Genomic DNA, 55,631 nt, shown 5'->3' with positions numbered 1-55,631 from the left:
CCCGGCCAGGGCGGCGTTGATGGCGGTGTAGCGCAAGGCCAGCGGGTTGATGTCCACCGCACTGACCTGGGCATGCTGGGCGGCACGGGCGATCAGCAGTGCGCCGACACCGCTGCCGCACCCGATGTCCACGGCATGCTGGACGCGGTTAGGGCTGCGCTGCAGGTGGTCATGGATCACCTGGGCGAAACGGTAGCTGTCCGGGCCGAAGAACACGGCGTCGCTGGCATCGGTGGGAAACGCCGAATGCACCAGCAACAGGTCGTCCAGGCTCGACCAGCGCACCGTGCTGCGCAGCAAGTCGCCCTCCTCGACCAACACCTGCGCCGCGGCCAGCTGCGCAAGCTCGTCGGCCGAGATCAGCGAAGGTACGAACGGCCGGCTCCAGCCGAACACATCACGCAGCGTACGCGCCCGGTCGGTGCCCTCGCGGGCGTTGTTGCGGGCATGGGTCGCCGGCGTCACGCAGGTGAAACGATAACCATCGGCGTGCAGGCGCCGGCCCAGTTGCAGCAGGGCCTCGTCGGCCTGGATCTGTTCTTCGTCGAGCAGCATCAGCGGGGTTCCTCCTGGGCAAGCCCGGTGGCCTGGATATAGGCGCGGGTTGCGCGCAGGCCTTCCGGCAGGGCGTGGCCGTTGCCGGCCATGCGTTCGATCAGCACGGGCACCGGTGCGCGCTCGCCGTCTGTGTGGTCCGGCTCGACATCCAATTGCCAGCTACCAGGCGCCACCCGCGGTTGCTTGGGTGCCTCCCAGCCATTAGCGATCCAGTCGTGCCAGAGCTGCTTCTCGTAGGCGCTGAATACGCCGAACATGGCGGCGGCCGGGCCCTCGATCAGCTTCCACAGACGACTGCGCGCCGGATCTTCGCCCCGGCGCACCCAGCCCTGGCTCTGCAGGGCCTTGAGAAAGCCCGGCATGGCGTCCGTCTCGGACAACCAGTCGTTGACGGTGCGCCCCTGCAGGCGGCAGTGGTCCGAATGCATCATCTGGCCGAAGGCACGCTTGCGCTCCAAGGCCGCGAGCAGTTCGCCCTCGAGGTCGAAGCTGGCGATCAGGCGTGGGGTGTCGGTGCCCAGGTCGTTTAGCCGGTAGCCGCGCCGTACCCGCTGGTAGAACCCTTCGCCATCGTCTGCCGGCCAAAGCTGGCGCAGCGCTTGGATAGCCTTGTGGGCATGGCCACTGGCGGCGTTGTCGATGGTCACATGCAGCTGGAAGTAGTGGCCATCGATGCCCAGCTCGGCCAGTTCATAGGTGGTGATCAACAGGTGCAACGGCGGTTGCTCGTAGCCTAGGTTGTAACCGATCACCTCGGGCAGGAACGCGTCGGTGTTCTGCCCGAGGGCCAACTGCACGGCCCCTTGCAGGTAGCGCTCCGGCGCCAGGGGCAAGGGTTCCAGGCAGCCCAGGCGGCTGAGCAGGCGCTGGTAGATCAGCACATGGTTGCAGCGCGGGTCGCCATCGCCCAGTTCTTCCAGGTAGGTGCGGATCAGCCCGTGGTAGCGCGGGTCGGGCCATTGGGGCAACAAGCCCTGCAGCCAAGCGCCATCCACCGCCTTGGTCGGTGCCACCTGCTGCAGGAACCACAGGGCCTGGGCGCGGTTGGCGAAATAGCGGCGCGGCGCCCCTTTGCGCCGCGCCTGCAGATAGGCCGCATGGTCACGGGCGACCTTGGCGGCATGCCGCGCGGACCAATCGTCCAGTTGCGCGGGTGAAGTGGGCAGGTCATCGGGCAGCGTGTCAGCCCGGTCCAGTTGTTCGGCGAGCCATCGGGCGCTGTCTTCGCAGCGGCCTTGCAGCAGGGCCTGGTAGCGTCGCTCCAGGCTGTCGTTCGCAGCCAAGGCCGGCGCCACGGGGGCGGCCTTGCGGGTCATGACCGTCATGCCTCACTCCTTGCGCGATCAGTTGTCTTCGGACGGCACCGGTTGCGAATCAGGGGCAGGCGCTGTGGCCGGCGCGTCGGGCTTTTGCATCTGCAGCGAGGGTTTGCTGGGGTCGGCGTCCTTCGCCGGGTGGTCGTCGTCACGGTCGAAACAGCCGCCCAGCAGCGACAGGCTGCCGAGCAGGCAGATCAATGGGGCCATGCGCATGGGAAATCCTCCTGGCAGGAAGTGATCGCAGTGCCAGGGAGCCTGGCACTGCGTTGCCTCACTTACGAGCGGCCGCCCTTGCGGCTCGACTCGCTGGAACGGCCGCCACCGGAGTGCTGCCCGCCTTTACGGCCGGCTTCAGAGGCCTTCTCGCGGTCGTTGGCGAAATTGCCTGGGTTCTTCGATCCACCCTGGCTGCCGGTCCTGCTGTTTTCTTTGTTGGCCATGGTCTGTTACCTCGTGTGGCTTCGGGATGCACGGCAGCTGCCGTACATAGCTTGGGAGTACGGCGATAAAACGGGATTCGCTTTATTCCGGTACCCGCCGGACCGGTGGCATTAAATAAGCGGCCACGGTTTATTTGGCGCGCAAGCTTTGTGCTCAATGGGCCTTGGCCACACCCTGGAGCACTTCGCCGCAGACGTGGTTCTGCCGCGCACTGGCCAAGTTGCCCAGCGAAACGATGCCGACTCGGCCGACAACGGCAGGATGATCGGGGTCGAGCCGGGTTTGAAGGGGGGCGTGGGTTGGCGGATGGATGGTGGAGGCAGGCACCGCCGGCGCGTGGCCGGCGGTATTCGAAGGTCAGGCTTGCAGCAACAGGCTCAGGTCGACACCGGCCTGGCCCATGGGTGGGCACCAGTAGTAGCCACCGGTCAGCGGGCGGCTGAAGCGGTACAGGCCATCGATGATGCCGTCTTCCAGGCCGCTCATGCGCCGCAGCTGCACCTCGAAGGCGTCCAGCGAATGGCCCAGGGCCACGAACGCCAGGCCCGCGCCACGCTCGTCGGCCCAGGCCACGGAGCGACGCACGACGAACGCCTCCGGGGCGAAGCTTTCCTGGGCGGTCCGCTTGACGTGGGCCGACGCAGGGGCGTCGTCGAGCTCTTCGTTGTCGCTCAGGCGGCGGCCGATGATGTTGTCCTGCTCTGCCTGGGGCAGCGACTTGAAGTAGTTCAGGTCGTGCTTCCACAGCTGGAAGGCGGCGAAGCTGGAGCCGGCCAGGCCGGCCTGGTCGCCGGCGACGATGGCCGCCTGCACGGCCGCTTCGTCCCGTGGGTTTTCGGTGCCGTCCTCGTAGCCGCTCAGGTCATGGCCGCCGCGGTGCAGGAAGCCGTCGACGCTGTCCACCAGGCGCAACGCCGGAGCCAGCGCCTGCTCCAGGGCCTGGGCGCGCAGGAACAGATCGCCCCGTTGCTCGCCACGCAGCCACAGCCACAGGGCGTGCTGGGTACTGGGGTTCTCGACCGCTGCATTCAGCTGAGGGAAGGCACGCAGGCCCGGAACCTCGCGGCCCAAGGCCTTGACCAGGGGCGCGCCGACACAGAGGATCAGGCTCTGCCCATCGACCTGGGGCAACAAGGCATCGAGTGCCGCAGGCAGCGCCTCGGCCGACTGCACGGCGAAGAACAGGTGGCGGGCATGGGCAGGAACGGGTGTGGCAAGCAGACCTTGCTGGAACGGCATGTGTGGCTAATCCTCGGGTAGGCGCGTAATGCAAAAGCGGGAATGCTAGAGCCGTGCGGCGCAGCCTTCAAGCGGCAAATCGACTCGGGGCCGGCGCAGCGACCCGCTTCAGCGCATGCACAACTGCAACGTGCCGCGTGTCAGGGAGTGGCTAGACTGCTTTCAACTTGCCAAAGGGATGCCACCATGACCGCGTCACCGTTGCTCACCACTGTCCTGCCCATCGCCCTGGGCATCATCATGCTTGGGCTGGGGCTTTCGCTCACCCTGGCCGACTTCGCCCGGGTGGTGAAATACCCCAAGCCGGTGGTGGTGGGCCTGGCATGCCAGATCCTGCTGCTGCCGCTGGTGTGCTTCCTGATCGCCAACGGCCTGGGCCTGGAGTCGGCCCTCGCGGTTGGCCTGATGCTGCTGGCCGCCTCCCCTGGCGGCACCACGGCCAACCTGTTCAGCCACCTGGCCCATGGCGACGTGGCGCTGAACATCACCCTCACCGCGGTCAATTCGCTGATCGCCATCCTGACCATGCCGCTGCTGGTGAACCTGTCGCTGATGTGGTTCATGGCCTCGGACCAGGCCATCCCCCTGCAATTTGCCAAGGTCATGCAGGTGTTCGCCATCGTCCTGCTGCCGGTGGCCCTGGGCATGCTGGTTCGCCGCTGGGCGCCCGCCTTCGCCAACCGCATGGAGAAACCCATGAAGCTGCTGGCGGCGTTGTTCCTGGCCTTCACCATCATCCTGGCGCTGACCAAGGACTGGCAGACCGTGGTCGAGTATGCACCAGTGGTGGGTGGCGCGGCGCTGCTGTTCAACCTGCTCAGCCTGGGCGTGGGCTACTGGGTGCCAAGAATGCTCGACATTCCGCGCCGGCAGGCAATCGCCATCGGCATGGAGATCGGCATTCACAACGGCACCCTGGCCATTGCCCTGGCCCTGAGCCCTTCACTGCTGAACAACGCGACCATGGCGGTGCCCGCAGCGCTCTACAGCCTGATCATGTTCTTCACCGCTGCGGCATTCGGCTGGTGGGTCAGCCGCGGCCATACGTTGGACGCCACCCAGGCCCGAAGCCCCGCTGCGGGCGACTGAACCGGGCACCTGCGCCCCACGGGCTAAAGTGACAGAACGGGCCTGGAGAACCGTACCAAGCAAAAATGCAGACAGGCACTGCAGATTTGTCGATTGTGCATGGCATATTCGCATGCCAGGATCCTGCGATCCTCCAGCGCACGCCAAACTTCATTTGGAAAATCAATAACAAAGCAGGGAGACCGCGATGAACGCGCACGCTCATTCCGAGGCCCATGTGCTGGCCGAAATCCGCAACCATATCGGCCACCTGACCCTCAATCGCCCCGCCGGCCTCAATGCCCTGACCCTCGACATGGTGCGCAGCCTGCACTGTCATCTCGACCAGTGGGCCAACGACCCGCAGGTATACGCGGTGGTCTTGCGTGGCGAAGGCCCCAAGGGCTTCTGCGCCGGCGGTGACATCCGGTCGCTGCACGACAGCTTCAAGGCCGGCACGAGCCTGCACCGGGATTTCTTCGTCGAAGAGTACGCCCTGGACCTGTGCATCCATCACTACCGCAAACCGGTGATGGTCCTGATGGACGGCTTCACCCTCGGGGGTGGCATGGGCCTGGCCCAGGGCGCCGACCTGCGCGTGGTCACCGAGCGCAGTCGCCTGGGCATGCCGGAAGTGGCCATCGGTTATTTCCCGGATGTCGGCGGCAGCTACTTCCTGTCGCGTGTTCCCGGTGAGCTGGGCACCTACCTGGGCGTCAGCGGCACACAGATCCAGGCCGCAGATGCACTGTATTGCGGCCTGGCCGACTGGTACCTGGCGAGCGACAAACTCGCCGCCCTGGATGCCGGCCTCGACCGCCTGGGCTTCGGCGACCACCCGCTCAAGGACCTGCAAGGCCTGTTGGCCAAGCTCGGCACCCAGGTGCTGGACGATGCCCCCTTGGCCAAGCTGCGCCCGGTGATCGACCACTTCTTCGCCCTGCCCGACCTGCCCAGCATCATCGAACAATTGCGCGCCGTGAGCATCGGCGACAGTCACCAATGGGCCCTGGCTACCGCCGACCAGCTGGAAAGCCGCTCGCCCCTGGCCATGGCGGTTACATTGGAGATGCTGCGTCGCGGGCGCCATCTGGACCTGGAGGCATGCTTCGCCATGGAGCTGCACCTGGACCGCCAGTGGTTCGAATACGGCGACATCATCGAGGGCGTGCGCGCGCTGATCATCGACAAGGACAAGCAGCCACGCTGGAACCCGCCGACCCTCGCCGGCCTCGACCGCCAGCGCGTGGACCAATTCTTCGAAGGCCTGTGAGCCGGGGAGTACACAGATGCAAGACCTGGAACTGAGCGAAGAACAGATCATGATCCGCGACATGGCCCGGGACTTCGCCCGTGGCGAGATCGCACCCAACGCCCAGGCGTGGGAAAAAGCCGCCTGGATCGACGACGGCGTGGTCCGCAAGATGGGCGAGCTGGGCCTGCTCGGCATGGTGGTGCCGGAAGACTTCGGCGGCAGCTACACCGACTACGTGGCCTATGCCCTGGCGGTCGAGGAAATCGCCGCCGGTGACGGCGCCACCGGTGCCTTGATGAGCATCCACAACTCGGTCGGCTGCGGCCCGCTGCTGGCTTATGGCACACCCGAGCAGCAACAGGCCTGGCTGCCGCGCCTGGCCAGCGGCGAGGTGATCGGCTGCTTCTGCCTGACCGAACCCCAGGCCGGCTCCGAAGCCCACAACCTACGCACCCGCGCCGAGCTGGTGGACGGCCACTGGGTGATCAACGGCGCCAAGCAGTTCGTCAGCAACGCCCGCCGCGCAGGGCTGGCCATCGTCTTCGCGGTGACCGACCCTGAGCTTGGCAAGAAAGGCCTCTCGGCGTTTCTGGTGCCCACCGATAACCCCGGTTTCAAGGTCGACCGCAGCGAGCACAAGATGGGTATCCGTGCCTCCGACACCTGCGCGGTGACCCTGGACAACTGCCGCATCCCGGCCGCCAACCTGCTGGGCGAGCGTGGCAAGGGCCTCGCCATCGCCCTGTCCAATCTCGAGGGCGGGCGTATCGGCATCGCCGCGCAGGCCCTGGGTATCGCCCGCGCCGCGTTCGAGGCGGCATTGGCCTATTCCCGCGATCGCGTGCAGTTCGGCAAGCCGATCAATGAACACCAGAGCATCGCCAACCTGCTGGCCGACATGCAGGTGCAGGTCAATGCCGCACGCCTGTTGATCCTCCACGCCGCGCGCCTGCGCAGCGCCGGCAAGCCCTGCCTGTCCGAAGCGTCACAGGCCAAGCTGTTCGCCTCGGAGATGGCCGAGCGGGTGTGCTCGATGGCGATCCAGGTGCATGGTGGCTACGGCTACCTGGAGGACTATCCGGTGGAGCGCTACTACCGCGATGCGCGCATCACGCAGATCTACGAGGGTTCCAGCGAAATCCAGCGCATGTTGATCGCGCGGGAGCTCAAGCAATACGCCCTCTGAGCGACAGGCGATGCACGCCCCTCCTGGGGAAATGGGGCGTGCACGGTACAACGATGATCGGCGCCATAGCATTTATCCATTGAACACACCGCCGAAGGTGCAGTAAGCTCGGACTCATTCACTTGGAGAGCAACATGACCCACAGCATCCGCAACCACGCCAACCACACCGGTCGCACCGCGCGCCCAGTGCTGGCCGTTGCTCGCTGCCAGGCCGTTGCCAGCTTCTATTTTGGGTATTGGTTTAGCCACTAGGCGCCGCTGATACCCACACGGCGCCCACCTTCGAGGGGCCGCCGAACACGAGAATACTCAAACCCCCGGTCGGCTCCCCGCCCCGGGGGTTTTGCTTTTCCAGGCTTTTGAAAAACACCGATTCACATTGAGGACAGATTCATGAACGACATCGCTTATTACTACGCAGACACCTACGCCTGGCGATTTAGCCAATCCCGTTCGGGCCAGCCTGCCGCCTCCGTTCGGTCGCTCCTGGGTGGCAACGCCGTACGCAGTACCACACCGAATATCTGTCGAACACCTCGATAGGGCCGAGCGCGCGGGCCTGAACCCGCCGTCCGCCCAGGGAAACACGCCATGCACTCGTCGAACCTCGCACTGCCCCTGACCCAGCCCCAGGCTGCCAACACCGCCGTCAGCCAACGCCTGCCAAGCCCGCACCTGCTCAAGCAGCAGATGCCACTGGGCAGCGCCCTCGCCCAGCAAGTCCAGCAACATCGCCAGGCCATACGCGCCATTCTCGAAGGCCTCGACCCACGCCTGCTGGTGGTGGTCGGCCCATGCTCGCTGCACGATCCACGCTCGGCACTCGAATACGCCGACCGCCTGGCGGCCCTCAGCCGCGAAGTGGACGACAAGCTGCTGCTGGTGATGCGTGCCTACGTCGAGAAGCCGCGCACCACGGTGGGCTGGAAAGGCCTGGCCTACGACCCGCACCTGGACGGCAGCGATGACATGCACGGCGGTATCGCCCTGTCCCGCGGGCTGATGCTGGGCATGATCGAGCGCGGCCTGCCGGTCGCCACCGAGTTGCTGCAACCGATGGCCGCCGGCTACTTCGACGACCTGCTGGGCTGGGCCGCCATTGGCGCACGTACCACCGAGTCGCAGATCCACCGCGAGATGGTCAGTGGCCTGGAGCTCCCGGTGGGTTTCAAGAACGGCACCGACGGTGGCGTCGGCATCGCCTGCGACGCCATGCGCAGCGCCGCCCACCCGCACCGCCATTTCGGCATGGATGCCCAAGGCCACCCGGCGATCATCGAGACCCTGGGCAACGCCGATACCCACCTGGTCCTGCGGGGCGGGCACCAGGGCCCCAACTACGATGCCGCCAGCATCGCCCAGGCCCGCCAGGGGCTGGCCAAGGCCGGCTTGACCGCCCGCATCATGGTCGATTGCAGCCACGCCAACAGCGGCAAGGACCCGGCCCGCCAGCCAGCGGTGTTCGAGGATGTGCTGGAGCAGCGTGTGCAAGGTGACCGCTCGATCATCGGCATGATGCTCGAGGGCCATTTGTTCGACGGCTGCCAGACGCTGGGCAAGGGCCCGTTGCAATACGGCGTGTCGATCACCGACGGCTGCCTGGGCTGGGACGCCACCGAGGCATTGCTGCGACGCGCGGCCGAGCGTTTGTGAAGCAAGGGCAAGCCTGGCGAGACATACCCCGGACAAGTGCGCTAGGCTTGCCTTTTTCACCCAAGGAGTACCTTCCCATGGCACGTGCCACTGCCCGCCACATCCTGGTCAGCACCGAAGAGAAGTGCAACGAACTCAAGGCGCAGATCGAAGCCGGCGCCGACTTCGCCGAAGTCGCCAAGGCCAACTCCACTTGCCCATCCAGCCGCCAGGGCGGCGACCTGGGCTCGTTCGGCCCGGGCCAGATGGTCAAGGAATTCGACACCGTGGTGTTCAGCGCCCCAGTCAACACCGTGCAAGGCCCGGTCAAGACCCAGTTCGGCTACCACCTGTTGGAAGTGACCAGCCGCCAGGACTGAGCCAGACTTGGCCCTGCCTGCCCGCCTCCCCTCTGTGGGTGCGGGCTTGCCCGGCGATTGCGCCAGCAGGGGCGACACCGTTGCCGCCGCTGGCGCAACCGCGGGGCAAGTCCGCTCCCGTAGGGGCATGCGTCGCTCGATAGCGTGGTGCATCGTCTGGCTCCTCGGCCTGCCCTCGACGGGCCACGCCACACCCAGCCACGCCCTCACCGTCTACGGCCAAACCCCGCGCTATTCCGCCTCCTTCGGCCACTTCGATTACGTCAACCCCGACGCCCCCAAGGGCGGCATCCTACGTCGCTCGGCGCTGGAAATTGGCCAGTTCGACCATATCCTGCCGTACATCGACAAGGGCATCGGCGTCAGCGAAGTCGATGGTTGGCTCTATGCTCCGCTGGCGGTGCGCTCGTTCGACGAGCCCTATACCGTCTATGGCTTGATCGCCCGACGCATGGAGCGCGGCCCCGACGATGCCTGGCTGCGTCTGGAGATCGACCCGCGCGCGCGCTTCGCCGATGGCAAGCCGGTACGCGCCGAAGACGTGCGCTTTACCTTCGAGCTGTTGATGAGCAAGGGCAGCCTGCGCTACCGCACCCAGTTCGCCGATGTCGCCGCCGTGGTGGTCGAAGGCCCACGCACGGTGCGTTTCGACTTCAGGCAACCCCACGGCCGCACCCTGCCCCTGGACTTGGCCAGTCTGCCAGTGCTGCCCGAACATGACTGGCAGCAGCGCGACTTCGCCAATGGCGCAGGCTTCGACAAACCGGTGGGCAGTGGCCCCTATCGCATCGGGCGGATCGACAACGGCCGCAGCATCACCTTCGAGCGCGACCCGACCTGGTGGGCCCGGGACCTGCCCACCAGCCGCGGGCGCTACAATTTCGAACGCATCCGCATCGAGTACTTCGGCGATACCGAGGTCGCCCGCCAGGTCCTGCGTGGTGGTGGCTACGACTACAACCGTGAATTCTCCGCCACCGCGTTCACCCTCGGCTACAACGGCGACGCCCTGGATGACGGGCGCCTGCAGCGGGCGCATCTGGGCCCGGCCAAGCCGCAGACTGCCCAGGGTTTCGTGTTCAACCTGGAACGACCGGTGTTCCAGGACCGCCGCGTGCGCCAGGCCCTGGCCATGCTCTGGGACTTCGAATGGAGCAACCGGCAGATGATGCGCAACCTGTACATCCGCCAGCAGAGCGTGTTCTCCAATACCCCGCTGGCCGCACGCCAATTGCCTGATGCCGCCGAGCTGAAGCTGCTCGAGCCGCTGCGCGACCGGGTGCCGGACGAAGTCTTCACCCAGGTCTTCCAGGCGCCGGTGACCGATGGCTCGGGCATCATCCGCCCCCAGCAGTTGCAGGCCCTGGCCTTGCTGCAAGCGGCCGGCTGGCGGCCACACGAGGACCGCCTGGTGAATGCCATGGGCGAGCCCCTGAGCTTTACCTTCCTCAATGGCCAGTCAGGCCTGGAGCGTCTGTTGTTGCCGTGGAAGCGTAACCTGGCGCAGATCGGCATCGCCCTGAATATTCGCAACGTCGACTCGGCCCAGTACGTCAACCGCCTGATGGCGCGCGACTACGACATGATCGTCACCGGCTACCCGGTCACCCTCTCACCCGGTGCCGAGCTGTACAACTATTTCGGCTCGGCCGCTGCCAAGGACCCTGGCTCGAACAACCTCATGGTGCTGCGCGACCCGGCCGTGGACACGCTGCTCGATGGCCTGGTGCGCGCCGACACCCAGGCCGACATGCTGCACCATGCCCGCGCCCTGGACCGGGTGCTGCAGTGGAACTACTACTGGATCCCCAATTACTACCCGCCGGGCAGCTCCACGGTCTGGTGGAACCGCTTCGGCCTGCCCAAGGTGCAGGCCGCCTATGACGAGGGCCTGGATACCTGGTGGGAAATCAGCCCGACGCCGCTGACCGATGCCCAGATGGCCGAACGCTTGAAGGCCACCCCATGACGGCCTACATCCTGCGCCGCCTGCTGCTGATCATCCCCACGTTGCTGGCGATCCTGCTGGTCAACTTCGCCATCGTCCAGGCGGCCCCCGGCGGGCCGGTGGAGCAGGCGGTGGCGCGCCTGCAGGGTATCGGCGGTGGCGCACCGGGTGCGCGGGCCGAGACAGTGCAGGGCGAGTCCCGCGCGAGCCGTGGGTTGGACCCCAAGCTGATCGAGGCGATCAAACGTCAGTATGGCTTCGACAAGTCCGCCCCCGAGCGCCTGTGGTTGATGCTTGGCCAATATGCCCGCCTGGACTTCGGCCAGAGTTTCTTCCGAGGGGCGAAAGTCACCGACCTGATCTTGGAAAAGCTCCCGGTAACCCTGTCGCTGGGCTTCTGGGCCACGCTGATCACTTACCTAGTGTCGATCCCCCTGGGCATCCGCAAGGCCGTACGCCATGGCAGCCGCTTCGATACCTGGAGCAGCGCCTTGATCATCGTCGGCTATGCCCTGCCCTCGTTCCTGTTCGCCCTGCTGTTGATCGTGCTGTTCGCCGGGGGCACGTCGCTGAACTGGTTCCCGGTACGCGGGCTGGTCTCGGAGGACTTCGACCAGCTCAGTGTGCTGGGCAAGGTCGCCGACTATTTCTGGCACTTGGTGCTGCCGGTCGGGGCCCTGGTGATCGGCGGCTTCGCCACCCTGACGCTGCTGACCAAGAACGCCTTCCTCGACGAGATCTCCCGCCAGTATGTGGTCACCGCCCGGGCCAAGGGCCTGAGCGAGAGGCGGGTACTCTATGGCCATGTGCTGCGCAACGCCATGCTGCTGGTCCTGGCCGGGCTGCCCCAGGCGCTGATCACGGTGTTCTTCGCAGGCTCGCTGCTGATCGAGGTGATCTTCTCCCTCGACGGCCTGGGCCGCATGAGCTATGAAGCCGCCGTGTCGCGAGACTACCCGGTGGTGTTCGGCACCCTGTTCATCTTCACCTTGGCCGGGCTGTTGATCCGCCTGGCGGGCGACCTCGGCTATACCCTGCTCGACCCACGCATCGATTTCGACACGAGGGCGCACTGATGCTCTCCCCGGTCGCCCGTCGGCGCTTGCGGTGTTTCCGGCGCAACCGTCTGGGTTGGGTCTCGTTGTGGCTGTTCACCGGCATCCTGCTGCTGAGCCTGGGTGCGGAGCTGGTGGCCAACGACAAGCCGCTGCTGCTCTCCTACAAGGGCGAGCTCTACACCCCGGCACTCAAGCGCTACACCGAGCAGCAGTTTGGTGGCCAACTGCCCTTCCAGCCGGACTACCGTAGCACCTATGTGCGCCAGCTGATCGAAGGCCAGGGTGGCTGGATGCTGTTCGCACCGATTCCGTTCAGCGCCGATACCCCCAACTACGACCTGCAAGTGCCCACGCCCAGCCCGCCGAGTGCCAGCAATTGGCTGGGCACCGATGACCAGGGCCGTGATGTGCTGGCGCGGGTGTTGTACGGCACGCGTGTGTCGCTGCTGTTCGCCTTCGCCTTGACGCTGGTCAGCGTGCTGATCGGCGTCACCGCGGGGGCGCTGCAGGGCTACCACGGCGGCTGGGTGGACCTGCTCGGCCAGCGTTTGCTGGAGGTCTGGTCAGGGTTGCCGGTGCTCTATCTACTGATCATCCTCAGCGGTTTCGTCGAACCGGATTTCTGGTGGTTGCTGGGAATCATGGCGTTGTTCTCCTGGCTGACCCTGGTGGACGTGGTGCGCGCCGAGTTCCTCCGTGGGCGCAACCTGGAGTACGTGAAAGCTGCACGGGCCCTGGGCTTGCCGGATGGGCAGGTGATGCTGCGGCACATCCTGCCCAACGCCATGAACGCCACCCTGACCTACGTACCGTTCATGCTCACCGGGGCCATCACCACCCTGACAGCCCTGGACTTCCTCGGCTTCGGCATGCCGGCGGGCAGTGCCTCGCTGGGCGAGCTGGTGACCCAGGGCAAGCAGCACCTGGAGGCTCCCTGGCTGGGCTTCACGGCATTCTTTGCCTTGGCGCTGATTCTCTCGCTGCTGGTGTTCATCGGCGATGCCCTGCGCGAGGCATTCGACCCACGGGCATAGCCGCTCACAAGAGTGGCACTTATAGCCATAATCCTTGCCACCGCATTCCAAAGGCCCGGCCCCATGCAACAAAGCGACAGCCTCAAGGACTATCCCAAGGTTCGCCAACTGGCGATCCGCTCGTTGTTCGAGATCATCGAGCAATCCAGCGAGGGCACGGTGATCGTCGATCGCCAGGCACGCATCGTCTGGATGAACGAGCGCTACGCCCGGCGCTTTGGTCTGGTGGATGCGGCCAGCGCCATCGGCCAGCCCTGTGAGGCGGTGATTCCCGGTAGCCTGATGCGCGAGGTGGTCAGCAACGGGCGACCGATCCTGCTGGACATGCTCGACACGCCCAACGAGCCGTTGGTGGTGATGCGCCTGCCGATCCACGATGAGCGCGGCGAGCTGATCGGCGCCATCGGCTTCGCCCTGTTCGACGAACTGCGCAGTCTCTCGCCGTTGCTCAAGCGCTATTCGAGCATGCAGCAGGAACTGGCTTCGACACGTTCGCAACTGAAGGCACGCCAGGCCAAGTACAGCTTCGCCCAGTTCGTCGGCACCAGTGCCGCAAGCCTGGAGGCCAAGCGCCGGGCACGCCGAGGCGCGGGCAGCGACTCCCCGGTCTTGCTGCTGGGCGAGACCGGCACCGGCAAGGAACTGCTGGCCCACGCGATCCATGCCGCCTCGCCACGGGCGCACAAGGCATTCGTCAGCATCAACAGCGCAGCCATTCCGGAGACCTTGCTGGAAGCCGAGTTCTTCGGCACGGCGCCAGGCGCATTCACCGGAGCCGATCGCAAGGGGCGCAGCGGCAAGCTGCAACTGGCCGAAGGCGGCACCCTGTTCCTCGATGAAATCGGCGATATGCCGCTGGCCCTGCAAAGCAAGTTGCTGCGGGTACTGCAGGAGAAGGAGTACGAGCCGGTCGGCTCCAACCAGATGCTGCGCAGCGATGTACGCGTCATTGCGGCCACGTCGATCGACCTGCAGGCGGCCATGGCCAGCGGCGCGTTTCGCGCCGACCTGTATTACCGGCTCAACGTGCTGCCCATCGAAGTACCGCCCCTGCGCGAACGCCTGGGCGATCTGCCGGCGCTGTGCGAGGCAATCCTGGCCGAGCTGGGCAGCCAGTACGAGCTCGAACCCGACGCCCAGGCGTTGCTGGCACGCCACGCCTGGCCTGGCAATATCCGTGAACTGCGCAATGTGCTGGAGCGTGCGACGCTGCTGGCGGATCAGCCGCGCCTGGGGGTGGACGATGTACGCTCGGCGCTTGGGCCGTTGACCCCTCTCGCGCCGGTGGGTGCAGTACCTCAGGGGTACCGTCAGGCGTGCGAGGCATTCGAGCGCAGATTGATCGCCGATGCCCTGGCCAGTTGCGCTGGGAATGTGCCGCAAGCCGCGAAGGCGCTGGGGTTGGGGCGGTCGACGCTGTACAAGAAAATGATCGCTTTAGGGATTCAGTCTCAATAATGAGACTTTGCTCTCGAACTGGAGACGGCCTTTTGAGTGGGAGCTGGCGAAGCCTGCGATGGGCTGCGCAGCAGCCCCAGCAGTCTCAAAAGCGAGACGCATGCACGCAAATGTTATTTAAACCCCATATAAATCAATAGGTTACAAATCTGGCACGGATCCCGCTATCTCCTCGTTCAACCATAAAAACAACGACCTGGAGACTCCCTCGATGACTGTGCTCATCGCCCTCGCTGCCTTGGCCCTATTGATGTTGGCCGCCTATCGCGGCTACAGCGTCATCCTCTTCGCCCCCATCGCCGCCCTCGGCGCCGTCCTGCTCACCGACCCTGGGGCCGTGGCCCCGACCTTCACGGGCGTGTTCATGGAGAAGATGGTCGGCTTCATCAAGCTGTACTTCCCGGTGTTCTTGCTCGGCGCCGTGTTCGGCAAGCTGATCGAGCTCTCCGGCTTCTCGCGCTCGATCGTCGCAGCCGCCATTCGCTTGCTGGGCACGCGCCAGGCCATGTTGGTGATCGTTCTGGTGTGCGCGCTGCTCACCTACGGCGGCGTGTCGTTGTTCGTCGTGGTGTTCGCGGTGTACCCCTTCGCAGCCGAAATGTTCCGCCAGAGCGACATCCCCAAGCGGCTGATTCCGGCGACCATCGCCCTGGGCGCGTTCTCCTTCACCATGGACGCCCTGCCCGGTACCCCGCAGATCCAGAACATCATCCCCAGCACCTTCTTCAACACCACCGCCTGGGCCGCGCCCTGGCTCGGGCTGATCGGCACCCTGTTCGTGTTCAGCGCCGGCATGCTCTACCTGCGTCGCCAGCGCAACAAGGCCCAGCGCGCGGGCGAAGGCTACGGCAATGACCTGCGCAACGAGCCGGAAACCGCAGACGACCTGGCTTTGCCCAACCCATGGCTGGCCCTTTCGCCGCTGGTGCTGGTGGGCGTGATGAACCTGCTGTTCACCCACTGGATCCCCCAGTGGTACGGCGCGACCCATACCCTGCAACTGCCGGGCATGAGCGCGCCGGTGCAAAGCGACGTAGCCAAGCTGACCGCCATCTGGGCAGTGCAGGCCGCCTTGTTGGTGGGCATCCTGATGGTGCTGGTGTGCGCCTTCGGCGCCATCCGCCAGCGCCTGGCCGAGGGCACCAAGAGCGCGGTCGGCGGCGCCCTGCTGGCGGCCATGAACACCGCCTCGGAGTATGGCTTCGGCGCGGTGATCGCCTCGCTGCCAGGCTTTCTGGTACTGGCTGACGCCCTGCGCGCCATCCCCAACCCGCTGGTCAACGAAGCGATCACCGTCACGCTGCTGGCAGGCATCACCGGCTCGGCGTCCGGCGGCATGAGCATTGCGCTTGCAGCCATGAGCGAGAGCTTCATCGCCGCCGCCCACGCCGCCGACATTCCCCTCGATGTGCTGCACCGGGTCGCCGCCATGGCCAGCGGCGGCATGGATACCCTGCCGCACAACGGTGCGGTGATCACCTTGTTGGCCGTCACCGGGCTGACCCATCGCGAAGCCTACAAGGACATTTTCGGTATTACCCTGATCAAGACCCTGGCGGTTTTCGTGGTCATCGCCACGTTCTACGCCACCGGCATCGTCTAAGGAGACTGGCATGACACTCAACGGCAAGACCGCACTGGTCACAGGTTCCACCAGCGGCATCGGCCTGGGGATAGCCCAGGTGCTGGCCGGCGCAGGCGCGAATATCGTGTTGAACGGCTTCGGCGACCCGGCACCGGCACTGGCCGAGATCGCCCGGCTGGGCGTGCCGGTCATTCATCACCCGGCCGACCTCTCCGATGTGGCCCAGATCGAGGCGCTGTTCGCCTTGGCCGAGCGCGAATTCGGTGGTGTCGACATCCTGGTCAATAACGCGGGCATCCAGCACGTGGCGCCGGTGGAGCAGTTCCCCATCGAGACCTGGGACAAGATCATCGCCCTTAACCTCAGCGCCGTGTTCCACGGCACCCGCCTGGCGCTGCCCGGCATGCGCGCGCGCAGCTGGGGGCGAATCGTCAACATCGCATCGGTACATGGCCTGGTGGGCTCCACCGGCAAGGCCGCCTATGTGGCAGCCAAGCATGGCGTGGTGGGGTTGACCAAGGTTGTGGGCCTGGAAACCGCCACCAGCAACATCACCTGCAACGCCATCTGCCCAGGGTGGGTGCTCACGTCGCTGGTGCAGAAACAGATCGACGACCGCGCCGCCTCAGGCATTGACCCACAGCAGGCGCAACACGATCTGTTGGCTGAAAAGCAGCCTTCCGTGGCATTTGTAACACCTCAGCACCTCGGAGAGCTGGTATTGTTCCTGTGCAGCGAAGCCGGTAGCCAGGTCCGTGGTGCCGCCTGGAACGTCGATGGCGGTTGGCTGGCCCAGTGAGGGCCCGCCGGCATCTGGCGCGGCTTTGTGTTTGTCTTTAATCAGCAAGGAGGCCTCATGCGCCCATTCCCATTGACCGCGATCCTTTCCCTGACCATGGCCTGCGCAGCACCTGCGATGGCCGCCGGGCTCAAGGATGTCGCGCCCTACCCCGAGGCGGAAAAAGGCTTCACCCGGCAGGTCATCCACCTGCCGGCACAAACCGACGAGTCGGCCCACCAACTGGAGATCCTCGCCGGCAAGACCCTCACGGTCGACTGCAACAAGCAGCGCCTGGGCGGCAAGCTCGAAGAGCACAACCTCGAAGGCTGGGGCTACAGCTACTACCGCCTGGAGAAGGTCGCCGGGCCCATGAGCACCCTGATGGCCTGCCCGGATGGCAAGAAAACCGAGGCCTTCGTGCCGGTGGTCGGCGAAGGCTTCATGCTGCGCTACAACAGCAAGCTGCCAGTGGTGGTGTACGTGCCGGAAGGCATCGAGGTGCGCTATCGCGTCTGGTCGGCATCCGACGACGTACAAAAGGCTAAAGTGGAGTAAACAGTGATTTAGCGACACCCCTGTGGGAGCGGGCTTGACCCGCGATCGAGCCGGACCTGTCAGTGCATTGCTGCCTGACAGGCACAATCGCGGGGCAAGCCCGCTCCCACACGGTACCCTTGAACGGGAATGGGAGGTTTCGGCATGAACGATGTGCTCTGGCGCCCCTCCACGGCGCAGGTCCAGGCCAGCCGCATGGACGCCTTCCGCCGCCGGGTCAACCTGCGGTTCAACCTCCAGCTCGACGACTACGCTGCCCTGCACCGCTGGAGCGTCGAACAACGCCCGGCCTTCTGGCAGGCCCTTGCCGAATATTTCCAAGTTCAATGGCACACCCCGCCCTCCCAGGTACTCGACGAGGGCCCGCACATGCCCGATGCGCACTGGTTCCCCGGGGCCACCCTGAACTACGCCGAACACCTGCTGCAGCGCCGCGACGACCGTCCGGCCGTGATCGCCGTGCGCGAGGATGGCCAGCGCCAGGCCTTGACCCATGCGCAACTGGCGGCCCATGTCGCTGGCATGCAGAAGGCTCTGCAAGGTCTCGGTATCCAGGCAGGTGACCGGGTCGCCTCGGTCATGCCCAACACCTGGGAAACCCTGGTGACCATGCTGGCTTGCGCCAGCCTCGGCGCGATCTGGTCCAGCTCGTCGCCCGAATTCGGCCTGCACGGCATCATCGACCGTTTCGGCCAGATCACGCCCAAGCTGCTGATCGCCTGCGCAGGCTACCAGTACGCCGGCAAGGCCATCGACCAAGTGGAGAAGATCAACCAGGTCACGGCCCAGCTACCCAACTTGGAGCACCTGTTGATCGTACCCTACACCCGCCCGCATACACGCGCCGACGAATTCGCCGCGCAACGGGTCAGCCTGTGGGACGACTTCTATCAGCCGGGGGGTGAGCCGCACTTCGCAGGGCTGCCCTTCGACCACCCGCTGTACATCCTCTACTCCAGCGGCACCACGGGCGTGCCCAAGTGCATCGTCCATCGCGCCGGTGGTGTCCTGCTGCAGCATATGAAGGAACATGGCCTGCACAACGACCTGAAGGCCAACGACGTCCTGTTCTACTACACCACCTGCGGCTGGATGATGTGGAACTGGCTCGCCAGCGGCCTGGCCGTCGGCTCCACCTTGGTGTTGTACGATGGCTCACCGTTCTACCCCGGGCCCGAGCGCCTGCTCGATCTGATCGACGCCGAAGGTATCCACGCCTTCGGGACCAGCGCCAAGTACCTGGCAGCCCTTGAGCAGGAAGGCATCGTGCCCGCCGACAGCCATCGCCTCGACCACCTGCGCCTGATCATGTCCACCGGCTCGCCGCTCTCGCCCCACAGCTATGACTACGTCTATCGCAAGATCAAACCGGACCTGTGCCTGGCCTCGATGTCCGGCGGCACCGATATCGTCTCCTGCTTCGTGCTCGGCAACCCGGTATTGCCGGTGCGCCGCGGCCAGATCCAGTGCAAGGGCCTGGGCATGGCTGTGGAGGTCTGGAACGAGGCCGGCCGGCCGGTGATCGGCGAAAAAGGCGAGCTGGTATGTACTCGCAACTTTCCCTGCATGCCGGTGGGCTTCTGGGGCGACGATGACGGCAGCCGCTACCACGACGCCTATTTCAGCCAGTACCCCGGCGTCTGGGCCCAAGGCGACTACGCCGAGGAGCACGCCGAAGGCGGCCTGGTCATCCACGGCCGTTCCGATGCGGTGCTCAACCCCGGAGGGGTACGCATCGGTACGGCGGAGATTTACCGACAGGTGGAAAAGGTCGAGGAGGTCGTGGAAAGCGTCGCCATCGGCCAGGACTGGCACAACGACGTGCGGGTGGTGCTGTTCGTGCGCCTGCGCGATGGCCTGCAGCTGGACGATGCCTTGCGCCAGCGTATCCGCCAGGTGATCCGCCAGTACACCACACCGCGCCACGTACCCGCCGTCATCGCCCAGGTCACGGACATTCCGCGCACCATCAGCGGCAAGCTGGTTGAACTGGCCATCCGCAACGTGGTGCACGGCCTGCCGGTGAAGAACACCGATGCCCTGGCCAACCCGGAGGCCCTGGCGCAATTCCGGGACCGCGCGGAGCTGCGCGATCAGGCATAATGGCGCCCTTTTTTGCCCGAAGCACAGGTGGTCCCATGAAAGCCCAAGCCCGTCACATCCTGGTCAAGACCGCTGCCGAAGCCGAACAGCTCAAGCAACGCCTCGCCAAGGGCGAAGCCTTCGATGTACTGGCAAAGAAATTCTCAACCTGCCCTTCGGGCAAGCGCGGCGGAGACCTGGGCGAAGTGCGCCCCGGCCAACTGGTGGGCGCCATCGACCAGGTGATCTTCAAGAAGGCCTTGCGCGTGGTGCATGGGCCGATCAAGACCAAGTTCGGTTACCACCTGGTCCAGACGTTCTACCGCGACTGACCCTCAGCGCCGAGCCGCCAGCAGACCCAGCCCGGCGCAACCGAGCAGCGAGGCACTGACGCGGTTGAACAACCGGCGCGGCCCAGGGCGGCTGAACCAGCGCTGCAGATAGGCGCCAAGGCCCGCATAGATGGCGATCGCCGCCCACTCCAGGAGCAGGAACAGCACGCCCAGCCAGAGGAACTGCTCGGCCACGGGCGTAGGGCTGCCCACCGAGACGAACTGCGGCAGGAAGGCTGTGAAGATGAGAATCGCTTTAGGGTTGCCCGCGGCCACCCAGAACTCTTGTCGCGCCAACCGCCAGGTACCCCGCGGGTGATCGGCGCTCACCACGGCTTCGCCCACCGGCGCACGCCACAACTGCCAGGCGATGTAGAACAAGTACGCGGCGCCCACCACCTTGATCGCCAGGAACAGGTATTCGCTGGTGTGCAGCACCACCGCCAGGCCCATGGCGGCCAAGGCGATCATGCCGCTGAAGGCCAGGATGCGCCCGCCACCGGCCACGCAGGCGGTGCGCAGGCCATAGCGGCTGGCGTTGTGCAGCGACAACAGGTTGTTGGGGCCCGGCGCCATGTTCAGGGCGAAGCAGGCGGGGATGAACAGCAGCAGGCTCGACAGGTCCATTATTCTTCTCCATCAGGACGCGAAAGCCTCGCGCCGCCGAGCGGGTGGCGTCAAGCACAGTCACAAGGGAAATGGCCGTAACAGTGCCCAGCGTTTAGAATGCGGACCTTGGTATCCGGCAAGGCAGGCTTTGCATGACCCGTCCATACAGCGAAATCTGGCGTGACCCGGCGCTGCCGTTCGTGGAAAGCCGCCGCGCCTGCCATAGCCGGGCCTGCTACAAAGCCCACAGTCACCCAACGTTTTCCATCGGGGCGGTAGATACCGGCCTGAGCGATTTCACCGGCGCCGGCGAAGGCCATGAACGGCTGACGCCTGGCACCCTGGTGCTGGTTCCGGCGCAGCGTGTACATGCCTGTAACCCATTGCCGGGGCAGGCCTGGAGCTACCAGATGCTGCACCTGGATGCTCAATGGCTGCGGCAGCTGCGGTTGGAGGCTGGGGTAGCGGCCAGTGAACCCGGGGCACCGGCGCGAATCAGCCGGTCAGCTTCGGTGTACCGCCGGTTCTGCCACCTCAATGAACTGTTGTTTTCCGAAGCAGGGGCGGCGGAGAAGGAAGCGGCACTGGTGGCATTCATCGGCGACCTTGATCTCGCCGCCCATGACACCCTCGATGCGGCGCCGGTACCGACCCTGGGGGTACCGGCGTTGCGTGAGCTGCTTGAGATGATCGAGGCGCAGGGTTCGGCCGAGATGAGCCTGAGCCAGCTGGCCGCCCAGGCGGGCCTCGGCCGTTACCAGCTGATCCGGACATTGCGCGCCGCCACCGGGCTCACGCCTCATGCCTACCTGCTCAACGCCCGCGTCAATCGCGCTCGTCACCTGCTCAGCCAAGGCAAGGCGCTGGCGGAGGTCGCCTATGAGCTGGGGTTCGCCGACCAGGCCCATTTCCAGCGGGTGTTCAAGGCCCATGCAGGCGTGACGCCAGGGCGTTATCGCAGCGGGGCCGCCTAACGGGTGGTGCACTGGCCCGGGCGAAGGCGATATCACGTCGGGCCCAATCGCGGGACAAGCCCGCTCCCACAATGGGCCGCAAAATCAAGTGGTTATGGGGTGCTCTGTAGGGCTCGTCCCGCGATTGGGCCGTGCAGCCTGCAATTTTCTTCAATACATAGGAGCACCCGACGAACAGACTGCGGCTTCCCCCACTGCAGAAGCCCAGCCCCATGGAGCAATTCTTGATGGTCGCCGCCGCCCACTTCCTCGCCCTGCTCTCCCCTGGCCCCGACTTCTTCCTGGTAGCCCGCACCTCGGTCAACGCCGGTTGGCGGGTGGCCAGCGGCGCCTGCCTGGGTATCGCCCTGGCCAACGGACTGTTCATCGTTACCGCGTTCGCTGGCGTCTCGATCCTGCGCGAGGGCAGCACGCTGTTCGTCGCCCTGCAACTGGCCGGCTGTGCCTATCTGTTGTACATCGGCGCTCTGTTCCTGCGTCACGCCGGGCACAGCAGCCTGGCGGCCAGCGACAACGGCCTCGTCCAACCCTCGCGCGGCTGGCTGCACAGCCTTGCTCAAGGTTTCCTCTCAGGCATGCTCAACCCGAAGAACGCCCTGTTCTATGCCAGCCTGGCGAGCATGGTCGCCACGACCAGCGTTGTCTGGAAGATCGCCTATGCCGCGTGGATGTTCACCGTCGTGGCAGTCTGGGACTTGCTGGTGGCCATGGCCATCGGCAACCGCCGTGTGCTGCGCCGGTTCGCCCGCGTGTTGCCCTGGCTGGAGCGTGCCTCGGGCGCCATGCTGATACTCCTGGCCAGCGTTGTGCTCATGCACCTGGCATGGGGCTGACCAATGCCAGGGTATGCAGGTCCATGACGCTGAAGAAGCCCCTGGCCCAGCCGCCGGTATCCAAGTGCCAGACGTTGCCCAAGCACTTGGCCTGCACCACCGGTGTATGCCCCACCAGCAAGGCACGCAGGCCGGCGACCGGCGCCGTATCGCCTTCGCGCAGGCGACGCCGCGACCATTGGCAAACCTCCCGTACATCCGGGTCGTCCGCTGCCTCCAGTCTCTCCCGCAAGGTCGGCCAGTCAGGAAACGGGCTGTCGGCATGCAGCAACCCCACCAAACCAGCGGGGGTCTGTACTTCCATGCCCAGCGGCATCCGGGCGAATCCTTCGACGTAGCGCTGCTGGTCGGCCTCGGGCAGGTCGAGAAACCAGGCCCCGCCCGCAGCACGGTACATGTCCAGCTCGACCCGCCCACCGCGCAGGTGGGCGATGGCCAGCGCCTCATGGTTGCCTTGCACAGCGTGAAACCAAGGCTGTGCCAGCCATTCCAGCGCCTGGGTGCTGTCCGGGCCTCGGTCGACCAGGTCGCCGACACTGAACAGCCGGTCGACCGACGGATCGAAACCCACGGTGTCCAGGCATTGCTGTAGACGCGCGAAATGCCCATGGATATCGCCCACGGCCAGGTCGCGTCCCCGGGTATTGGCGGCTACCCGCCGAAAACGGCTCATTGCATCGATCCTCTGCTGCGGCGCCGACGGCAGGCTTGGAATGGAAGTGCGTCATGCGTACCGCCCTCGCCTGCCGTCACGATGATGCGGGTACTCGACAGCATGGCACACGCCGCCCTGACCATGCAGGTCGCGGTACGCTTCGAACATTCGCGACACAACGCCGCTCCCGCGGGGTATGCTCGGGCTTTCGCTGCCCATGGATGGACGACATGACCCCTTCCCCCCGCAACTGCGAGGCCTGAGGCAATGAAGTACTTGCTCACGGCCCTGGTCAGCTACGCCTGCACCTATTACCTCACCGGCCTGTTGATCCAGGGCCGCCTGGCGGATATCGCCGAAGGCCTGCGGCATCGGCCCGATGCCCCGAGGCCGGGCGAGTACCTGCGCAAGGTAGAGCGATACGCCCGGCGCTCACGCCGCCAATACAGCCTTGCGGTGGGCTCGGTGCTGGCGGCGGTGGGTTGCCTGTTGCTGTATTGGCTGGGCTGAGAAGCCTGGCGTCAAAAACCGAGCGCCAAGCTCTGGCGGCCCTCGAGGGCGAGCAGGTATTGCTTGGCCTGCAGACCACCGGCAAAGCCGGTCAAGCTGCCCGAAGCACCGATCACCCTGTGACAAGGGGCGATGATCGATATCGGGTTGCGTCCATTGGCGGCCCCTACTGCCCGTACGGCGCTGGGCTTGCCGATCTGCCGGGCGATTTCGCTGTAGGTGCGGGTTTCACCGAAGGGAATGGTCAGCAGCGCCGACCAGACTTGGCGCTGGAAATCGGTGCCGAGAAAATCCAATGGCAATTCGAAACGCTGGCGTTGGCCGGCGAAGTACTCACTCAGTTGGCGAGCCGTTTCCGTCAAGGTCGGGTGGGTGTCGCTGCGGTGCAGCTCACCCAGGCGCACGCGGTTCTCCCGCTCCTGCTCCCACAGCACCGCCGCCAGGCAGTCGCCGCGCGCGACCAGCGTCAAGGTGCCTACAGGTGATTGCATGAGGGTGAAGGCACTGGACATCGATGGGCCTCGAACGAGAAAACGGATGCCGGCACTCTACGCCCGGTAGCCCTTCTGCGCATCCGCTTTCTTGCCCGTGCAGCCGTCGACGCTCAACGACCCGCGCAAGCCGCCACGACGCTGGGCCTGGCAGTACGGCGGCACGATTGCAGGGCCGGCTCGCCAGCCACCTTCCTGGCGCGCCCGACGCCCCAGGCCAGTGCCCGGGTCATCGACTCGCCAGGGCGGGAGTCGAATGCTTCTTCATGCAAGGCCATGCCCGAGGGTGCGTAGACACCAATGAACATCTGCGTGGCACCGGTACGGGACAACCTCACCTGCACGTCGATGCAGGTACCACAATCGAGGGTCTCGTCGTGCCCGCGATGATGAAGGGTGGGGTCTGCCCATGACCAGAACACGTCTCCACGAATTTTCATGCCGCCTCCTACGACTTTAGTCTTATATGTGTTGGTAGAGGCACCATAGCGGAAGCACACGGGCACGCAACCGCATTGCGCGCAATGGCGGGCATAATCGGACAGCCGGCGTGACCCAGCTATGGGGAATCAGGTATCGGGGGTTTTCTCGCAGCCTGGCTCAAGTAGCGATTCGGCGAAGGTCATCCACTCTTCGAATGCCTTGCGATGGGCCTGGCACATCCCTTTCCATTCGGGGCCGCCAACGCGGCCGTAGGCGATCTGGTTCATGGTCGAGGAGGTCAACGCGTCGAGCTCCCTCAACAGGTGGTAGGCACGGTAACGCTTTTCTCTTTCAGGCATTGGCTTGTCTTCCAATGTTGCACAACAAGGGCAGCAGGAAGCCTTTTGGGTTCACTGTTCTGGGCTTCCTGCTTCTGGACCTGCGATAGCTGCAAAAGGTCCATCGCCTCTGGAGACTGCGTCTTGGCTTAGTGGAACGCGCCGTCGAGCACCTCGTAGATGATGCCGGTCGCTACCGCGACCAGGAGCAGGTCCGCGCCGGCCTGCATCCATTCGTAGCCGTCGTAGTGAGGGAGATGGCCGAGCAACCTGCCGTCGAGCTTCTTGGCGATGCCCGGAGGGAGCGGCTTGCCACGTGCCAGGTTCTTCTGGATGCCCGGCGGCAGGGCTGGTCCAGGACTCCAGTAGTTCCGGTAGCCGCTCAATATGCCCAACACATCGCCACGGTCGATGGAGGGGCCACGGTAATGATCGCCGCGGTAATCATTGTCGTAGCCGCCCCCTCCTTTGTGACCGCCGCCCGGGTTGCCGCCCCCCCTGTTGCCACCGCCGGAGTGGCTGTTGCCCGGGGCGTGCTGGACCTGGTTCTTGCCATGCCCTTGGCCTTGCCCCTTCCCGTTGCCCGGATCGGCAAAGCTCAGGCATGGGCTGACAGCCAAAGCAAACGAAGTCACTGCAATCACGATAGCGCGAGACTTGGCCATAACTGCTTCCTTCCGTGAGGGTGGATCCCCTGCACTGTAGACGATGGCCATGGGAAAAGTTCCCTGGCTTGGCCTGGTTATCTGCAGTTTGAAAAGATCCGTTGTAAAAGTTGGAGCGGGTTCTCAGAAAGCGCCCATTACCGACTACGGATCACTGCACTGATCGCCCAACCTGCGAATACGAAAAAGGCATCGAGGTAGAACAGGCCTTGGTAGTTGGGCAGTGCCTGTCCGGGCGCGACCGGATCAGGGCTTGGCGGGAAGATCGCATAGACGCCGTTGGGCACCAGCGCCAACACCAGCAGTGCGCCATAGGTGGCCATTCGCAGCATGTTTTGCCGTTCGAGCGACGCGTCCGCCATCTTCAAGCCAAAGAAGGCGATCACCGCCGCCAACGGTAATACCCAGATGTGCAGGGGTAGGCTGAAGAACACCTCAGCCATCACGCTTTTCGTTTCCACAATTGCAATACCTTGTCGATGAAGGCCACGATTATCCATGGCCCGCCAGGGTAATGACTACCCTGGCATCATCGGCATGGGCGAGGCGTCACTCGGTGGCCTTGCAGGTGTCGAAGTTGGCGAACGAGAAACTGACCAAGGCGGCACGCGGCTCTCGTCCGGTGAATTCGCTGCTGATCTCGGCAATGTCGTCGCTCAACTTGAACGCACTGGACGACCAGACCACACCTCGGGCGACCCGGTCATCCTGGTCCGGCATGCCATACCTGGTCTTCAATTCGTCCAGCAGCGCCCCACTGGCACGATTCGACCGGTCGAAGCGCATCTGTACCAGGCACAGCTCGTCATCCTTGCTGAACACGTAGTTGTAGCCATCGGCCTGGGCGTCGAGCTTCGGCGCCTGTTTGGACGTATAGATCAAGGCCCCTACATTGTTGGTACCGACCTTCTGCAAGATGGCATGCCGCTCGATCTGCTCGCGCTTGAGGCCCATCTTCGTGCCTGCGGGGCCTTCCCACGGGCCTTCGTCGGAGCAGCCGTAGATCATCGCCGTCGCCAGGGCCAACACTGCAAAACGCTTCATGCCTGTCCTCCTCGTTGATGGGCGGAATCTACCACAGGACGTAGCGCTGGCTAATGCCCTGTCAACGTGTTTGTGTGTGCACCTTGGCCATGATTCCTGTCCGTCTATCCAGCTTGGATGCAAAGCCAGTACCGATCCGCGGCAGGCCATAGTACGGTGCGCCTCGAACGTACTGCCTGGTGCCTTGCCTGCAAGCCCACGGACCCGGCCATTCACGACCTGGGAGGTCAAATGCAACGTGTTCAAGCAACAAGTCAGGAAGCTCTGGATCTGGCTTTGATTGCGTTCTACCGCTTCAAGATCGGCGAGATAAAAGTGTTCGACCTGGAGCGCGCAATGAGCTTCGAAGTGGGCCAGGCCCTGGCTCAAAGTGGCCTGGTAAGGTTCTCGATAACGCAAATGGCATCCGGGCGTTATCGGATCAGCGACCAGGGAGAACATTCGATCACAGAGGCTGGACGTGCTCGGCTGGAGCACCTTCGCGGCTAGAACCGCCCGCCAGCCCGAACCCAGCACCGTGGCGACTCGCGGTGCTGGATGCCGGCCCCGCTCATCAGGGGCCTTGGCATCGGATTTAGCGGCCCCGTACAACTGCCGTCGCACCTATGCGACAATACGCGCAATGTCCGGCCTCAACCCCCGCATTCATCGCCCAACAGCTGGGTCACAGCATGCACATGCTGCTGTCGACGCACGCCTGTTGGCTCAACTCAAGCTCCGACTGGAGCGCGCTGGAAACGCTCAGGATCGCTGACCCTCCAGCCGCGTAAGTTACTGATAGGTAAGCGCTTTGATCTCCACCGCTAACATCACCATGCAATTCGGCGCCAAGCCGCTCTTCGAAAACGTCTCGGTCAAATTCAACAACGGCAACCGCTACGGCCTGATCGGCGCCAACGGCTGCGGCAAGTCGACCTTCATGAAGATCCTCGGCGGTGACCTGGAGCCGTCCGCCGGCCAGGTGATGCTCGAGCAGAACACCCGCCTGGGTAAACTGCGCCAGGACCAGTTCGCCTATGAGGAATTCACCGTCATCGACACGGTGATCATGGGCCACGAGCAACTGTGGAAGGTCAAGGCCGAGCGTGACCGTATCTATTCCCTGCCGGAAATGACCGAGGAAGACGGTATGGCCGTCGCCGAGCTCGAGACTGAGTTCGCCGAAATGGACGGCTATACCGCCGAGTCCCGTGCCGGTGAACTGCTGCTGGGCCTGGGCATTCCGCTGGAGCAGCACTTCGGCCCGATGAGCGAAGTGGCGCCAGGCTGGAAGCTGCGTGTGCTGCTGGCCCAGGCGTTGTTCTCGGACCCGGACGTGCTGCTACTGGACGAACCGACCAACCACCTGGACATCAACACCATCCGCTGGCTGGAAAGCATCCTCACGGCGCGTAACAGCACCATGGTGATCATTTCCCACGACCGGCACTTCCTCAACAGTGTCTGCACCCACATGGCGGACCTGGACTACGGCGAGCTGCGCCTGTTCCCGGGCAACTACGACGAGTACATGACCGCCGCCACCCAGGCGCGCGAGCAGCTGCTGGCCGACAACGCCAAGAAGAAAGCCCAGATCGCCGAGCTGCAGACCTTCGTCAGCCGCTTCTCGGCCAACGCCTCCAAGGCCAAGCAGGCTACCTCGCGCGCCAAGCAGATCGACAAGATCCAGCTGGCCGAGGTCAAGCCGTCGAGCCGGGTCAGCCCGTTCATCCGGTTCGAGCAGACCAAGAAGCTGCATCGCCAGGCGGTCACCGTGGAGAAGGTTTCCAAGGGCTTCGAGGGCAAGGTCCTGTTCAAGGACTTCAGCTTCACCGTCGAAGCCGGCGAGCGTGTGGCGATCATCGGCCCCAACGGTATCGGCAAGACCACCCTGCTGCGTACCCTGGTCGGTGAGATGAAACCCGATGCCGGCGCGGTGAAGTGGACCGACAGCGCAGAAGTGGGCTACTACGCCCAGGACCACGCCCACGACTTCGAAGAGGACGTGAGCCTGTTCGACTGGATGGGCCAGTGGACCCAGGGCGAGCAGCTGATTCGTGGCACCCTGGGCCGCATGCTGTTCTCCAACGACGAAATTCTCAAGTCGGTGAAGGTGATCTCCGGTGGCGAGCAGGGCCGCATGCTGTTCGGCAAGCTGATCCTGCAAAAGCCCAACGTGCTGGTCATGGACGAGCCGACCAACCACCTGGACATGGAATCGATCGAGGCGCTGAACCTGGCGCTGGAGAACTACCCCGGGACCCTGGTTTTCGTCAGCCATGACCGCGAGTTCGTGTCGTCGCTGGCCACCCGCATCATCGAGCTGACGCCCGACGGTGTGGTGGACTTCAGCGGCACCTACGACGATTACTTGCGCAGCCAGGGCGTAGTGGTCTAACCCCTGCCTTTCGCCGCTCCTACGCGGGGCTGCTACGCAGCCCCAAGTGCAGCCGATAAAGCTTGACCGACTGGCATTGGACCCCGCCCTACCGCCTACCCGCGAACGCCCCCATGACCGCGCAACCACCTGCCTCCGGCATCACCCCGCAGATCCTCTCGATCGTCTTCTATACCTTCATCGCCTTCCTGTGCATCGGCCTGCCGATCGCAGTGCTGCCCAGCTATGTCCACGACCAGCTCGGCTTCGGCGCGGTGGTCGCGGGGCTGACCATCGGCCTGCAGTACCTCGCCACGTTGCTCAGCCGCCCCTTTGCCGGGCGGGTAGCCGATGGCCTGGGTGGCAAGCGGGCGATTCGCTACGGGCTATACGGCATCGCAGGCTGTGGCGGGCTGACCCTGCTGTCGGCCTGGACGGTCGCCCTGCCCTGGCTGAGCCTGCTGCTGTTGCTGGCCGGGCGCCTGTGCCTTGGCATCGCCCAGGGCTTGATCGGTGTCGCCACCTTGAGCTGGGGTATCGGCCAGGTGGGCAGCGAACACACGGCACGGGTGATTTCCTGGAACGGTATCGCCTCCTACGGCGCCATCGCCATCGGCGCACCGGCCGGCGTGCTGCTGGTGGACGAGTTGGGCTTCAGCGTGCTCGGCGTCGCCCTGGTGGTATTGGCCGTGATGACCCTGCTGGTGCTGCGCACGCGCCCGGACGCGGTGGTGCTGCGCGGCGAACGGTTGCCGTTCTGGTCGGCCTTCAGCCGGGTGGCGCCCTTTGGCCTGGGGCTCACCCTGGCATCGATCGGCTACGGCACCCTGACCACCTTCGTCACCCTCTATTACCTGGAGCGCGGCTGGGTCGGTGCGGCCTGGTGCCTGAGCGCCTTCGGCCTATGCTTCATCGTCTCGCGGCTGCTGTTCGTCAATGCTGTCAACCGCTTCGGCGGCTACAGCGTCGCCATGGCCTGCATGGCTACCGAGGTCGTGGGGCTGACCCTGCTGTGGCTGGCGCCCTCTCCGGCCGTGGCCCTGGTGGGCGCAGGTCTGACGGGGTTCGGGTTGTCACTGGTATATCCGGCCCTCGGCGTCGAGGCCATCAAGCAGGTCCCCAGCAGCAGCCGGGGGGCCGGGCTGGGCGCCTACGCGGTGTTCTTCGACCTGGCCTTGGCCATCGCCGGCCCGGTGATGGGCGCGGTAGCGGTACGCCTGGGGTATACCTCGATCTTTTCCGTGGCGGCCCTGCTTGCCTTGGCCGGCGTGGGCCTGGTGTTGCTGCTGGCCCGTCGCGGCCAAGGCCGTTGAAAACGAAAAAACCGGCTGCAGCCCAGGGCCACAGCCGGTTTTTCATTCAACGCGATCAGGCGGCAGCGAACAGCTCGTTGGCAATCTGTGCCTGGGCGGCGTCGATGGCCTGGCTGCGGTGTTCCGGGCCATAGGCCAAGCCGTGGGCGCGGACGATCTCAAGGTCGGTGACACCGATGAAGCCAAGGAAGACCTTGAGGAAGTCCTCGTGGCCCACTCCGGTCGGCTGGCCATGGTGCAGGCCACCGGCGGTGGACACCAGGATCACTTTCTTGTCACCGCACAGGCCTTCCGGGCCAGCCTCGGTGTAGCGGAAGGTCTTGCCGGCGACGGCAACGCGGTCGATCCAGGCCTTGAGCTGGGTCGGCACGCTGAAGTTGTACATCGGCGCACCGATCACCACGGCGTCGGCGGCGAGGAATTCTTCCAGGGTCTCGGCACTGAGCTTGGCTTCGTGGGCCTGGGCGGCATCGCGCATCTCTTCCGGGGTACCTGCGGCAACCAGGGTGGCGGCGGAGAAGTGGCTGATGGCGTCGGCCGCCAGGTCACGGTAGACCACTTCGATGCTCGGGTCGGCGGCTTTCCAGGCTTCGACGACTTCGCGGCTCAGCTGGCGGGAGGCGGAATTGTCGCCCAGGATGCTCGAATCGATATGCAACAGTTTCATGGGATTCTCCTGTTAATGAAGACCGCGACGGTGGGCGATCACGATGGAAAGAATCCTATAGGGCCAACGAATAGCTGATAAGCCCGTAAAAATGCGTTAGTTTGTCCTACCAGTAGGACAATGGAACAACCCGATGCAAGACCTCAACGACCTCTTCTACTTCGCCCGCGTGGTCGAGGCCGGTGGTTTCGCCGCCGCTGGCCGCCAGTTGGGCATTCCCAAGTCACGGCTTTCCCGGCGCATCGCCGAGCTGGAGGAGCGCCTGGGCACACGCCTGCTGCAGCGCACCACCCGGCAACTGAAGCTCACCGCCGTGGGGGAACGCTACCTGCACCATTGCCAGGCCATGCTACTGGAGGCAGAGGCGGCCGACGAAGCGGTGGCCAGCATGAGCAGCGAGCCGCGGGGACGTTTGCGAGTGTCCTGCCCCGTCGCCTTGGCCCACGCCTTCCTGCCACAAGTGGTCAGCCGCTTTCTGGAGCAGTATCCGCTGGTACAACTGGATATGGTGCTGCTCAACCGGCGGGTCGACCTGATTTCCGAGGGCATCGACGTGGCTTTGCGCGTGCGCGACTTGGGCGACGAGGACCCGGCCCTGGTCACCCGCCGTCTGCGCCAGGCGCAGATGCAACTGGTGGCGGCACCGGGCTTCGCCGACCACCTGCATCACCCATCACAGCTCGCCGGCCTGCCGGTGCTGGGTGCTACTGAGGCGGATCGCCTGGTGCATTTTCGCCTGATCGGACCGGGGGGCGAACAGCAGGAAGTCGCCCTGGAACCGCGCTTGGCCATTGACGACTTCGTGGTGCGAAAGGCTGCCGTAGGTGCGGGGCTCGGCTTCACTGCCCTGCCGAGCATGTACTGCGAAGAGGAATTGGCGCGCGGCGAACTGGTGCGCCTGCTGCCGGACTGGTCCCTGCCTGGCGGTTGGCTGCAGGCGGTATACCCGCACCGACGTGGCCTGCTGCCGGCCGTGCGTGTGTGGATCGACCATCTGGCGGCTTCGTTCGAGGCCTGTGGGGAGCGCTATGTGTGAGCATCTGAGTGACCCAGGCGCTTGCACGTGTAATGACTGGCAGACCGAGCGAAGCCGATCGCGGGACAAGCCCGCTCCCACAGGGTACGGGTCCGACCAGCCCCACGATCGGGCCCGCCCTGCTACCACTCAGACGGCGCCTAGTACCCCACCCAACCAGCGCCCGCCCAACAGCAAGTGGTCGACCCAGAACACCTGGTGCACCGCCACGATGCCCCAGAACGTCACTTGGTAGGACACCTTGCGCGTCTTGTGCCGGAACAGCTGCTGGGCGAGCAATGCCCCTGGCCAGCCGCCACACAGCTCACTGGCATGCAGGACCTTTTCGGGTGTGCGCCAGGCCCCGGTACGCGCTTGATGCTTGTCTTGCCAGTACAGCATCAGGCTGACCAGGCTCACCGCCGGGTACAACGCCAGGGGCAGCCAGGACTGCTCGCTCCAGGCCATCTGCGCAGCGCCCACCAGCGGCAGCAGGCACAGCCCCATGAGCACCAGCAGTTTCAGGCGCAGGTTGTGAACGGCATCCTGGGTGCGTTCGACGCCACGGCGTGGCGCGCTCTGGGTGCGTGCCATATCAACCGTGCGCCGTGGCCCAGTTGACCCAGCCGAACTGCCAGGTCGCCAGGATCAGCAGGCCGAAGACGATGCGGTACCAGGCAAAGGCTGCATAGCTGTGGTTGGCGATGAACTTGAGCAGGCCGCGCACGGCGATCATGGCGAAGATGAACGAGACCACGAACCCGATGGCGAACACTGGCAGGTCGCCCGGCTGGAACAGGTCGCGGTACTTGTAGCCCGAGTACACCGCCGCCCCCACCATGGTCGGCATGGCCAGGAAGAACGAAAATTCGGTCGCTGCCTTGCGCGACAGGCCGAACAGCAGGCCACCGATGATGGTCGAGCCGGAGCGCGAGGTGCCGGGGATCATTGCCAGGCACTGCACGAAGCCGATCTTCAGGGCATGGCTCCAGCGCATGTCATCGACGTGATCGACCTCGATGCGGTGGTCGCGACGCTCGGCCCACAGCATGATCACCCCGCCCACCACCAGCGCCGCCGCCACGGTGACCGGGTTGAACAGGTATTCGTGGATCAGATCGGCGAACAGCACGCCCAGGATCACCGCCGGAAAGAACGCGATCAGCAGGTTGGCCGTGAAGCGACGCGCCGTCGGCTGGCTGGACAGCCCCAGCACCACGTCGAAGATCTTGCGCCGGAACTCCCAGACCACGGCGAGGATCGCGCCGAGCTGAATGATGATGTTGAAGGCCATGGCCCGCTCGCCACCGAAGTCGATCAGGTCGGCGACGATGATCTGGTGCCCGGTGCTGGAGATGGGCAGAAACTCCGTCAAACCTTCGACGATCCCTAAGATGATTGCCTGAAAGGCACTCCAAAAATCCATTGTTCCCCCGATGAGGCGCTGCTGCGTGCAGGCCCCTTGTTCTTGATTTGCATTTGGTTGCCGCGAAGGCCCGGCCGTTTTACAGCCCCTACGGGGCCGATGCCAGCGGAAAAGGCCTAGATACCTAAAGGTTTCATCTTGCGCGGCCGAGATCCTATCAGAGCAGCCTGTCGATGGCTCGCGCGGCATGCGACAGCAAACACCTGGCCTAGCCCTTGGTCGAGTGTGCCGCACCGGCCCCGGCATGCTTGGATACACCTGATAACAAGAACAACGGGAGTACCTTTGATGAAGACCTTAAGGTCGATGTCGATCAGCCGGCGCCTGTCGCTGATCCTGCTGGTCGCGGTGGGCATGCTGGTGGCCTTCGCCCTGCTGATGCTGCGCCAGCTGCATGGCGACCTGTACCAGGCCAAGGCCGAGAAGACCCGGCACGTGGTGCAGACTGCCGCCGGCGTGCTGGCCTACTACCAGGGGCTGGAGGCTGCCGGCACGCTCACCCGCGAAGCGGCCCAGCAGCAGGCCCTGCAGGCCGTGCGCAGCCTGCGCTACGACAAGGACGACTATTTCTGGATCAATGACCTGGCGCCCAGGATGGTCATGCACCCGACCAACCCCAAGCTCGACGGCCAGGACCTTTCCGGCATCCGTGACCCCGACGGTTTCGCCGTGTTCAACGAGATGGCCAGCCTGGCACGCAGCCAGGGCGCAGGCCCGGTGGACTACCGCTGGCCCAAGCCCGGTGCCAGTGAGCCGGTGGCCAAGACGTCATATATCCAGCTGTTCAAACCCTGGGGCTGGATCATCGGGTCGGGCGTGTATGTCGATGACGTGCAGGCCGAGTTCGCCCGCCAAGTACGGGACGCCTCCCTGGCGGGCCTGGGCATCGCCGTGTTGATGGCGCTGTTGGTCATGCTGATCGCCCGCAGCATCGCCCGCCCGTTGCAGGAGGCGGTGCAGGCCATGGGGAATATTGCCAGCGGCGAAAGCGATCTCACCCGTCGCCTGGATACCCATGGGCGCGACGAGGTCACCCGCCTCGGTGAGCATTTCAACCGCTTCAACGGCAAGCTGCAGGGTGTGGTCGGCCAACTGCAGGGCGCCGCTCATGCCCTGGCCCAATCGGCCGAACACGTGGGCGACAACGCAGGCCAGGCCCAGGCGCACAGTGCCCAGCAATCGCTGCAGATGGACCAGGTGGCCACGGCGGTCAATGAAGTCACCTATGCCGTGCAGGACGTGGCCAAGACCGCCGAGCAGGCCGCCAGCGAGATGCAGGCGGCGCAGCGCCAGGTGGACCATGGCCAGCAGGCGATCCATGGCAGCCTGCAGCAGATCGACCGACTCTCCAGCACCATTGACCAGGCCGTACAGGTGATCGGCGAGCTGGCCGGGCACAGCACGCGGATCGGCGGTGTACTGGAAGTGATCCGCTCGATTGCCGAGCAGACCAATTTGCTCGCGCTCAACGCCGCCATCGAGGCGGCCCGCGCCGGCGAGCAGGGCCGGGGGTTTGCCGTGGTTGCCGACGAGGTCCGGCTGCTGGCCCAGCGCACCGCCCAGTCGACCGCCGAGATCCAAACCATGATCGAGCACCTGCAAGGCCAGTCGGAAGCGGCTGTCAGGGCGATCGGCACCAGCAGCGAAGCCTCGCGCCAGACCGTCGAGCAGGCCCGTGAGGCGGGCACCAGCCTGGATGCCATCAGCCAGGCGCTGCACAACCTCACCGCCCTCAACGCCTCGATCGCCAGCGCTACGCTGCAGCAGGCCCACGTGGTGGAAGAAATCAACCGCAATGTGCTGGATACCGCCGGGCTGTCCCAACAAACCGCCGACGCGGCGCGCCAATCCAGTGATGCCGGCGCAGCCTTGGCGCGGTTGAGCGAGGAGCTTGAACAGTTGCTGCGCCAGTTCCGGGTTTGATACTGCCCTTCGTCAAACCCACGCGCCCCCTGTAGGAGCGGGCTTGCCCCGCGATGGCATCAGCCCAGGCACTGCCGCTGCCCAGCCTGACGCCATCGCGGCGCGCCCCTACAGCTTCCCCGCCCTACAGGCTACAATCGCGCCCTCTACCCCTGCCCAAGGATCGCCGATGTCCGGCCTCGAACTCTTCGCCGCCGTGCTCGGCGTCATCGCCGTGTGGCTCACAGTCAAGCAAAACCCGTGGTGCTGGCCGATCGGCCTGGTGATGGTGCTGCTCTATAGCTGGATCTTCTATGAAGTGAAGCTGTATTCCGACATGCTCCTGCAACTGGTCTACGCCGTGCTGCAACTGTACGGCTGGTGGCAATGGACCCGGCCTGACCGTGTGGAAGACGCACGCCAGGTTTCCAGCCTGGGGGCCGGGCAGGTGTTCACCGGCCTGGGCGTAGGCTTGCTGGCGAGCCTGGGTCTGGGCGCTGCCATGGCGCACTGGACCGACGCGGCACAGCCCTGGCTCGATGCGGCCCTGACCGGCTTCAGCCTGGTGGCCCAGGTGTGGATGGCGCAGAAGCGTGTGCAATGCTGGGCGCTGTGGATGGTACTGGATGTGGTCTTCGTGGGGCTGTTCCTCTACAAGGGCCTCTACCTCACCGCAGCGCTCTACGCACTGTTCACCTTGATCGCCGTGCGCGGCTGGGTGCAATGGCGCCGCGACCCGGCATTGGCCCCCGCATGAAGGTCCTGGTGCTATGCGGGCCGGAGTCCAGCGGCAAGAGCTGGCTGAGTGGCGAAATCCAGGCGCATTTCGGCGGTGTGGTGGTCGGTGAATACGTCCGCCATTTCATCGAGCGGGAACAGCGCGACACCTGCTATGCCGATATTCCCGCCATCGCCCGCGGCCAGCTTGCCTGGGAGGACCAGAGCCGCCGGCAGGCGCCCGACCTGTTGATCCTCGACACCCACCTGCTCAGCAACATCCTTTGGAGCCGGGTACTGTTCGCAGACTGCCCCGCCTGGCTCGAGCAGGCCCTGCTCGAACGCCACTATGACCTGCACCTGCTGCTCAGCCCGCAAGGTGTCGATTGGGTCGGCGACGGCCAGCGCTGCCAACCCCGCCTGGAAGAGCGGCAAAGGTTCTTCGAGGATAGCCTGCACTGGCTGCACACTCACCAGAAACCCTTTCAAGTACTCGCAGGCGACTGGCCCACCCGCCAGGCCCAGGCCCTGGCAGCGGTGGCGCGTCTGCTTGACGGTCAGGCGCCAGCCTGCGCCACCGAGTGTTAATTTTTTGTAACTGTACAGTCAGCTAGGCCCCCCATTGTTGGGGGCTTCGCCACAGACCTGGGGAAACTGTTTCAAACGTGATACAGCTACTGCCGTCATCCCGGGCCGCGTGGGTTTTCAAGGCCTGTAGGGCGATGGACGGTTTTTCTGTATCAGCCGTGAAACAGAAAAACACCGAACGGCCCCATGAAACACCCAACAACTTGATTTAACTATAAAAAATAAAAGCGGCACGACTTTCGCTCTACCTCTGTCAACGCTCAAGGGCCAGCGCACAGAGAAGGGAGCATCGCCGTGGGGACCAAGAACAAGACACTGCCTGCACTGCTCGTCCTGGGTTGCCTGACCGCCGCGGCCTTCCCCCTTCCCGCCAGCGCCGAGGGCAACGGGATCATCGTTCTGACCCGTGATGTCCAGGCTCGCCAAGCCGCTCGGAAGACCGGTACCCCCGACCCCTACCCCACTACCGTCAACACCAACGAATCGGCCCGGGTGAAAGCCCAGACCAACGAGTTGACCGACGGTGACTTCGCGCGCATCGCCAGCGGCTCGACAGTCAATCGCCTGCTCGCCACCGACCACTCGGGCAGCTTGCGCGGCCTGGACACCGTCCAGTCCCGGCTACCTGGCATGGCCGGCGGATCGGGTGCCGGGGCCGGCGGTGGCAACACCATCTCCAACACGGTCAACCAGAACGTCCAGCGCGGCCTGGCGCCGCTGCAGATCCTCACCCGGGGCCAATGACATGCGCGCACTCAAGCTCTCCCTGCTGTGCCTGGCGCTGGGCCCCAGCCTGGCGCTGGCCGGCTCGCCAGTGGTGGACAACGCCACCCTTGGTGCCAGCGGTCGCACCTACCAGGGCAACCTCGGCATCAACCAGGCGGCGGGCGATGCCCAGCAGCAGGCCAACGTCCGGGCCATGGCTATCGGCACCAATGCCAAGGCCACCACCGAGGTTCGCCAGCGCACTGACTTTCTTGCCGACCCGGCCCGGGACAGCCGCGCCAGCATCCACGGCAACGCCTTCAGCAACGGCAACGGCCTGCTCGGTATCAACCAGTCCGCCGGCGCCGCCACGCAGCAGGCCAACGCAGTACGGATCGGCATCAGTGCCGTCCCGCAAAGCATCGACGACAGCATTCTCAGCCAGCAGAACGTCTCGCTGGCCAATGGCTCCGAGGCAACGGATCGCGCTCCCGGCAGTCGCCAGGTCACTACCAGTGACCAGGCCTTCACCGGCAGCCGTGGCGTGATCCAGTTGAATCAGAGCGCCGGGGTGGGCAACCGAATGGGCAACACCCTGAGCGTACGGGTCGCTGACTGACCCAAAGTGGCTTCAACACAACACTTAACAACGAGAAACAAGTGGAGAAACACCATGAAACCTAAAATGGCACTCAAGCCTCTGGTATTCGCCCTCGCAGCGGTCATGGCAGTTGCTGCACAAGCTGATAACCGGCATAACAACGGCCACCATGGCCATCACAACAACCATGACAATGTCCTTCTGCAGCTGTTGGTCAGCGCGGGAGCGGCCGCCACGGTGACCGATACCCAGGTCAACACCGGCAACACCGTGCGTAACGAGGCGACCGAGAACGACGCGGCGATGGAAGACTCCGCCAACCGCTCCAACGGCAACCTGGGCGCCAACGTGGCTGCCGGTGACGGCAACCAGCAGGACAACGTGGCCGCCATCGCCACTGCCGATGAGCGTTTCATCTTCGGCAGCGCCATGGCTATCTCCACCGCCACCCAGGTCAACGCCGGCAACAACGTCAAGAACTTCTCCACCAGCAACACCGCCAACCTGGTCGACTCGGCCAATGGCAGCTCGGGCAATATCGGCGTGAACGTCACCGCCGGCGACTTCAACCAGCAGAAAAACAACCTGGCGATCGCCGTGTCCGGTGGCCGTGTAGCGATGGCCGCCTCCACCGCCACCCAGGCCACTACGGGCTTGAACGTCGAAAACAACGCTGACCGCAAGATGGACAAGGAAACCCTGCAGGCCAGCTTCAAAGCCTATGGCCAGTACAAGGGTGACGGCTGGGGCTATGTTGAAGACGAAAAAGGCTGGGGCCACGGCCATGGCCATGACAAGGGCAAAACCGACAAGGACCCTCTGAAGTTCCACGAAGAAGGCACCTTCGGCCTGGCCGGTGTCGCCACCTACCAGGTGCTGACCCCCAACGGCTGGAAAAACCCTGTGACCAACACCGCCACCATGAGCAACTCGCTCAACGGCGTGTCGGGCAACGTGGGCGCCAACGTCTCGGCAGGTTCGGGCAACCAGCAGAGCAACTCGCTGTCCATCGCCGCAGGTTGCAAAGCCTGCACCGGCCTGTAACACAGCCAATCGGGGCCCTTCGGGGCCCCTTTCCTGTTTCGCGTCGGGGGAGAAGGCCATGCGCGCAGTTCTGCTTGCCGCACTCATGTTCCTGGCCGGCCTGGTCGAGGCCACGCAGATGCCGATCGCGGCGATGCCAGGCGGGACCTTGGTGTACAAGCCGGTACAGAGCATCCGCGAGCGTCGCTTCGCCGACCTGGTGCAACAGAAGACCGATTTCAGCTGCGGTGCCGCCGCCCTGGCCACCATCCTCAAGCAAGCCTATTGGCTCGATGTCGATGAAAGCCAGGTCATCGAAGGCATGCTCGCCCACGCCGACCCGGACCTGGTCAAGGTCCAGGGCTTTTCCATGCTGGATATGAAGCGCTACGTGGAAAGCATCGGCATGCGCGCCCGGGGCTACCGGGTCGAGGCCGACAGCCTGCACCGGGTGAGCATTCCGGTGGTGGTGCTGATGGACATTCGTGGCTACAAGCACTTCGTCGTGCTCCAACGCATCAACCGGGGCTGGGTGTACATCGGCGACCCGGTGCTGGGCCACAAACGCTACAAATTCGACGATTTCGTCAAAGGCTGGAACGGCATCATCTTCGCCGTCATCGGCCCCGGCTACGACAAGGCCAACGCCCTGCTCGACCCACCGGCTCCGGTCACCGCCAGGAACCGCATCAATGGGTTCTACCCGGTGGACGATGCCCAATTGATGGAATTCGGGTTCATCCAGAGCGACTTCTTCTAGTGATTACAAAGGGGCACGGAGCTCCGGGGAGCAGCGATGAAGACAATCAACTGGCTGGTAGCGGCATGCCTGGCTGCCAGCCTCCCGACCCAGGCGCAGACGTTCAAGCCCATCGAAGTCAAGGACCAGGAGCTGGCCCAGTTGCGTGGGCGCTATGTGATGCCGGGGCGGATCATCAGCTTCGGCGTGGTCATGAGCAGCACCTGGCAGAACGCTGCCGGCGACCGCATTGGCGCAACCACGACGATGCAGGTGCAGCACAACAGCTTCAAGCCGCAGTTCTACGTCTCCATGACCGGCAAGAACGGTGGCGGCGTCGCCCCAGGCCAAGGCCATGGCGTGGTCACAGGTGGCAGCGGCCTGGGCAATACCCAGGGCGTGACCCAATCGGTCCGCGCGGCCGGCGACAACAACAGCGCCTACAACGATGTCGCGATCAATGTCAGTGAAGGCGGCAAGGGGCCTGCTACCACGCCACAAGGCCAGGTACTGGCATCGGGCAAGACCCTGACCACCAGCAACAATGCCGGCACCCTGAGCGTGTCGAACACCGGCAAAGGCATCCAGATGGCCATCCAGGCCAACAACAACCAAGGCTCGAGCCTGCAGCGCCTGTCCGATGGCGGCCTGCTGCAAGCCACGACGCTGCTTGGCGGTAACAACGCGGTCAGCAACATGACCCAGCTCAATGTGGTGCTGCGCGACAACCTACCGTCAGCCGGCGCACTGAACTGCAATCTCGATCAACTCAAGGGCCTTCGAATCACCGGCTATTGATCTACGCTTCGTCTCACCATCGTAGTATTCGTAGGGACGGCTAACTTATGCATCGATTCATGTCGTTGAAAGCAGTTGTCTGTCTGGGCACCTTGGTGCCTTCCACCCTGCTCTACGCCGCCGCCGATCCGCAGGTCGAGGCCCTGAAGGCCGAACTGGCAGCATTGAAGGAGCGTTACGAAGCCCAGCAGCAAGCCCTGATGGTGCTGGAGCAACGGGTCCGCCAGGTCGAAGAACAACCTGTCGCCCCCCCACCCAAGCGCCTGACCCGCTCCCCTGCCTCTCAGCCACGCAACAACCAGGCCATCGCCGCCTCCGGCGGGGCTGCAGGGGCAACGGGTTCCTCCTACGGTGAATCGCTCAAGGACGACTCGGAGCCGGCCCAGAGCGTGTCCAACCTGTATGACGAGGCCAGCGGCTTCTTCGGCGGTGGCAAGTTCAGCCTCGAGACCGGCATCACCTACGCCCGCTACGACACCCGCCAGTTGATCCTCAACGGTTTCCTGGCGCTGGACTCGATCTTCCTGGGCAATATCAACCTCGACCGGATCAAGGCCGACAACTGGACCCTGGACCTGACCGCCCGCTACAACTACGACCAGCGCTGGCAGTTTGACGTCAACGTGCCAATCGTCTACCGCGAGTCTACTTACCAGTCCGGCGGCGTCGGTGGTGCCTCCAACGATGTCTCCGAACATACCGTCACCCGCGACCCTGCGCTGGGCGACGTCAACTTCGGTGTGGCCTACAAGTTCCTCGACGAGTCGGAGAACACCCCCGATGCGGTGTTCAGCGTGAGGGTCAAGGCCCCCACCGGCAAGGACCCCTTCGGCATCAAGCTGATCCGCGACCCGCTCAACGACAACCTCACTTACCCCGAAGACCTGCCTACCGGCAACGGCGTCTGGTCGATCACCCCGGGTATCTCGCTGGTCAAGACCTACGACCCGGCGGTGCTGTTCGGCAGCCTGTCTTACACCCATACCTTCGAGGAGAAGTTCAGCGACGTCAGTTCCACGGTCAACCAGAAGATCCCGGGCAAGGTGAAGATCGGCGACAGCTTCCAGATCGGTGCAGGCGTGGCCTTTGCCTTGAACGAGAAGATGTCGATGTCGTTCTCGGTGTCCGAACTGATCGCCCGCCGTTCGCGGATCAAGTCCGCCGAGACCGGCGACGAGTGGGCCGACGTGAAGAGCAGCGACGCCAACGCGGGCTACTTCAACATCGGCATGACCCTGGCTGCGACCGACAACCTGACCATCGTGCCCAACCTGTCGATTGGCCTGACCGACGATGCGCCGGACTTCACCTTCAGCCTGAAATTCCCGTACTACTTCTGAGTGACCACACTGCCACTTCCAGGGGCTGCTTCGCAGCCCTTTCGCGGCGCAAGGCAGCTCCTACAGGCCCTCGGCTGGTGCAGGGCCTGTGCGAGCGGGGCGTGCAGCGGCCCCTGATCGCTCCTGCATCCCGTCTGCAACCCTCGCCCCCCGCCAAGCGCCTGTTATCATGAAGCACACTTGAGTGACTGTTTCATGACAAGAAGGAAGTCTTTGTGAAAAAACTGCTCGGTCGCTCCAGCACCCGGCTCGTGGCGTTGGCCACGCTGGTGTTGGCGATCCCACTGGGCATCCGGGCCGCGCTCGGCTGGTCCAACCCCCTGGGCTATGTCTCCGACCTGGCCATCGGCAGCGTATTGGTGCTCTTGCTGCAGCGCCGCGCCTGGTGGCTGGCGTTGCCCTTGCTGCTGGCCTGGGCCAGCCTGATCGTCGCCAGCGCCGAACTGGTCAGTGCCGTGGGCCGTCTGCCCACCAGTGCCGACCTGAACTACCTGTTCGATGCGCAGTTCATGGAAAACTCCACCGGCGGCGGCCTCGCCCACCCCTGGCTGCCCTGGGCGCTCGGTGTCGGCGTGGTGGCCTGGCTGGGCAGCGTCTGGTACAGCCGTGGCACCCCCAGTGGCACCCTGCCACGCAAGGCCTGGGCGATCCCCCTGCTATTGTTCGGCGTGCATTGGGGCAGCCAGCACCTGGCGCCGTCCGATGCCGACCAATGGCGTCAATACAACCTCTCGCACCAGTTGCTCTCGGCCGGGGTGGGTGACCTCCAACGCCAGGCCGTTGAGCGTTTCGGCGAAAAACCCACCTTCGCCCCCCTGCCCTCCACGGGCCTGACCCAGTCCGACCTCAACGGTCAAAAGCTGCTAAAAGCGCCTGGACAGGCGCATAACGTCCTGGTGATCGTCCTGGAAGGCATCCCCGGTGCCTATATCCGCGCCAACCGCCAGGCCTTGAACAGCAGCTTCGACGAAGACCTGATGCCCAAGCTCAGTCGCTGGGCCGAGCGCGGCATGAACACGCCCGACTACGTGCTGCACACCCACCAAACCATCCGCGGCCTGTACGCGCTGCTGTGCGGTGACTACGACAAGCTGGCCAACGGCACGCCAAAAGGCATGGAGATGCTGACCCAGGAGGTGCGCAACCAGGCCTGCCTGCCGGCACAGCTGCGCCAGGCGGGGTTCAGTACCCATTACCTGCAGGGTGCGGGCCTGCGCTTCATGGCCAAGGATCGGATCATGCCGCACATCGGCTTCGACGCGGTGCACGGCCAGGAGTGGTTCAGCAACAAGAACTACCTGCCTTTTCGTTGGGGCAAGGACGACCGGGCCTTCTTCGAAGGCGCACAGAAGTACGTGAAGCAGTTGCGCAAGCAGAAACAGCCCTGGATGCTGACCCTGCTGACCGTCGGCACCCACCAACCGTATTCCGCACCGCAGCGCTACCTGCAGCGCTACGACACGACCAAGCAGGCAGCGGTGGCCTACCTGGACGATGCCCTCGATGCCTTCCTGGTGAACCTGGAACGCCAGGGTGTGCTCAAGGACACCCTGGTGGTCATCACGTCGGATGAGTCCCACGGTATCGACGGGGTTCGCCTGGCCTCCTCCTGGGGGTTCAGCCTGGTCCTGGCCCCCGAACAGGCCCAGTTGCCACGACTCAAGCGCGGAACTTACGGCCATGTGGACCTGGCCGCGTCGCTGCTCGACTACTATGCCCTGCCGATCCCGGCCGCCTTGAGCGGGCGCTCGCTGTTCCGTGACTACGACACCGGTCGCGAAATGATTGCCTACACCAACGGCATGCTGCGCTACCACGATGGCCACGGCACCTTCACCGAATGTGACTTCCAGCAACGTTGCCGGCGCTACGCCAGCAACGGTTTCATCGCCGACCAGGCCGAGTACATGGACCGTGCCACGGACACCACCGGCCAACAGCTCACCGCCCTGGCCAGTACCCTGGACCAGTCATTGCTGCACACACCGTTGAACCTGCGCTACCAGTTTGGCGGGCCGGCGGCGATCCAGCTGCGCAAGCGCATCCGTGACGAGTGGGCCGACAACCTGATCGGTGCGCAATACCTGGAAATGCCCGAAGGCTCCCATACCCGCGTACGGGTGATCGTACGCTCCCTGGACCCCAAGCATGATGCCTATATCCAGCTCAAGGCCAAGGAGTACGAACAGGATGTACCGTTGGGACTACCGGAAGAAATCATCGTAACGGCCGACCGGCCGCTGGAGCTTGAGTTCGGCTTCGACAACCCCTCGGCCCGAAAGGCGTTTTCCTTCCACCTGCTGGGGTATGGCGGCGGTGAAGTGCAGGTCAGTGATTTCAGCGTGATCACCGGTGTTGCCGGGGGCGGCTGATACGCCCCCGTCGCACGGCCCCTGTAGGAGCGGGCTTGTCCCGCGATCACCGGCAGAGCCGGTGCCAAGCACCGCGTCGAACGCTTCGCGGTAAACCCGCTCCCACAGACCGGTCCTACACCACCGGCGATCAAGCGATCGCCGCGTCCACCAGTACCTGGGCCTCGCGCACCAGGCGCTGCAGGTGCTCTTCGCTGACGAAGCTCTCGGCGTAGATCTTGTAGATGTCCTCGGTGCCTGACGGGCGCGCGGCGAACCAGCCGTTGGCGGTCATCACCTTCAAACCACCGATGGCCTGGCCGTTGCCCGGCGCATGGCTGAGGATTTGCTCGATCGGCTCGCCGGCCAGCTCCGTGGACGTCACCTGCTCGGCAGCCAGCTTGCTCAACAGTGCCTTCTGCCGTGCATTGGCCTTGGCCTCGACACGGGTGGCGAATGGCTTGCCCAGCTCGGCGGTCAGGTCTGCGTAGGCCTGGCTCGGGTTGCGCCCGGTGCGGGCAGTCATTTCCGCGGCCAGCAGCGCAGGGATCAATCCGTCCTTGTCGGTGGCCCAGACGCTGCCGTCCTTGCGCAGGAACGACGCCCCGGCACTCTCCTCGCCACCGAAGCCCAGCGAGCCGTCGAACAGGCCTTGGGCGAAGAACTTGAAGCCCACCGGCACTTCGTACAGCTCACGGCCCAGGCGCTCGGTGACGCGGTCGATCAGTGCGCTGCTGACCACCGTCTTGCCCACGGCGGCGTCGCTGCGCCACTGCGGACGATGGCGGAACAGGTAGTCGATGGCCACGGCCAGGTAATTGTTCGGCTGCAGCAGGCCGTCCGGGGTGACGATGCCGTGGCGGTCGTGGTCCGGGTCGCAGGCGAACGCCACGTCGAAGCGTTCGCGCAGGCCGATCAGGCCCTGCATGGCATGGGGCGAGGATGGGTCCATGCGGATCTGCCCGTCCCAATCGACGGTCATGAAGCGGAACGTGGGGTCCACTTCGGTATTGACCACTTCCAGGTCCAGACGGTAGCGCTCGGCAATGGCCTGCCAGTAACCTACCCCGGCACCGCCCAGGGGGTCGACGCCCAGGCGCAGCTTGGCGTTGCGGATGACGTCGAAGTCGATGACATTCTCCAGGTCCGCCACGTAGCGGCCCACATAGTCGTAACGCTGGGTGGTCGCCGCCTGCAGGGCCTGGGCATGGTCCATGCGCTTGACGCCGGCAAGGCCGGCGGCCAGCAGCTCGTTGGCTTTGGCTTCGATCCACTTGGTGACATCGCTGTCGGCCGGGCCGCCGTTGGGCGGGTTGTACTTGAAACCACCGCTCTGGGGCGGGTTGTGCGACGGCGTGATGACCACGCCATCGGCAAGGCCCTGCTGACGGCCACGGTTGTGGCAGAGGATGGCATGGGACACCGCCGGGGTCGGGGTGTATTCATCGTCCTTGGACAACATCACCTGCACGCCATTGGCGGCCAGCACCTCCAACGCGCTGGCGGCAGCCGGCGCGGACAGCGCATGGGTGTCGGCACCGACGAACAGCGGGCCATCGATGCCTTTTTCCTGGCGGTACAGGCAGATGGCCTGGGTGATCGCCAGCACATGGTCTTCGTTGAAGCTCAGCTCGAGCGAGGTGCCCCGGTGCCCGGAGGTGCCGAAGGCCACGCGCTGGGCCGCCACGGCGGCGTCGGGGCGGCCGGTGTAGAAAGCGGTGAGCAGGCGGGGAATATCGACCAGCACGCTGGCCGGAGCCGGCTTGCCTGCCAAAGGACTGAGCGTCATGCAAGAACCTCGAGTTCAACGGATGTAGGTGTTGGAACGCGCAGTGTACTGGGAGTTGCAACGCCGTGCGATGGGGCCCGTGGCGATTATTCGCCCACCACCTGCCACCAACCGGGGAACATCTGTCGCACCCGCGGCTCGGCGAAGCGTTCGTCGATCAGCAGCAGCACGCCCTGGTCCTGGTCGCCACGGATCACCCGGCCAGCGGCCTGGATGACCTTGCGCACGCCCGGGTACAGGTAGGCGTAATCGAAGCCCGCACCGAACTGTCGCCCCAGGCGCTGCTTGAACTGCTCGTTGACCGGGTTGACCTGGGGCAGCCCCAAGGTGGCGACGAAGGCACCGATCAGCCGGCTGCCGGGCAGGTCGACGCCTTCGCCGAAGGCGCCGCCCAAAACCGCGAACCCGACACCCTCGCCATCGGGCACGAAGCGAGCAAGAAACGCCTCCCGCGCCCCTTCGTCCATGCCTGGGGCCTGTTGCCAACGCGGGATGGCCGGGTAACGCTCGGCCAGCAGCGTGGCCACCTGCCCGAGGTACTCGAAGCTGCTGAAGAAAGCCAGGTAGTTGCCTGGTGCACGCCGGTACTGCTCGGCGATCAGTTCCACGATCGGGGCCAAGGAGGCGTGCCGCTCGCGGTAACGGGTGCAAATCTGGCTGACGACGCGCACCTGCAGTTGCTCGGCCCGAAACGGCGCCGCCACCTCCAGCCAGGCGGTGTCAGCCGGCATGCCCAGCAGGTCGGTATAGAAATGCCGGGGATTGAGGGTGGCGGAGAACAACGTGACGCTACGTGCCGCGCTCATGCGCGGGCCCAACAGGCGCGCCGGAACCACGTTGCGCAGGCACAGGGTGGCCAGCCGACGCTTGCGCGGGCCGTTGCGCACGCTTACATCGAAGATGAAATGCTCGTCGAACAACTCCGCGACCCGGCTGAACTGCAAGGCCTGGAAGTAGAACTGCAAGACGGCCGGTTCCACCTCGCCCGGGGCCTGTTCAAGACGCGCCTGGATCTGGCCGGTGCAGTGCTGCAAGGCGCCAAGAAATGCCCCGGGCAACTGATCGCTGGCCTCGTAGGGCGCTCGTTGCGTCTTGTACAACGCGTTCCACTGGCGGTTGAGCCGCTCCAGGGCGCTGCCAAGCCCCGCCGGCTTGCCTTGGCGCAAGGCCTGCAGCTGGCCCTGGTCGAGGCTTGCGCTATACATCCCCCGGCCCCGCTCCACCAGGTTGTGGGCCTCGTCCACCAATACCGCGACCCGCCACTGATTGGCCTGGGTCAGGGCATGCAGCAGGGCGTGGGCATCGAAGTAGTAGTTGTAGTCGGCGACCAGCACATCGACCCAACGCGCCATCTCCTGCCCCAGGTAGTACGGACAGACCTGGTGCGCCAGGGCCACTTCGCGCAGGCCGGCACGGTCGAGCAGTGGCCGTTGCGCCGCAGCCTCACGCGCAGCAGGCAAGCGATCATAGAAGCCGCGTGCCAGCGGGCAGGACTCGCCATGGCAGGCGCTTCCCGGATGCTCGCAGGCTTTGTCCCGGGCGATCAGTTCCAGGGTACGCAGGGCCGGTTGCGGCGTGGCTTCGGTGATCTGGCGCAGGGCGTCGAGGGCCAGGGCCCGGCCTGGGGTCTTGGCGGTGAGGAAGAACAGTTTGTCCAGTCGCTGCGGCACCATGGCCTTGAGCAACGGGAACAAGGTGCCGAGGGTCTTGCCGATCCCCGTACTGGCCTGGGCCATCAGGCAGCGGCCGGTGCTGACCGCTTTGTACAAAGTCTCGGCCAACTGGCGCTGGCCCTGGCGAAACTGTGGGTAGGGAAAGCCCAGTGCCTCGAGGTCGCGGTCGCGCTCGGCCAGGCGCCGCTCCTGGGCCTGGGCCCAGGCCAGGAAGCAGCGGCATTGGCGTTCGAAGAAACGTTGCAGGTCGGTCGCGGCATGCTGCTCGCTGAATACAGTCTGGCGATCGCTGTCCACGTCCAGGTACACCAGCGCGACCTCGATCGAGTCCAATTGGCGTGCCTGGCACAGCAACCAGCCGTAGACCTTGGCCTGGGCCCAATGCAGCTGTCGATGGTTGGCCGGCTGACGTGACAGGTCGCCACGGTGCGTTTTGATTTCCTCCAGGCGGTTGGCCGCCGGGTCATAGCCATCGGCTCGGCCTCGCACTTCGAGCCCTTGGTATCGGCCTTGCAGCGCCACCTCGGACTCATACCCTGCCCCGCGCCTTGCCACCACCCGGCGGTGGCCGGCAATACCTTCCTGGGCCGTGGGCGAAGGCGTGAAGCGCAGGTCCAGGTCTGCGACCTTGGCGCTGAATTCGCACAGCGCGCGCACCGCCACGGTGTAGGTCATGCCGTGTCGCTCCAGCGGACATGGCAGACCACGACCGGCAAGCCGTGCTCACGGCAGAACTCCAGCCAGCGCAGCTGGTTGTCCTGCAGGCGGTCTCCGGGCCCCTTGACCTCGACCATGCGGTATCGGCCTTCCTCGGGCCAGAACTGGACCAGGTCAGGCATGCCGGCGCGGTTGTTGCGGATATCCTGCAACAGGCGCAGGAAACACTGCTTCAGATGGATCGCCGGCACGCAGGCCAAGGCTTGGTCGAGCAGCTCGGGCGTGAGCATCGACCAGAACACGAAAGGCGATTGCAAACCTTGCTTGGCCACAAAGCACTGGCCGATGGCCTGCCTATAGCTGCCATCGTCGAGCCGACCGAGGCAGGCGTCGAACAGGGTGGCACGGCGTTGCCGGAAATCGTCGTCATGCAGGTCCTGGGGGCCGGCCTGGAACGGGTGGAAGAAAGCGCCGGGTACCGGGGCGAAGATCGCCTCCCAGCACAACAGACCGAACAGGCTGTTGAACAGCGTGTTCTCCACGTAATGACAAGTACCCCCGCCCTGCTCCAGGTGCAGGCGAACCGCCTCCTCGACGCCGAGGTGCGCGAGCGCCGCGGGCAGCTGCAGCTCGATCAGCTCGAGGTCCGCCGCACGGCGGCGCGCCCGCGGCGGCCCGCCCAGTTTGCGCCCAAGGCGCGGCAGCATGCGGGCCACTGCCTGGGACTCAAGGGCATTGGCCGGAGCGGCGGCCATTTCCGACGCCAGTGCATGGGCCTGCGCCCAGCGCTCGCTACGCTCCAGGGTGCGTACCTGACGGATGCGCGCCTCGGGGTGGTTGCTCTGGCCGTACACTTCGAAGGCTTGGTCCCAGTCGCCTAGCCGCTCGCACCGTTGGCCTATGCCATACAAGACCCGGGAATGGCGCCGGGCAAGCCAGGGGTTGTCGCTGTGCAGCCCTTCCAAAGCAGCCAGCACGACGCCTGGCGCCTCGCCCTGCTCCAGACGTTCGGCGCACCGGTGCAAAGCCATGGCCAGGTCGACCTCGGCGCGTTGGCGCAATGCGCGGGAGTCGGCGCTGAACGGTACCTGTTCATAGCGCAGCACACCCAGGTCGGCAAGCACGAACTCCGACCAGTCCTGGTACAAGTTGCCAAAGAACAACAGACGCAAGCGATCGCACAACGGTTGCAGGCGCCAATGAAAAATACGCACAGGGCACGCCGGGAACCATTGCGCCAATGGCCGGGGCGCAAGCGCCAGTGGCAATAATTGCGCCAGCAATTCCGCCTTTGCCGCCCGGGGCCGACTCAGTTGCGCGGCGAAACATTGAACGAGTTCTTCCTTGCGCAGCACACCGAACAGTTGCTCCAAGGCCAGCATCGAACGGTCACACACCCACCCAAGCTGCAGCAGCGGCTCGAGCGCGACCTGCCATGGGCCGATTTCGGCATAGTCGAGCCGGTCACTGCGAAACAGCTCCCCTTTGCGCATGACCATGCGCACCAGCATGGCCTGGGCAGGCTCGGGCAGCCCGGCGAAAGCGCGCAGGAAACCCTGCTCGGCCTCATCGAGCACATCGGCATAGCGCTGCTGGACCCATGCCAAGACCTGCCTGAAGTTGCACAGGTAATAGAAGGGGTCATCGACAGAATGGGCAATCACGGTGAACGGGCAAATAGCGGGACAGGCACTGGTTATACATACAGACCCACCCCGCTGACAAGTGCCCCGGATCGGCGGTCACCCAGCTACGTCATCAGCCGGCGGTCGCGCCAAGGCCCGGTCCAGCCGGTGCAGCGCCTGCTCCAATCCCTCCCAGGGAGCGCCCTGCCACGTCAGGGCTACATACCCCATATGGTTTCCCTGCAGGCTGAACCGTTCCCCGGGTGTGATCGTCAATCCCGTGCCGGCCACGGCCACCTGCGCATGGCCATGATTCACCGGTTGCCTCAAGCGGCCCCATAGCACCCGGCCACCGTCGGGCCTGGCAACCACCAACCTGCCCCCCAGGCATGACTCGACCTGTAGAAACAAATGGTCCATGGATGCCTGCAGCTCGCTACGCATGCGCGGCAACCACGCCTCCACCTCCCCTTTGGCATAGATTTGGGCGATAGCTTGCTGGCGCAATGGCGGAATCAGGAAGCCACGACGGTCGATGGCCTCCTCCACATCCCTCTGACGGCAGAGTAGGTAGGCGTAAGGCCCTTCAGCACCTACCGTGGCTTCCAACGACCCCAGCACCAACAGCCGGCCGATGTCGACCCCATCGCGAAGATGCATGGCTGGCGGCTCGCCAAAACAATGCTCGCTGTCCAGGTCGTTTTCGAGCAACCAGGCCGGGTGGTCGGCGAGCAGCTGGGCGACAGCCTGCTGCTCGGAAAGCGAGACCCTGCGCCCCAAGGGCACGGCAAGGCAGGACGGCAGCACCACCAGGCGCACGAGCTCACAGGCGAGCAACTGCGCCAGACGGTCCAGGTCCAACGCGCCGTCATCGCCCGCCGGCACTTCAAGGACCCGCATCCCGGCCCAGCGCAGCGCCTCGAGCAGGCGCCGGCAGCACGGCGTGGTCACCACGGCGGTCGCCCCCTGCAAGCGCAAGGCCCGCAGCAACGTCACCAGCAACGCCTGCACATCCGTTGCCAGATGAACATGCTCGGCATTCCAGCTGTGCCCGGAGGAACGCGTGTAACGGGCAGCGAGCACGTGGCGCAGCAATGCGCCCTTGCCTGAACGCCAGCTCGAGGGCCCTGATTGACGGGATAGCCGCCGTTCCTGGGCGAACAAGGCTCGCTCGAGCGCCATGGGGGTTGCCATCGGAAACGCGAACGCCGGCCGCGACCGTGGCCAGGCCGATTGTTCGCGCTCCCTGGCGTCGAACGCCACGAAATAGCCAGACTTGGGAACCGACCGTACCCGCCCCTGATGCTCCAGCAGGCTGTAGGCATTCTGCACGGTGGCCAGCGATACCTTCAGACGTGCCGCCAGGTCTCGCAACGAGGGCAAGCGACCCTCCTCGGTGGGGTCGGCCTGGTTGATGAGCGCTTCAATGTAGCGACACACTGCCTGGTAGGCGAACTCGCCTCGCCCGCAGCGCCCCATCAGAGCGCCGCCTGGCGCACCGTCGCAGCGGGGGGTGAAGCGCGTGGCACCAGTCGCAGGTCGATGTCGCGCCGCGCCAGGTTGGCCAATACCCGCCGGACAGGAGCGCCAAGCCGCCCGGCGTAGATCGCCTGGAGCTGCGTCAGGCTGAGGCCGCTGGTATCCACTAGCCAGCGCTTGACTGCCTCGGGGCATGCCTTGCCCTGCAGTGCTTTGTGCAGATACGGCAAGGCAACCTGCATGCAGGGATGACAACGCTGCAAGAAATACGCAAGGTCCCGGCCATGATCGGCAAAAGGCGCAAACAGCAGGCAAGCCAGTTGAGCCTCGTTCAACCCATGGGCCTGCAGAAACGGCGCCCGTACCTGCTGCTGCGCCCGCAGCCACCAGGCCAGTCGCGTGCCCTTGAGCGACAAGCGTGCATCCTGGCCTTCATCCGCGCGCAGCCGGGCCTTGAGCGTGCACAAGTTCCGCACAAGGTAAGGTTCGAGCGTGTTCTCCTTGGCAGTGCCCGGACCGTCCGCAAGGCCCAGCATGCCATCCAGGCCACCCATGCCGGCCGAGCGGGGCAGCAGGTCGTCGACGGTCAGGACGTTGACGCTATGTTCACGCGCCAGCGCAGCCGGGGCGCTGACGAAGCGCCCGGTGGGCGTCCCGAGCACCATCTGCAACCGCCCCAGCCCCTCCAGCAGCGCGGCCGCGCAGCGATCGACGGTGTCCAGGCCCGGCTGCTTCGCAAGACGCAGGATCCGACGCCCCCACGCCAGGAATCGGCGACGCTGGCGGCCCGACCACGCCGTCACCAGGGTGTCGACGCCATCGGTGCAGGCGAGCGCCAGGCGCAGGGCATCGGCCAGCTGCAGGTGCAGGCGGGCGCCCAACAGCGCGGCAGGCGCCGCCTCGGCAAGGTGGCCGAACAGCAGCATGGCTTCACGCGCTCCCGACCACTGCGCCGCGATCTCCGGTTGACGGTAACTGAACGGCACCAACTGGTCGTCCTCGACCATGAGCAGTTCCACCCGCGGATCGTCCTGCATGACCAGTGCACTGAAGCGCTGATCGTGCCGCTGCAGCGTCTTGGCGTCCATGCCCGGCAGGCACGCCACCACTACGCGCAGGCGGAACGTGCTGCCGTAGCGCAAGGCCAGGTTCAACTGGGCCGCACGCACGCAGGCCAGCAGTTGGGCACTACGCCGGTCGCCACCCAGCACCATCAACAACCGGAACCGGTCGAGGTATTCCCGCCCGCCGGCGGCCATTTCCAGCCGGTGGACCAACAGTTGCAACGAGGCTTGCTGCGCCCGTGGCATATGCGCGTTAACGCGCTCCAACACCTGTTGGTAGATTGAGTGCATGGCTTGGTCATGTAGGCTGCTCATTGAATAACTCCTTGTCCTTCAGTGCGTCGCATCCACGACAAGTATTGACTGCAAGCGCGTACACTTTTTACTTTGCAGACTTTTCCCACAGACACTTGGGAAATAACGCAAGACCTATCGAAAAACACCATTCCATTGGGCCCTGTTGGCCACACCGACCAGCCCCGAACCTTCCCGCCCCTGTACACAAGCCGTCCCAAGCACATGCTCTGCTCCTTGCAATCACTGACACGGCTTCATTATCGAAAGTTGCGGTACGAATAAAAGATACAGATCCTGGTAAAAAAACCATTCAGCGACGTCGGACTTTAATAACGACCAGCGCGAACCTCATCGAAATACCCCCTCGCTGCCTGGCAAAACTTCACGCCATAAATTTCAACTTAAAAAAAGTTGTCAGATATTAGCTTTAGTTGCGTAGGAATATTCTGATATTCACGAGAAGTACATCATGTATCAGCTAAAAAGCCGCTCCCGCAGTGTCGTCGCACTGCGGAGCGGCTTCATAGGCAGTCGGGAGGTGACGCCAATGGCCTTGGATAGACACGGCGCTACGGACGGATCACACCATCGTCAGTACGATCCGCCCACCACAAGGGCAATCGTCCATGTAGCGATGGGCCTCGACCACCTGATCGAACGGATACACCTTGACGATCTGTGGCGTCAGCAGTTGGTCGGCCGTGAACTGGTTTATATCGCGCAGCGCGCGCTGCAGCGCCACCTGGTCCTGGCAGATTCCCAGCTCCGGCTTGCCGGTGAAGTTGCTGATGCAATGCACGTAGAACTGGATGTTCTTCTGGAACGCAGCACACGCCGGGAACGGCGTCTGGTTGCCGCCTTGCAGGCCATACAGCACCAGGCTGCCGCGCGGCGCCAGGACGTCGCCCAGCAGCGACATCTGCGGCCCGCCCATACCGTCGAGGACCATATCCACACCCCGGCCATCGGTGTATTTGCCGACCTGCATGAGCAGGTCCTGCTCCTCGGTGACGATCACCTTTTCGGCGCCCAGGCCCAGCAGGTACTCGCGCTGCTCCGGGTCCTTGGTGGCGGCGAATACCCTGAGGCCCAGCGCCTTGCCCAATTGCACGAACGCAGGGCCCGCGCAGTGGCTGGCATCGGTAACCAAGGCCGTCTGCCCGGCCTTGGCCCGGGCCAGGTCGACATAGGCGAAATAGGCGATCAGCAGCGGGGTGTAATGGACGCTGGCCTCGATGGGCGTGAGCACGTCAGGATAGCGGGTGATGGCCGTGCGCGGCAGGACGATGACATCGCCGTAGACGGGGTGGTCGTTGGGGCTGGTAGCCGGGAAACTGGCCACACGGTCACCGACCGCAATGTCTTCGACACCTTCGCCGACCGCCATCACCACACCGGCCATCTCATGGCCGATACCCGCCGGCAGGCGCGCTTGGGACGGCGCCAGGTTCTGCCGCCACAGCACGTCGTACCAACTGACGCCGATCGCCTCGACGCGGATCTGCACCTCGCCCGCCGCTGGGGACGGCTCGGCCTGCTCCTCGCAACGGAGCACATCGGCCGCGCCGAACTTGTGGAAACGGATCATGCGGGACATCGCATACCTCGCCTGTGTGAATCTCGTATTACCACGGACTTTATCCGGGCTTTTGCCGTTAGACCATCAGTGGCTGTTAATAGTCGACATGCCTGTCATCGATTGGGCCCCTGGCATTTCCCTGCATTGGCACCCGGAAATCGGTGCAGGGTAACAGCCTTTGGCCTTAAGATTCACCCCTGCCCCCTTCAAGGCGAAGCGTATCGATGAACCGTAACGACCTGCGTCGCGTAGACCTGAACCTGCTGATCGTGTTCGAGACGCTCATGCACGAGCGCAGTGTGACCCGTGCAGCCGAGAAGCTGTTCCTTGGCCAGCCGGCCATCAGCGCTGCCTTGTCGCGCCTGCGCAACCTGTTCGACGACCCGCTGTTCGTGCGCACCGGGCGCAGCATGGAACCCTCGGCCAGGGCCCACGAGATCTTCGCCCTGCTCTCCCCGGCGCTGGACTCGATCTCCACCGCCGTCAGCCGCGCCGCCGAGTTCGACCCTGCCACCAGTACCTCGGTGTTTCGCATCGGCTTGTCCGACGATGCCGAATTCGCCCTGCTGCCACAGTTGCTCAAGCGCATTCGCGCCGAGGCGCCGGGCATCGTGCTGGTGGTGCGCCGGGTCAATTACCTGCTGATGCCCACGCTGCTGGCCTCGGGCGAGATTTCGGTCGGCGTCAGCTACACCAATGAGTTGCCGGCCAACGCCAAGCGCAAGGTGCTGCGCCGCAGCAAGCCCAAACTGCTGCGCGCCGACAGCATGCCCGGCGCCATCAGCCTGGATGACTTCTGCGCCCGCCCCCATGCGTTGGTGTCGTTCGCAGGCGACCTTTCCGGCTTCATCGACGAAGCCCTGGACGAAATCGGCCGCAAGCGCCACGTGGTCCTTGCCGTGCCGCAGTTCAACGGCCTGGGCAGCCTGCTGGCCGGCACCGACATCGTCGCCACCGTCCCCGACTACACCGCCGACGCCCTGACCGCGGCCGGCGGCTTGCGCGCCGAGGAATTGCCCCTGGAGGTACGCAGCTTCGAGCTGCACATGGCCTGGCGCGGCGCCCAGGACAATGACCCGGCGGAGCGGTGGTTGCGGTCGCGGATACAGATGTTCTTTGGCGATCCCGACAGCCTCTGAGACTCATCGGCCCAGCGGATCTACGACCTGATCGATTGAAGCCGCTCGATGCAACGGGTTGAAGGTGCCTATTGAATGGAAAGAGTCGGCATGGAAGAAATAGAAACGATCACCGCTCCGGGCGGCATGTTCGCGGTCAGGGTCGAAGCCTGGGAAGCGCGCAATACCCAATGGGTGTATGTGCCAACGCTCCTCGAAGCGCATACTCAGGTTGTCATCTTCGCGTTCGCCGACCCTCGTTGGTCCATGGACCACGTCACTTGGCACAGCGATGCGGTCGTGCATCTCGTGCTTCGCAAGTTTCCAGGCGACCATCGTCCTGCTGCGCTGGAG

At 64.8% G+C, this 55,631-nt stretch carries 54 protein-coding genes and 2 pseudogenes (2 of these 56 cut by a window edge); 34 read left to right on the top strand and 22 right to left on the bottom strand.

Annotated elements, in window-relative coordinates; genetic code table 11:
- The 5 genes and pseudogenes from AC1MHZ_RS21180 to AC1MHZ_RS21160 form a co-directional block, all read right to left on the bottom strand.
- A protein-coding gene (locus AC1MHZ_RS21180) for a methyltransferase (RefSeq protein WP_482966880.1) crosses the window boundary here: on the bottom strand, positions 1–555 show its 5' portion. It extends 399 nt beyond the left edge of the window; 555 of the gene's 954 nt are visible here — the first part of the coding sequence; it begins with the start codon at positions 553–555; its stop codon lies off the left edge, out of view.
- Entirely contained in the window at positions 555–1,883 is a 1,329-nt protein-coding gene (locus AC1MHZ_RS21175; RefSeq protein ID WP_482966879.1) for an iron-containing redox enzyme family protein, read from the bottom strand. Before AC1MHZ_RS21175 ends, AC1MHZ_RS21180 begins: the two co-directional genes overlap by 1 nt.
- Positions 1,884–1,901: 18 nt before the next feature.
- Positions 1,902–2,090 carry a hypothetical protein gene (locus AC1MHZ_RS21170; protein ID WP_084857767.1) on the bottom strand — a complete coding sequence of 63 codons (189 nt, stop codon included), beginning with the start codon at positions 2,088–2,090 and terminating at the stop codon, positions 1,902–1,904.
- A gap of 62 nt (positions 2,091–2,152) precedes the next feature.
- Positions 2,153–2,272: pseudogene (locus tag AC1MHZ_RS21165) on the bottom strand (KGG domain-containing protein); the annotation flags it as partial.
- Between the two features lie 403 nt (positions 2,273–2,675).
- Complete coding sequence (locus AC1MHZ_RS21160; protein WP_084857763.1) at positions 2,676–3,557, bottom strand: Dyp-type peroxidase; 882 nt, start codon at positions 3,555–3,557, stop codon at positions 2,676–2,678.
- A gap of 186 nt (positions 3,558–3,743) precedes the next feature.
- On the opposite strand from AC1MHZ_RS21160, the gene AC1MHZ_RS21155 reads away from it, so the two are divergent.
- The 14 genes from AC1MHZ_RS21155 (at position 3,744) to AC1MHZ_RS21090 (ending at position 19,913) form a co-directional block, all read left to right on the top strand.
- Entirely contained in the window at positions 3,744–4,646 is a 903-nt protein-coding gene (locus tag AC1MHZ_RS21155) for a bile acid:sodium symporter family protein (protein ID WP_084857761.1), read from the top strand.
- A gap of 187 nt (positions 4,647–4,833) precedes the next feature.
- The gene (locus tag AC1MHZ_RS21150) at positions 4,834–5,898 is read left to right on the top strand and encodes an enoyl-CoA hydratase/isomerase family protein (protein ID WP_084857759.1); all 1,065 of its coding nucleotides are present in this window, start codon (positions 4,834–4,836) and stop codon (positions 5,896–5,898) included.
- A gap of 16 nt (positions 5,899–5,914) precedes the next feature.
- A complete protein-coding gene (locus AC1MHZ_RS21145) occupies positions 5,915–7,066 on the top strand; it encodes an acyl-CoA dehydrogenase family protein (protein WP_084857757.1) in 1,152 nt (383 codons plus the stop codon).
- 593 nt (positions 7,067–7,659) lie between these two features.
- Positions 7,660–8,721, top strand: coding sequence for a 3-deoxy-7-phosphoheptulonate synthase (locus AC1MHZ_RS21140; protein WP_084857754.1), 1,062 nt, complete (start codon positions 7,660–7,662; stop codon positions 8,719–8,721).
- A gap of 77 nt (positions 8,722–8,798) precedes the next feature.
- Positions 8,799–9,080, top strand: coding sequence for a peptidylprolyl isomerase (locus AC1MHZ_RS21135; RefSeq protein WP_084857752.1), 282 nt, complete (start codon positions 8,799–8,801; stop codon positions 9,078–9,080).
- Between the two features lie 127 nt (positions 9,081–9,207).
- Positions 9,208–11,049 (top strand): extracellular solute-binding protein, encoded by a 1,842-nt coding sequence (locus AC1MHZ_RS21130; RefSeq protein WP_324811882.1) that lies wholly within the window; start codon positions 9,208–9,210, stop codon positions 11,047–11,049.
- Positions 11,046–12,104, top strand: a complete 1,059-nt coding sequence (locus AC1MHZ_RS21125; RefSeq protein ID WP_324811885.1) for a microcin C ABC transporter permease YejB — start codon at positions 11,046–11,048, stop codon at positions 12,102–12,104. The genes AC1MHZ_RS21130 and AC1MHZ_RS21125 overlap by 4 nt, the downstream gene beginning before the upstream one ends.
- Positions 12,104–13,120: an ABC transporter permease gene (locus tag AC1MHZ_RS21120; protein ID WP_324811887.1), complete on the top strand. Its 1,017-nt coding sequence runs from the start codon at positions 12,104–12,106 to the stop codon at positions 13,118–13,120. Before AC1MHZ_RS21125 ends, AC1MHZ_RS21120 begins: the two co-directional genes overlap by 1 nt.
- 63 nt (positions 13,121–13,183) lie before the next feature.
- Positions 13,184–14,578, top strand: coding sequence for a sigma-54 interaction domain-containing protein (locus tag AC1MHZ_RS21115; RefSeq protein WP_368828906.1), 1,395 nt, complete (start codon positions 13,184–13,186; stop codon positions 14,576–14,578).
- Positions 14,579–14,789: 211 nt separating this feature from the next.
- Complete coding sequence (locus tag AC1MHZ_RS21110; protein WP_368828905.1) at positions 14,790–16,181, top strand: GntP family permease; 1,392 nt, start codon at positions 14,790–14,792, stop codon at positions 16,179–16,181.
- A gap of 10 nt (positions 16,182–16,191) precedes the next feature.
- The gene (gene hbdH / locus AC1MHZ_RS21105; protein ID WP_482966878.1) at positions 16,192–16,962 is read left to right on the top strand and encodes a 3-hydroxybutyrate dehydrogenase; all 771 of its coding nucleotides are present in this window, start codon (positions 16,192–16,194) and stop codon (positions 16,960–16,962) included.
- Between the two features lie 57 nt (positions 16,963–17,019).
- Complete coding sequence (eco, locus tag AC1MHZ_RS21100) at positions 17,020–17,499, top strand: serine protease inhibitor ecotin (protein WP_324811896.1); 480 nt, start codon at positions 17,020–17,022, stop codon at positions 17,497–17,499.
- Between the two features lie 144 nt (positions 17,500–17,643).
- Complete coding sequence (locus tag AC1MHZ_RS21095; RefSeq protein WP_084857915.1) at positions 17,644–19,602, top strand: acetoacetate--CoA ligase; 1,959 nt, start codon at positions 17,644–17,646, stop codon at positions 19,600–19,602.
- A 35-nt stretch (positions 19,603–19,637) separates the two neighbouring features.
- Positions 19,638–19,913 (top strand): peptidylprolyl isomerase, encoded by a 276-nt coding sequence (locus AC1MHZ_RS21090; protein ID WP_084857735.1) that lies wholly within the window; start codon positions 19,638–19,640, stop codon positions 19,911–19,913.
- 3 nt (positions 19,914–19,916) lie between these two features.
- On the opposite strand, the gene AC1MHZ_RS21085 is transcribed toward AC1MHZ_RS21090, so the two are convergent.
- Positions 19,917–20,540 (bottom strand): LysE family translocator, encoded by a 624-nt coding sequence (locus AC1MHZ_RS21085; protein WP_084857733.1) that lies wholly within the window; start codon positions 20,538–20,540, stop codon positions 19,917–19,919.
- A gap of 134 nt (positions 20,541–20,674) precedes the next feature.
- Between AC1MHZ_RS21085 and AC1MHZ_RS21080 the strand changes: the two genes are divergently transcribed.
- Positions 20,675–21,496 carry a helix-turn-helix domain-containing protein gene (locus AC1MHZ_RS21080; RefSeq protein ID WP_482966877.1) on the top strand — a complete coding sequence of 274 codons (822 nt, stop codon included), beginning with the start codon at positions 20,675–20,677 and terminating at the stop codon, positions 21,494–21,496.
- Between the two features lie 212 nt (positions 21,497–21,708).
- Positions 21,709–22,329, top strand: a complete 621-nt coding sequence (locus tag AC1MHZ_RS21075; protein ID WP_324811908.1) for a LysE family translocator — start codon at positions 21,709–21,711, stop codon at positions 22,327–22,329.
- On the opposite strand, the gene AC1MHZ_RS21070 is transcribed toward AC1MHZ_RS21075, so the two are convergent.
- Entirely contained in the window at positions 22,307–23,002 is a 696-nt protein-coding gene (locus AC1MHZ_RS21070; RefSeq protein WP_084857726.1) for a metallophosphoesterase, read from the bottom strand. The genes AC1MHZ_RS21075 and AC1MHZ_RS21070 overlap by 23 nt on opposite strands.
- Before the next feature lie 249 nt (positions 23,003–23,251).
- Between AC1MHZ_RS21070 and AC1MHZ_RS21065 the strand changes: the two genes are divergently transcribed.
- Positions 23,252–23,494, top strand: coding sequence for a hypothetical protein (locus AC1MHZ_RS21065; protein ID WP_482966876.1), 243 nt, complete (start codon positions 23,252–23,254; stop codon positions 23,492–23,494).
- Positions 23,495–23,505: 11 nt separating this feature from the next.
- On the opposite strand, the gene AC1MHZ_RS21060 is transcribed toward AC1MHZ_RS21065, so the two are convergent.
- The 6 genes from AC1MHZ_RS21060 to AC1MHZ_RS21035 all read right to left on the bottom strand — a co-directional run bounded on the left by AC1MHZ_RS21060 (position 23,506) and on the right by AC1MHZ_RS21035 (position 26,455).
- Positions 23,506–24,006 (bottom strand): methylated-DNA--[protein]-cysteine S-methyltransferase, encoded by a 501-nt coding sequence (locus AC1MHZ_RS21060; RefSeq protein WP_465001133.1) that lies wholly within the window; start codon positions 24,004–24,006, stop codon positions 23,506–23,508.
- Positions 24,007–24,098: 92 nt separating this feature from the next.
- Positions 24,099–24,425 (bottom strand): hypothetical protein, encoded by a 327-nt coding sequence (locus AC1MHZ_RS21055; protein ID WP_084857721.1) that lies wholly within the window; start codon positions 24,423–24,425, stop codon positions 24,099–24,101.
- A gap of 129 nt (positions 24,426–24,554) precedes the next feature.
- Positions 24,555–24,767, bottom strand: a complete 213-nt coding sequence (locus AC1MHZ_RS21050; RefSeq protein ID WP_084857719.1) for a hypothetical protein — start codon at positions 24,765–24,767, stop codon at positions 24,555–24,557.
- Positions 24,768–24,895: 128 nt separating this feature from the next.
- Positions 24,896–25,411: an anti-virulence regulator CigR family protein gene (locus tag AC1MHZ_RS21045; protein ID WP_482966875.1), complete on the bottom strand. Its 516-nt coding sequence runs from the start codon at positions 25,409–25,411 to the stop codon at positions 24,896–24,898.
- A 137-nt stretch (positions 25,412–25,548) separates the two neighbouring features.
- Positions 25,549–25,845 carry a hypothetical protein gene (locus tag AC1MHZ_RS21040; protein WP_084857914.1) on the bottom strand — a complete coding sequence of 99 codons (297 nt, stop codon included), beginning with the start codon at positions 25,843–25,845 and terminating at the stop codon, positions 25,549–25,551.
- 115 nt (positions 25,846–25,960) lie between these two features.
- The gene (locus tag AC1MHZ_RS21035; protein WP_084857715.1) at positions 25,961–26,455 is read right to left on the bottom strand and encodes a hypothetical protein; all 495 of its coding nucleotides are present in this window, start codon (positions 26,453–26,455) and stop codon (positions 25,961–25,963) included.
- 231 nt (positions 26,456–26,686) lie between these two features.
- Here AC1MHZ_RS21035 and AC1MHZ_RS21030 point away from each other — a divergent pair, with 231 nt between their 5' ends.
- The 4 genes and pseudogenes from AC1MHZ_RS21030 (at position 26,687) to AC1MHZ_RS21015 (ending at position 30,124) form a co-directional block, all read left to right on the top strand.
- A complete protein-coding gene (locus tag AC1MHZ_RS21030; RefSeq protein WP_084857913.1) occupies positions 26,687–26,944 on the top strand; it encodes a hypothetical protein in 258 nt (85 codons plus the stop codon).
- 94 nt (positions 26,945–27,038) lie between these two features.
- Positions 27,039–27,225 (top strand): annotated as a pseudogene (locus AC1MHZ_RS21025) (site-specific integrase); the annotation flags it as partial.
- Between the two features lie 20 nt (positions 27,226–27,245).
- Complete coding sequence (locus tag AC1MHZ_RS21020; RefSeq protein WP_324811917.1) at positions 27,246–28,832, top strand: ABC-F family ATPase; 1,587 nt, start codon at positions 27,246–27,248, stop codon at positions 28,830–28,832.
- Positions 28,833–28,945: 113 nt separating this feature from the next.
- Positions 28,946–30,124: an MFS transporter gene (locus AC1MHZ_RS21015; RefSeq protein WP_084858017.1), complete on the top strand. Its 1,179-nt coding sequence runs from the start codon at positions 28,946–28,948 to the stop codon at positions 30,122–30,124.
- A gap of 55 nt (positions 30,125–30,179) precedes the next feature.
- Here AC1MHZ_RS21015 and AC1MHZ_RS21010 read toward each other — a convergent pair whose 3' ends face one another.
- A complete protein-coding gene (locus AC1MHZ_RS21010; RefSeq protein WP_482966874.1) occupies positions 30,180–30,791 on the bottom strand; it encodes an FMN-dependent NADH-azoreductase in 612 nt (203 codons plus the stop codon).
- 133 nt (positions 30,792–30,924) lie between these two features.
- On the opposite strand from AC1MHZ_RS21010, the gene AC1MHZ_RS21005 reads away from it, so the two are divergent.
- Entirely contained in the window at positions 30,925–31,827 is a 903-nt protein-coding gene (locus AC1MHZ_RS21005; protein WP_084858019.1) for a LysR substrate-binding domain-containing protein, read from the top strand.
- A 129-nt stretch (positions 31,828–31,956) separates the two neighbouring features.
- On the opposite strand, the gene AC1MHZ_RS21000 is transcribed toward AC1MHZ_RS21005, so the two are convergent.
- Positions 31,957–32,400 carry a DUF1294 domain-containing protein gene (locus AC1MHZ_RS21000; protein ID WP_084858020.1) on the bottom strand — a complete coding sequence of 148 codons (444 nt, stop codon included), beginning with the start codon at positions 32,398–32,400 and terminating at the stop codon, positions 31,957–31,959.
- 1 nt (position 32,401) lies between these two features.
- Positions 32,402–33,232 carry an undecaprenyl-diphosphate phosphatase gene (locus AC1MHZ_RS20995; RefSeq protein ID WP_084858021.1) on the bottom strand — a complete coding sequence of 277 codons (831 nt, stop codon included), beginning with the start codon at positions 33,230–33,232 and terminating at the stop codon, positions 32,402–32,404.
- Positions 33,233–33,520: 288 nt separating this feature from the next.
- Here AC1MHZ_RS20995 and AC1MHZ_RS20990 point away from each other — a divergent pair, with 288 nt between their 5' ends.
- The 10 genes from AC1MHZ_RS20990 to AC1MHZ_RS20945 all read left to right on the top strand — a co-directional run bounded on the left by AC1MHZ_RS20990 (position 33,521) and on the right by AC1MHZ_RS20945 (position 44,017).
- Positions 33,521–35,155, top strand: a complete 1,635-nt coding sequence (locus tag AC1MHZ_RS20990) for a methyl-accepting chemotaxis protein (RefSeq protein ID WP_224455930.1) — start codon at positions 33,521–33,523, stop codon at positions 35,153–35,155.
- Between the two features lie 169 nt (positions 35,156–35,324).
- On the top strand, positions 35,325–35,891 hold the full coding sequence (gene pnuC / locus AC1MHZ_RS20985; RefSeq protein WP_084858023.1) for a nicotinamide riboside transporter PnuC: 567 nt from the start codon (positions 35,325–35,327) through the stop codon (positions 35,889–35,891).
- Positions 35,888–36,439, top strand: coding sequence for an AAA family ATPase (locus tag AC1MHZ_RS20980; protein ID WP_084858024.1), 552 nt, complete (start codon positions 35,888–35,890; stop codon positions 36,437–36,439). Before pnuC ends, AC1MHZ_RS20980 begins: the two co-directional genes overlap by 4 nt.
- 294 nt (positions 36,440–36,733) lie before the next feature.
- Positions 36,734–37,183 (top strand): hypothetical protein, encoded by a 450-nt coding sequence (locus AC1MHZ_RS20975; protein ID WP_084858025.1) that lies wholly within the window; start codon positions 36,734–36,736, stop codon positions 37,181–37,183.
- Position 37,184: 1 nt separating this feature from the next.
- Positions 37,185–37,763, top strand: a complete 579-nt coding sequence (locus AC1MHZ_RS20970) for an adhesin (protein WP_084858026.1) — start codon at positions 37,185–37,187, stop codon at positions 37,761–37,763.
- 54 nt (positions 37,764–37,817) lie between these two features.
- Positions 37,818–38,789 (top strand): heme utilization protein, encoded by a 972-nt coding sequence (locus tag AC1MHZ_RS20965; RefSeq protein WP_084858027.1) that lies wholly within the window; start codon positions 37,818–37,820, stop codon positions 38,787–38,789.
- Between the two features lie 58 nt (positions 38,790–38,847).
- The gene (locus AC1MHZ_RS20960) at positions 38,848–39,528 is read left to right on the top strand and encodes a C39 family peptidase (protein WP_084858028.1); all 681 of its coding nucleotides are present in this window, start codon (positions 38,848–38,850) and stop codon (positions 39,526–39,528) included.
- A 36-nt stretch (positions 39,529–39,564) separates the two neighbouring features.
- The gene (locus AC1MHZ_RS20955) at positions 39,565–40,305 is read left to right on the top strand and encodes a hypothetical protein (protein WP_482966873.1); all 741 of its coding nucleotides are present in this window, start codon (positions 39,565–39,567) and stop codon (positions 40,303–40,305) included.
- A 47-nt stretch (positions 40,306–40,352) separates the two neighbouring features.
- On the top strand, positions 40,353–41,645 hold the full coding sequence (locus AC1MHZ_RS20950) for a transporter (protein ID WP_084858030.1): 1,293 nt from the start codon (positions 40,353–40,355) through the stop codon (positions 41,643–41,645).
- A gap of 215 nt (positions 41,646–41,860) precedes the next feature.
- Positions 41,861–44,017, top strand: a complete 2,157-nt coding sequence (locus AC1MHZ_RS20945; RefSeq protein WP_324811935.1) for an LTA synthase family protein — start codon at positions 41,861–41,863, stop codon at positions 44,015–44,017.
- A 130-nt stretch (positions 44,018–44,147) separates the two neighbouring features.
- Here the strand turns inward: AC1MHZ_RS20945 and pgm are convergent, their stop codons facing one another.
- The 6 genes from pgm to AC1MHZ_RS20915 form a co-directional block, all read right to left on the bottom strand.
- Positions 44,148–45,785: a phosphoglucomutase (alpha-D-glucose-1,6-bisphosphate-dependent) gene (gene pgm, locus AC1MHZ_RS20940; protein ID WP_482966872.1), complete on the bottom strand. Its 1,638-nt coding sequence runs from the start codon at positions 45,783–45,785 to the stop codon at positions 44,148–44,150.
- An 86-nt stretch (positions 45,786–45,871) separates the two neighbouring features.
- Complete coding sequence (locus tag AC1MHZ_RS20935; protein ID WP_084858033.1) at positions 45,872–48,133, bottom strand: ATP-dependent DNA helicase; 2,262 nt, start codon at positions 48,131–48,133, stop codon at positions 45,872–45,874.
- Positions 48,130–49,779, bottom strand: a complete 1,650-nt coding sequence (locus AC1MHZ_RS20930; RefSeq protein WP_368828892.1) for a VRR-NUC domain-containing protein — start codon at positions 49,777–49,779, stop codon at positions 48,130–48,132. Before AC1MHZ_RS20930 ends, AC1MHZ_RS20935 begins: the two co-directional genes overlap by 4 nt.
- Positions 49,780–49,857: 78 nt before the next feature.
- Positions 49,858–51,219, bottom strand: coding sequence for an aminotransferase class I/II-fold pyridoxal phosphate-dependent enzyme (locus tag AC1MHZ_RS20925; protein WP_482966871.1), 1,362 nt, complete (start codon positions 51,217–51,219; stop codon positions 49,858–49,860).
- Positions 51,219–52,598 carry a hypothetical protein gene (locus tag AC1MHZ_RS20920; protein ID WP_084858036.1) on the bottom strand — a complete coding sequence of 460 codons (1,380 nt, stop codon included), beginning with the start codon at positions 52,596–52,598 and terminating at the stop codon, positions 51,219–51,221. Before AC1MHZ_RS20920 ends, AC1MHZ_RS20925 begins: the two co-directional genes overlap by 1 nt.
- A 562-nt stretch (positions 52,599–53,160) precedes the next feature.
- Positions 53,161–54,177: a zinc-dependent alcohol dehydrogenase family protein gene (locus tag AC1MHZ_RS20915; RefSeq protein WP_368828889.1), complete on the bottom strand. Its 1,017-nt coding sequence runs from the start codon at positions 54,175–54,177 to the stop codon at positions 53,161–53,163.
- A 206-nt stretch (positions 54,178–54,383) separates the two neighbouring features.
- Between AC1MHZ_RS20915 and AC1MHZ_RS20910 the strand changes: the two genes are divergently transcribed.
- Both AC1MHZ_RS20910 and AC1MHZ_RS20905 read left to right on the top strand, forming a co-directional pair.
- Positions 54,384–55,298 carry a LysR family transcriptional regulator gene (locus AC1MHZ_RS20910; protein ID WP_368828888.1) on the top strand — a complete coding sequence of 305 codons (915 nt, stop codon included), beginning with the start codon at positions 54,384–54,386 and terminating at the stop codon, positions 55,296–55,298.
- Positions 55,299–55,388: 90 nt separating this feature from the next.
- Positions 55,389–55,631: the 5' portion of a hypothetical protein gene (locus tag AC1MHZ_RS20905; RefSeq protein ID WP_368828887.1), read on the top strand. 117 nt of this gene lie beyond the right edge of the window; the window shows 243 of its 360 coding nt (coding positions 1–243); its start codon is at positions 55,389–55,391; the stop codon falls past the right edge of the window.

Source organism: Pseudomonas sp. FA-1 (genome assembly GCF_056856075.1).
This window is presented reverse-complemented; position numbering and strand designations above follow the sequence as displayed.

Excerpts from the sequence above, each read along its gene's own strand:
- AC1MHZ_RS21175 (WP_482966879.1), bottom strand. The coding sequence starts at position 1,883 with ATGACGGTCATGACCCGCAAGGCCGCCCCCGTGGCGCCGGCCTTGGCT.
- AC1MHZ_RS21170 (WP_084857767.1), bottom strand. The coding sequence starts at position 2,090 with ATGCGCATGGCCCCATTGATCTGCCTGCTCGGCAGCCTGTCGCTGCTG.
- AC1MHZ_RS21160 (WP_084857763.1), bottom strand. The coding sequence starts at position 3,557 with ATGCCGTTCCAGCAAGGTCTGCTTGCCACACCCGTTCCTGCCCATGCC.
- AC1MHZ_RS21155 (WP_084857761.1), top strand. The coding sequence starts at position 3,744 with ATGACCGCGTCACCGTTGCTCACCACTGTCCTGCCCATCGCCCTGGGC.
- AC1MHZ_RS21150 (WP_084857759.1), top strand. The coding sequence starts at position 4,834 with ATGAACGCGCACGCTCATTCCGAGGCCCATGTGCTGGCCGAAATCCGC.
- AC1MHZ_RS21145 (WP_084857757.1), top strand. The coding sequence starts at position 5,915 with ATGCAAGACCTGGAACTGAGCGAAGAACAGATCATGATCCGCGACATG.
- AC1MHZ_RS21140 (WP_084857754.1), top strand. The coding sequence starts at position 7,660 with ATGCACTCGTCGAACCTCGCACTGCCCCTGACCCAGCCCCAGGCTGCC.
- AC1MHZ_RS21135 (WP_084857752.1), top strand. The coding sequence starts at position 8,799 with ATGGCACGTGCCACTGCCCGCCACATCCTGGTCAGCACCGAAGAGAAG.
- AC1MHZ_RS21130 (WP_324811882.1), top strand. The coding sequence starts at position 9,208 with ATGCGTCGCTCGATAGCGTGGTGCATCGTCTGGCTCCTCGGCCTGCCC.
- AC1MHZ_RS21125 (WP_324811885.1), top strand. The coding sequence starts at position 11,046 with ATGACGGCCTACATCCTGCGCCGCCTGCTGCTGATCATCCCCACGTTG.
- AC1MHZ_RS21120 (WP_324811887.1), top strand. The coding sequence starts at position 12,104 with ATGCTCTCCCCGGTCGCCCGTCGGCGCTTGCGGTGTTTCCGGCGCAAC.
- AC1MHZ_RS21115 (WP_368828906.1), top strand. The coding sequence starts at position 13,184 with ATGCAACAAAGCGACAGCCTCAAGGACTATCCCAAGGTTCGCCAACTG.
- AC1MHZ_RS21110 (WP_368828905.1), top strand. The coding sequence starts at position 14,790 with ATGACTGTGCTCATCGCCCTCGCTGCCTTGGCCCTATTGATGTTGGCC.
- hbdH (WP_482966878.1), top strand. The coding sequence starts at position 16,192 with ATGACACTCAACGGCAAGACCGCACTGGTCACAGGTTCCACCAGCGGC.
- eco (WP_324811896.1), top strand. The coding sequence starts at position 17,020 with ATGCGCCCATTCCCATTGACCGCGATCCTTTCCCTGACCATGGCCTGC.
- AC1MHZ_RS21095 (WP_084857915.1), top strand. The coding sequence starts at position 17,644 with ATGAACGATGTGCTCTGGCGCCCCTCCACGGCGCAGGTCCAGGCCAGC.
- AC1MHZ_RS21090 (WP_084857735.1), top strand. The coding sequence starts at position 19,638 with ATGAAAGCCCAAGCCCGTCACATCCTGGTCAAGACCGCTGCCGAAGCC.
- AC1MHZ_RS21085 (WP_084857733.1), bottom strand. The coding sequence starts at position 20,540 with ATGGACCTGTCGAGCCTGCTGCTGTTCATCCCCGCCTGCTTCGCCCTG.
- AC1MHZ_RS21080 (WP_482966877.1), top strand. The coding sequence starts at position 20,675 with ATGACCCGTCCATACAGCGAAATCTGGCGTGACCCGGCGCTGCCGTTC.
- AC1MHZ_RS21075 (WP_324811908.1), top strand. The coding sequence starts at position 21,709 with ATGGAGCAATTCTTGATGGTCGCCGCCGCCCACTTCCTCGCCCTGCTC.
- AC1MHZ_RS21070 (WP_084857726.1), bottom strand. The coding sequence starts at position 23,002 with ATGAGCCGTTTTCGGCGGGTAGCCGCCAATACCCGGGGACGCGACCTG.
- AC1MHZ_RS21065 (WP_482966876.1), top strand. The coding sequence starts at position 23,252 with ATGAAGTACTTGCTCACGGCCCTGGTCAGCTACGCCTGCACCTATTAC.
- AC1MHZ_RS21060 (WP_465001133.1), bottom strand. The coding sequence starts at position 24,006 with ATGTCCAGTGCCTTCACCCTCATGCAATCACCTGTAGGCACCTTGACG.
- AC1MHZ_RS21055 (WP_084857721.1), bottom strand. The coding sequence starts at position 24,425 with ATGAAAATTCGTGGAGACGTGTTCTGGTCATGGGCAGACCCCACCCTT.
- AC1MHZ_RS21050 (WP_084857719.1), bottom strand. The coding sequence starts at position 24,767 with ATGCCTGAAAGAGAAAAGCGTTACCGTGCCTACCACCTGTTGAGGGAG.
- AC1MHZ_RS21045 (WP_482966875.1), bottom strand. The coding sequence starts at position 25,411 with ATGGCCAAGTCTCGCGCTATCGTGATTGCAGTGACTTCGTTTGCTTTG.
- AC1MHZ_RS21035 (WP_084857715.1), bottom strand. The coding sequence starts at position 26,455 with ATGAAGCGTTTTGCAGTGTTGGCCCTGGCGACGGCGATGATCTACGGC.
- AC1MHZ_RS21030 (WP_084857913.1), top strand. The coding sequence starts at position 26,687 with ATGCAACGTGTTCAAGCAACAAGTCAGGAAGCTCTGGATCTGGCTTTG.
- AC1MHZ_RS21015 (WP_084858017.1), top strand. The coding sequence starts at position 28,946 with ATGACCGCGCAACCACCTGCCTCCGGCATCACCCCGCAGATCCTCTCG.
- AC1MHZ_RS21010 (WP_482966874.1), bottom strand. The coding sequence starts at position 30,791 with ATGAAACTGTTGCATATCGATTCGAGCATCCTGGGCGACAATTCCGCC.
- AC1MHZ_RS21005 (WP_084858019.1), top strand. The coding sequence starts at position 30,925 with ATGCAAGACCTCAACGACCTCTTCTACTTCGCCCGCGTGGTCGAGGCC.
- AC1MHZ_RS21000 (WP_084858020.1), bottom strand. The coding sequence starts at position 32,400 with ATGGCACGCACCCAGAGCGCGCCACGCCGTGGCGTCGAACGCACCCAG.
- AC1MHZ_RS20995 (WP_084858021.1), bottom strand. The coding sequence starts at position 33,232 with ATGGATTTTTGGAGTGCCTTTCAGGCAATCATCTTAGGGATCGTCGAA.
- AC1MHZ_RS20990 (WP_224455930.1), top strand. The coding sequence starts at position 33,521 with ATGAAGACCTTAAGGTCGATGTCGATCAGCCGGCGCCTGTCGCTGATC.
- pnuC (WP_084858023.1), top strand. The coding sequence starts at position 35,325 with ATGTCCGGCCTCGAACTCTTCGCCGCCGTGCTCGGCGTCATCGCCGTG.
- AC1MHZ_RS20980 (WP_084858024.1), top strand. The coding sequence starts at position 35,888 with ATGAAGGTCCTGGTGCTATGCGGGCCGGAGTCCAGCGGCAAGAGCTGG.
- AC1MHZ_RS20970 (WP_084858026.1), top strand. The coding sequence starts at position 37,185 with ATGCGCGCACTCAAGCTCTCCCTGCTGTGCCTGGCGCTGGGCCCCAGC.
- AC1MHZ_RS20965 (WP_084858027.1), top strand. The coding sequence starts at position 37,818 with ATGAAACCTAAAATGGCACTCAAGCCTCTGGTATTCGCCCTCGCAGCG.
- AC1MHZ_RS20960 (WP_084858028.1), top strand. The coding sequence starts at position 38,848 with ATGCGCGCAGTTCTGCTTGCCGCACTCATGTTCCTGGCCGGCCTGGTC.
- AC1MHZ_RS20955 (WP_482966873.1), top strand. The coding sequence starts at position 39,565 with ATGAAGACAATCAACTGGCTGGTAGCGGCATGCCTGGCTGCCAGCCTC.
- AC1MHZ_RS20950 (WP_084858030.1), top strand. The coding sequence starts at position 40,353 with ATGCATCGATTCATGTCGTTGAAAGCAGTTGTCTGTCTGGGCACCTTG.
- pgm (WP_482966872.1), bottom strand. The coding sequence starts at position 45,785 with ATGACGCTCAGTCCTTTGGCAGGCAAGCCGGCTCCGGCCAGCGTGCTG.
- AC1MHZ_RS20935 (WP_084858033.1), bottom strand. The coding sequence starts at position 48,133 with ATGACCTACACCGTGGCGGTGCGCGCGCTGTGCGAATTCAGCGCCAAG.
- AC1MHZ_RS20925 (WP_482966871.1), bottom strand. The coding sequence starts at position 51,219 with ATGGGGCGCTGCGGGCGAGGCGAGTTCGCCTACCAGGCAGTGTGTCGC.
- AC1MHZ_RS20920 (WP_084858036.1), bottom strand. The coding sequence starts at position 52,598 with ATGAGCAGCCTACATGACCAAGCCATGCACTCAATCTACCAACAGGTG.
- AC1MHZ_RS20915 (WP_368828889.1), bottom strand. The coding sequence starts at position 54,177 with ATGTCCCGCATGATCCGTTTCCACAAGTTCGGCGCGGCCGATGTGCTC.
- AC1MHZ_RS20910 (WP_368828888.1), top strand. The coding sequence starts at position 54,384 with ATGAACCGTAACGACCTGCGTCGCGTAGACCTGAACCTGCTGATCGTG.